We start from the raw sequence: 55599 nt of genomic DNA on the forward strand, positions 1-55599 counted from the left end.
CGGGTCCGGCGGTCAACCGCCTTCCGGCAGGCGTGAGTTCGGGCAAGACGGCCAGTCGTCGGCCGGACAGTTCGGCGACCTGCGTGCCGAGGTCGGCGAACTCGGGCTGTGCCAGCAGGACGTGCGCCCGGGTCTCCTTGACCACGGCGGCGAGCTCGTATGCCGTCATGCGGACGCCGAGGGGTGCGAGGGGGTGGCCGGATCCGGCGCCGCCGATCACCAGCGCGAGGGCGTCGGCGGAGGTGGCGATCAGTGCGGGCACCGGTTCGCAGGGCTCCATGCCGAGGGTGTCCAGCCAGGCCGCCGCTCCGGCCGCGCGGTCGAGGAGTTCGCGTCCGGTCCAGGTCAGGTCGCCGAACCGGACGGCGGGGTGGGCGTGGTCGTAGGCACGGCTCACCATGGCGGTCCAGGTGGCCGCCGTCCCGGGCTCCTGCGCGGCGGCCATCGGGTCAGGGCTCCAGGCGGGCCGCCGCGGTGCCGGTGACCACCTCGGCGCCGTTCTGGTTGACGGTGCGCACGGTGAAGTGGGCGACCGGGCCGGCCGGCGTGTCCTCGATCGACTCGACGGTGACCGTGGCGGTGAGGGTGTCGCCGGGCCAGACCTGGGCCTTGAAGCGCACGCCGTAGCGGAGCAGTGCCTCGGGGCCGACCCAGTCGGTCAGGACGCGGCCGGTCATGCCCATGGTCAGCATGCCGTGGGCGAAGACGCCGGGATAGCCCGCGGCCTCGACGGCGAACCGCTCGTCGGTGTGCAGGGGGTTGAAGTCGCCGGAGGCGCCCGCGTACTGCACGATCCGGGTGCGCTTGAGGTCGTCGACGAGGACGCGTCCGCGTGTCTCGCCGACCTTGATGTCGTCCGGGCTCAGGCTCATCGGGCGTCCTTCGGGGTCGCCGGGCCCTCGGGGACGACGGCCACGGTCACGGCGCTGACGACCGGTGCGCCGTCGGCGTCCCGGTACTCGGTGATGCGTTCGGTGAAGAGCAGGCGGCCGGTGCGGCCCTGCTTCTCCCAGCTGCGGCCCGTGCTGTGGTGCGCGTGGAGGGTCTCGCCGGCGCGCACCGGGCGGTGGTACTCGAAGTGCTGTTCGGCGTGCAGCCCGCCGCCGCCCTCGGCCATGACGCCGGCGTCACGCCCCGACCCGAACCACTCCTCGTCCGGCTTGGGACGCAGGTGGGAGTCGGGGTCGTAGTGGGCGCTCGCCATGGTGAAGGTGGGCGGTGCGAGCGCGGACGCGCCCTGGTACGCCGGGTTCTCGTCGCCGATGGCGCGGGCGAACATCATGATGTGCCCGGCCTCGACGGGGAAGGGTTGCCCTGTCATCTGCGTGTGCTCCTCGCTTCGGTTCAGTACGGCAGAAACGCGTCGCGCGTGGCCTCGTCCGGGTCGAAGTCCGGGGGCAGTCCCTCGAACTTGGGCTCCCGCTTCTCCACGAAACTCGACACGCCCTCGCGGAAGTCGGGCGAGCCCGCGAAGAACTCCATGGCGGAGTAGGAGCGGGCGAGGGCGTCGTTGAAGGTGCGGTCCAGGTCGCCGTACACCTGATGGCGTACGACGGCCATGGCGCGCGGGGAGCAGTTGCGGGCGATGTCCCGGGCGTAGGCGCGGGCGGCGTCGAGCAGGTCTCCGGGTTCCACGACGCGGCTGACCAGGCCCAGGCTCTTCGCCTCGTCGGCGTCGAGGACGCGGCCGGACAGCAGCAGGTCGAGCGCGTTCTCCAGACCGATGACGCGTGGCAGGACGTACGGCAGGTTGTACTCGCCGGCCAGCCCGCGGCGGGTGAACGCGGTGGTGAAGCGGGCCCCTCGGGCCGCGAAGCGGACGTCGCAGATGAGCGCCTGGACCAGGCCGATGCCCGCGCAGGCGCCGTTGACGGCGGCGATCAGCGGCTTCGGCATGGTCCGCCTGCTGTACATGGGGACGCGGGCCTGGAGGTTGAGGGACTCCCCAGGCTGTGAGTTCTGCTCCAGGCGCTGCATGTCCATCCCCGGGCAGAAGGCCCGGCCCGCACCGGTGATGATCACCACTTTGACGGCCGGGTCCTGTGCCGCCTGGTCGAGGAGCGCGAAGAAGCGGCGTTCCATCGGCAGGCTCCACGCGTTCTTGCGCTCGGGCCGGTTGAGGGTGACGGTGGCGACGCCGTCCTCGTCCACCTCGTACAGGACCAGGTCCAGGTCCTCGGGGGCCACCACGGTTTCCTCGGGCATCACGTCACTCCTCGTCCAGCGGTTCGATCGGGTCGCCGACGCCGGGCCGTTCCCCGGAGATGGTCACCACCACCTGCCCGCGGGCGCAGAGGCGTCCGTCGGTCCGCACGTCGACGTCGGCGAAGTGCACCCGCCCGCCCCGCCGCACACAGCGCGCGTACGCGACCGCCTCCCGGCCGCGGGCGGGTGCGAGGTACTGCACCGACATCGACACGGTGCTGAGCCGGCTGCCCTTGGTGAAGTCGTGCCCGGCGATGACGGCTCCGGCGCCTGCGGTGTCGATGAGCGCGGAGATGACGCCGCCGTGGAAGACGTCCTCGTGGGCCGAGAGGGACTCGGCGTAGGGAAGCACGATCTCGACGCCGTCCGCCTCCCAGCGCGTCACGCGGATGCGGCAGCGCCGGTTGAAGGCGACCCCGCGCTCCCAGCGGGCCCGGAACCAGGCCCGGCGTTCGCGCTGTTCCTGATCGGTGAGGGTCCTCGCCGCGACGGTCATCAGCCCGCCCTCCGGTCCCGGCCTGGCGGCCGATCCATATAGTTACATGAATTGAATAGATGAGGCAATCAAGCGGACCGCGGTCGGGCGCTAGATGTATTATTTATATAACTGATTCGCTGTCCGTGAACAGAGGGAGACCCAGATGCCGTCGACCGCACTGGCCGGGATCCGCGTGCTCGATCTGTCCCGCATCCTCGCCGCGCCGCTGGCCACCCAGATGCTGGCCGATCTGGGCGCCGAGGTGATCAAGGTCGAACGGCCCGGATCGGGGGACGACTCCCGGACGTACGGCCCGCCCTTCGCCCCCGGCCCCGAGGGCGACCGCACCGACACCGCCGCCTTCTACCTCTCCTGCAACCGCAACAAGCGGTCCGTCACCGTCAACCACGCCTCCGCCGAGGGGCAGGAGCTGATCCGCGCCCTCGCCGCGCGGTCGGACGTGCTGGTCGAGAACTTCCGGACGGGCACACTGGCGAAGTACGGCCTCGACCACGCGAGCCTGCGCGCACTCAACCCTCGTCTCGTCTACCTCTCGGTCACCGGCTTCGGCCAGACCGGCCCGTACGCCGACCGACCCGGCTACGACGGCATCTTCCAGGCCATGTCCGGGATGATGAGCGTCTCCGGTCACCCCGAGGAGCCGATGAAGGTCGGCGTCAGCATGATCGACATCCTCACGGGGCTCTACGCCTCCACGGCCGTCCTCACGGCCCTGCGCCACCGGGACCGTACCGGCGAGGGCCAGTTCATCGACCTCTCCCTGCTGGACTGCGGCCTGGCCTCGCTCTCCCACTTCGCGATGAACTACCTGGTCTCCGGCGAGGTTCCGCAGCGGCGCGGCAACGGCGGCTACGGCGGAATCCCCTCACAGGCCTTCCCCTGCGAGGACAGGCCGATCTTCCTGGTCGCGGGCAATGACAAGCAGTTCGCCGCGTTCTGCGCGGCGGCCGACCGCACCGACCTCCTCCAGGACGAACGGTTCGCCACGACCCCGGCCCGGATCGCCCACCGCGAGGAGATCCTGCCGGTACTGGCGGCGATCCTGCGCACCCGCACCCGGGACGAGTGGCTGACCGTACTCGACGCACACGACGTGCCCGCGGGCCCGTACAACGAGATGCCCGAGGTCTTCGCCGACCCGCAGATACAGCACCGGGGGATGCTGATCGAGGTCGAGGACCCGGCCTCCGGACCCCTTCCGATGCTCGCCAACCCCATCCGGTTCACGGCGACACCGGTCGAGGGGTACGCCCCACCGCCCGCGCTGGGTGAGCACACGGCCGAAGTGCTGACGGCTCTCGCGGGGGTGACGGACAGTCAGCTGGCTGCGCTGCGGGACCGGGGTGTGGTGTAGCCGCGTCAGCCCATCCGGTGTCCGTGGTGTCGTGCAGCGGTGTCAGCCGATCAGGGTCCGGCCGCCCTCCAGCATCAGCGTCGCGCCCGTCAGATAGGCCATGTCGTCGCTGACGAGCGCGGCCACCGCCCGGCCGATGTCGGCCTCCGGGTCCCCGAGCCTGCCCAACGGGATCTGCCGGGCGAGCTCGTCCGCCTTGTGCGGGTGCGCGGCCAGGTAGTCCTCCGCCGCCGGGCTCAGCGCGGCGGGACAGATGACGTTCACGCGGATCCCGTACGCGCCCCACTCCCGCGCGGCGACCCGGCTCAGACCGCGGATCGCCTCCTTGGCCATCGCGTACGCGGCGAAGGTCGCCTCGCCCTGCACGGCGGCCGACGAACCGAGGTTCACCACGCTGCCTCGGCTTTCCTTGAGGTGGGGCAGGGCGGCCTGCATCGCATGGAAGGCGGCCAACGGCCCGCTGCGGTAGGTGAGTTCGACATCCTCGTACGACGTCTCCGCCAGCCGGCGCTGCACCGAGGACTGCGCGTTGTTGACGAGCACGTCGAGACCGCCGAACTCCCGTACCGTCTCCGCCACCATGCGGTCCACGTCGTCCCGCTCCCCCACGTCCCCGACCACGGTGTACGCCCGCCCGCCGCGTTCGGCGATCTCCCCGGCCGCGTCCTTCAGCTTGCCTTCGGTGCGGCCGGTGATCACCACGGACGCCCCCTCGGCGGCCAGCGCGAGCGCGATGCCACGTCCGACGCCCTGCCCGCCGCCGGTGACCAGCGCCGCTTTCCCCGACAACCGTCCCATCACGTCTCCTTCCAGAAGGCCGACCAGGACGGGAAGGCTTCGGGCAGCGCCGGTTCTCCGGCACCCTCCCAGCCCTTGAATCCCACCGCCTGGGGGCGTTCGGTCACATCGGCCGCGTACCAGTGCCGCTCGCGGCGCCGGGAGAAGTACCACTCGCCGTCCACGCGCGCGTAGTCGTCCCAGTAGCAGATCGCCATCACGATCCACCGGTCCCCCACCTCGTGCTCGGCCCGGCAGTACACCGCGCCGGTCGCCGTGTCCCGGCCGGTGAACTCGATCCGTTGGCCGCAGATCTGGTGGACCGACCGGTGGAAGCCGCGCACCTGGGGTTCGATGTACTGGCGCAGGACATCCCGGCCGCGGCCGTGACGCCCCATGTCGACGTCGGGGCGGAAGCAGTCCACCCAGGCGTCGAGGTCGCGGCCGTCCACGGCGAGCGCGTAGCGGATGGGCAGTTGCTGGATGGCGAGGTGCGACTCGACGCGGTCGAGACGGTCCTCGATCGGCGTCACGGGCGCGGCTCCTTCGGCAGGCCCAGGACCTGCTCCCCGATGATGGTGCGCTGGATCTCGCTGGACCCGCCGTAGATCGTCTCGGCTAGGGCCAGCAGGAAGGAGCGCTGCCGGCGGTCCAGGGCGTAGTCCTCGCCGACGATCTGTCCGGCCGGACCCGCCAACTCCGTCGCCAGCTGGCCGAGTTGCTGGTGCCGGGTGGAGGCGTACAGCTTCGCGGTGGTGGCCTGTGCTCCCGGCGTGCGGCCGGCGGTCAGTTCGGCGATGGTGCGCAGGTTGGTGGTGCGCATGATGCGTACGGAGATCCAGGCGTCGACGATGCGGCGGCGCAGCATCGGGTCGTCGAGCGCGCCCCGCTCGCGGGCCAGGTCGATCAGTGCCTCGGCCTCCCGCTCGAAGGTGAGCTGCTGGGGCAGGAGCGTGGTGCCGCGCTCGATGCCGAGCGTGGCCATCGCGGTGCGCCAGCCCTGGCCGACCTCGCCGACGACCATGTCGGCGCTCGTGCGGGCGTCGGAGAGGAAGATCTCGGCGAACTCGTCCTGCCCTGCGAGGTTGCGGATGGGGCGGATCTCCACGCCGGGCTGGTCGGTGGGCACCAGCAGCAGGCTCAGGCCCTTGTGCCGTGCGGACTGCGGGTCGGTGCGGGTGAGGACGTAGAGCCAGTCGGCGTGTATGCCGAACGACGTCCACACCTTCTGTCCGCTGACCACCCACTCGTCGCCGTCGCGTTCGGCCCGGGTGCGCACGGACGCCAGGTCGGAGCCGGCGCCCGGCTCACTGAAACCTTGGCCCCACAGCTCCTCGACGGCGAGGATCGGCGGCAGGAAGCGCTTCTTCTGTGCCTCGCCGCCCATTTTGAGGAGCATCGGGCCGAGCAGGTCGAGGGCGTTGACGGTGGCCCGATAGGGGGCGTTCACGCGGGCGTACTCGTACTCGAAGACGATCTCCTCCAGCAGCCCGAGCCCGCGCCCGCCGTACTCCTTCGGCCAGCCGACGCCCAGCCAGCCACCTGCGGACAGCTCACGGTCCCAGGCGAGGCGGACCTCCCAGGCCGCGCCGTCGGTGGGGCCGCCCACGCCCCGGTGCTCGGCGAACTCCCCCACCAGGTGGTCCGTCAGCCAGTCCCGCACCTCGTCGCGGAAGTCGCGTACCGCGGGCCCGAAGTCCAGCTCCATGTCTGCGTCTCCTCATGTCTCAGATGCCGAGCCGGGCGGCGAGCAGTTCCCGGTGGTAGGACGGTGTGCCGAGCAGTACCTCGGAGCTCTTGGCCCGCTTGAAGTACAGGTGCGCGGGGTGCTCCCAGGTGAAGCCGATGCCGCCGTGGACCTGGATGTTGTCGGCGGCGACCTTGGTGAACGCCTCCGAGCAGAAGGCCTGGGCGAGGGCGGCGGCGATCGCTGTCTCCGTCTCGTCGCCCGCGTCCAGCGCCCACAGCCCGCCGTACGCGGCCGAACGGGCGGACTCGATCTCCATGAGCATGTCGGCGCACTTGTGCTTGATCCCCTGGAACGAGCCGATGGGCCGGCCGTACTGCTCGCGGATCTTGGCGTACGCCACGGCGGCGTCCAGGGCTGCCGCCGCTCCCCCGACCTGCTCGGCGGCCAGGAGTACGGCGGCGGTGGCGAGGGTGCGCTCCAGAGCGGGCCAGGCCGCGCCCTCGGAGCCCAGGAGGCGGGCGGGGGTGTCCGTGAACTCGATCCGGGCCTGTTTGCGGGTCTGGTCGAGGGTGGGGAGGGGGGTGCGGGTGAGGCCGGGGGTGTCGGCGGTCCCGACGGCCAGGAGGCTGATGCCCGAGGGGGTGCGGGCGGCGACGAGAAGCAGGTCTGCGAGGTGTCCGTCGGGGACGTACGTCTTCACGCCGGTCAGCCGCCAGCCTCCCCCTGCGTCCTGGGCGGCGGTGAGCCCGATGCCCTGCTCGTCCCAGCGGCCGCTGTCCTCGGTGAACGCCAGCGTGGCCACCGTCTCGCCGGAGGCGATGCCCGGCAGGAAGTCGTGCCGCGCCTGTTCGTCGGCGCAGCGCAGCAGTGCCTCGGCCGCCAGGGCGACGGTCGCGAAGTACGGGCCGCCGAGCAGTGCGCGGCCCGCCTCCTCGCAGACGATGCCGAGGTCGACGTAGCCGAAGCCGGAGCCGCCGTACTCCTCCGGTACGGCGAGGCCCTGGAGGCCGAGTTCGCCGGCCATCCGCCGCCAGACGACGGGGTCGTGCCCCTGGGGGTCGACGGCAAGGCGGCGCACGGTCGCCTCGTCGGAGTGCTTGGCGAGGAACGAGCGGACGACCTTGCGCAGTTCGTCCTGCTCCTCGCTGAAGGTGAGATCCATGCCGAGCTTCCCGTCCTCGGTGCAACGTCACGTGCGGCCTGCTTGCCGCCCACCTCTCGATACAGTTAGATAATTATAGTATCCACACTGAATACACCAGGAGCGCGACGTGACCGATCCCTACGCCCCGTTCACGAGCCTGTCCTTCGAGCGGCCCGCGCCCGGCGTGCTGCGGATCGTGCTCGACGCCCCGAACCTCAACGCCGTTGATCCTCGGATGCACGGCGAGCTCGCCGACATCTGGTCCGTTGTGGACCGGGACGCGGAGACCCGCGCGGTGCTCGTCCAGGGGGCGGGCCGGGCGTTCTCGGCGGGCGGGACCTTCGACTCCATCGAGACCATGACCGAGGACTACGCGGTGCGCGCCCGGGTGATGCGAGAGGCGCGGGACATGGTCTACGGGGTGCTCAACTGCTCCAAGCCGGTGGTCTCCGCGATCCACGGACCGGCGGTCGGGGCGGGGCTCGTCATCGGCATGCTGGCGGACATCTCCGTCGTCGCCCGCACGGCGAAGATCGTCGACGGGCACACGCGGCTCGGTGTCGCGGCCGGTGACCATGCCGCCATCTGCTGGCCGCTGCTGTGCGGCATGGCCAAGGCCAAGTACTACCTGCTCACCTGCGAGACGCTCACCGGCGAGGAGGCCGAGCGGATCGGGCTGGTGTCGAAGTGCGTGGACGACGCCGACGTGCACACCGAGGCCCTCCGGGTCGCGACCGCCCTGGCGGCCGGGCCGGCCAGCGCCATCAGCTGGACCAAGCGGTCCCTCAACCACTGGTACCGCACCGCCCAGCCGATCTTCGAGGCCTCGCTGGGGCTGGAGTTCTTCGGGTTCGGCGGGCACGAGGTCGTCGAGGGGCTCGCCGCGCACCGCGAGAAGCGGCCCGCGGACTTCGAGGGCGTCAGCGGCAAGCACCCGCTCGACCTGTGACCACCGTACGAGAGGAACCGATCGATCATGGCACCGCAGCAGACCAGCACCGAAGTACCCCTTCTGATCAAGGGTCTGACCTTTGAGGAGATGCCGGTCGGGCAGGTCTTCCGGACCGCGCGCCGCACCATCACGGAGACCGACCTGGTCAACTTCGTCACCTGGGGCGGCTTCACCGAGCCCCTCTTCTGGGACGCCTCGCACGCCGCGGACGGCGGCTACACGGGGCGACTGGTCCCGGGGGGACTGACGTACTGCATCGCCGAGGGCCTCGTCCTGCAGACGAACGTGCTGCACGGCACGGGCCTCGCCTTCCTGCACATGGAACTCGACGTGCTGGGTCCCGTGTACGTCGGCGACACCGTGTACGCCGTCGTGGAGACCACCGGGTCCCGGCCCTCCAGCAAGCCCGGCCGGGGCGTGGTGACCAGCCGGATCACGGTCCGCAACCAGCGGGACGAGGACGTCCTCGTCTACACGCCGGTGCGGCTGATCCGGGGCAGGGACTACGAGGCTCCGGCCTCCTGAGCCCGGGCTACGAGGCTCCGCCGTCCTGGGCCCGAGGCGCGGCCTGCACCAGGCTCAGACCGGGGGGCCGCCCCGCTTCGGGTACGGCCGCTCCGGCGAAGGCGCCGCGGTGCAGCCAGTCGGAGGGGATCGCGGGACGCGGCGGGGCCTCGTGGTCCGGGACCGCCATGGTGTACAGGCGGGTGTAGCGGAACTTGGCCTCCAGGTTGTCCAGCACCGACCAGTACTCGTAGCCGCACACCTCCACACCGGCCGCGGTGAGTCCGGCCAGCCAGGAGAGCCGGGCGCGCAGCAGGGCCCGGCGCCGGTCGTCGTCGCTGTGCCCCGAGGCGTCCACGAGGTCCAGGTCGCCCATGCCGTTGTCGATGACGGACAGCGGTGGCAGCGCGTCGCCGTAGAGCTCGCAGAGGCCGGCGACGGCGTCGGCGAGTCCTTCGGGGATGATCGGCCAGCCGTAGGCGGTGGTCTCCACGTCGTCGAACGGGACGATCGCGAAGCCCAGGCCCACGAGCAGGCGGTTGACCTCGTTGAGGGCGCTCTGACACGTCCTCGTGGGCAGCACGCGGGGCAGGTTCTCCGGCGCGGTGACACGGAGCGGGGTGTGCCAGGACAGGCCCAGCAGGTCCTGCTCGGTGGCGATGGTCTCCAGGTCGCCGGGGCGCACGCAGCCGGTGTCCTCGACCGGTGAGTCGCCGTCCTCGGTCACCATGTGCGCGCCGAGCAGCAGGGGGTCGAGGAACAGCCGGTTGGTCCAGCTCTCCAGGCGTTCCAGGGCGAGACGGTCGTAGGGGTCGCCGGTGGCCGGGTAGCCGCCCACGAGGGTGACCGTGGTGCCGATCCGGCCGCGCGCGCCGGTGGCCCTCAGGGCCAGGGTCGCGAGCCCGTTCGCGAGCAGGATGTGGTGGACAGCCGGCAGTCCGGCCCGGCCCGCACCCCGGCTCGGGGGATACATTCCGGCCACGTGGTCGGCGAGGGTGGGGCCGGCGAGGTCGGTGGAGGTGATCCAGCGTTCCACCCGGTCGCCGAAGCGGCGGCCCAGCTCGGCGGCGTAGGCGGCGAAGTGCTCGGCGGTGTCACGGGCGAGCCAGCCGCCGGCCGCGTCCAGCCATGGCGGCAGTGAGCGGTCGAGCAGGGTGAGAGCGGGCCGGGTGCCGCGGGCGAGCAGTGCGTCGAGCGCGCGGTCGCAGCGGTCCAGGGCGTCCCGGTCCCAGTTTCCAGGGCCGTCGGGCTGGAGCTGCGGCCATCCGACGACCATGCGGTGGGTGTCCGCGACGAGACCGGTCAGCTGCCGGAGGTCGTCGGTCCACTGCCGGAAGTGCCCGCCGCGTTCCGGCTGGGGCGGCGGGGGCGCCGCGATGGTGTCCGCCGTGGCGACCCCCCAGTCGACGCGGCGAAGCGATTCGTGCAGGAAACCATCGCTCATGGTTACCGTCCAGGCGGTGAATGGTTAAGCGCATTCAACTGAATGTCCGCCGACCGGACGCTAACAGGTCTGACAAACTACGACAACGTTTCGGCCAGATCTCATACCCGGCCCTCAGATGCCGGTGCCTGCTCCTCCAGGGGGTGGAACTCCTCTTCCTGCCACCAGGGGAAGAGGGGTGGCATGTCCTTGCTCACCCGCCCCGGGAAGGCGGGCGGCCGTTTGGCGAGGAACGACTGGACGCCTTCCACGGGGTCCGGGCCGCCGCCGATCTGGCTCATGATCCGGGAGTCGAGCCGGTGTGCGGCCATCGGGTGGGGTTCGCCCAGCATCCGCCACATCATCTGGCGGGACAGGGCGACGGAGATCGCGGAGGTGTTGTCGGCGATCTCCCGGGCCAGTTCGTACGCCGCCGGCAGCAGTTCCTCCGGCGGGTGCACGGAGCGGACCAGCCCGGCCGCCAGCGCCTCGTCCGGGCCGAAGACCCGGCCGGTGGCCACCCACTCCATGGCCCGCTGCATGCCGACGGTCCGGGGCAGGAACCAGCTCGCCGCCGACTCCGGCACGATGCCGCGGCGGGCGAAGACGAACCCGAACTTCGCCGAGGTCGACGCCAGCCGGATGTCCATGGGCAGGGTCATGCTGGCCCCGACGCCCGCGGCCGGGCCGTTGATCGCCGCGATCACCGGCTTGGTGCTGGAGAAGATCCGCAGCGCGACCCGGCCCCCGGTGTCCCGGTGCCAGGCGCCCGCCTTGCGGTGGTCGAAGGAGGAGCCGCCGGAGCTGACGTCGGCGCCCGCGCAGAAGCCGCGCCCGGCGCCGGTCACCACGATCACCCGGATCTCGTCGTCGGCGTCCGCCGCGTCCAGGACGTCGAGCAGGTCGGCCATCATCTGGGGGTTGAAGGCATTGAGTTTCTCGGGCCGGTCGAGGGTGACGGTGAGGATCCGGTCCGCCACCTCGGCCCGTACGGTGTCGTACTCCTGTACCGGCATACGCGTCCTCCGTCACTCCGACGAGCCGTTTCCAGAAAGCTTAATTAGTTATAGCATTCAACTCTACTGACTCGTTCGTTGACGACTGATGGCGGTGGAGATGACGGACCTCTTGGTGACGGCCGTCGGGCCGGTACGGCTGGTCGAACTGAACCGGCCGGACCAGCTCAACGCGATGAGCGAGGAGCTGCACGCGGGTCTCGCTTCCCTGTGGGACTCACTCGCCGGCGACCCTGAGGCCCGTGTCGTCGTCCTCACCGGGCGCGGCCGGGCGTTCAGCGCCGGGGGCAACTTCGACATCATGACCCGGGTCCAGCGCGACCGCGCCTTCCGGGAGCAGAACGTCGACGAGGCGCGGCGGATCGTCACCGGCATGGTCCGCTGCCCGCTGCCGGTGATCGCGGCCGTCAACGGGCCCGCGGTGGGCCTGGGATGCAGCCTGGCCCTGCTGAGCGACCTCGTGCTGATCGCCGACGACGCCTACCTCGCGGACCCTCATGTCCAGGTCGGGCTCGTGGCGGGCGACGGCGGTGCACTGGTCCTCCCCCTGCTCGTCGGGCTGACCCGCGCGAAGGAACTGCTGTTCCTCGGCGACCGGGTGAGCGCCGAGGAGGCGGTCCGGCTGGGCATCGCCAACCGCGCCGTGCCCAAGGACAAGCTCCTGGACGAGGCCATGGACCTCGCCGTACGACTGGCCGCCCTTCCCGCGCAGGCGCTGCGCGAGACCAAGCGCGCGGTGAACCTGCACCTGGAGCAGGCGTTCGCCACCGTCCTCGAACCCGCGCTGCTCGCCGAGCAGGAGTCCATGCACTCGCCGGACCACATCGCCGTCGTCGAGAAGATCATCGCGTCCCGCGCCCGTCGCCGGACTGACGGGGAGGGCTGAGGCATGGACTTCGCGTTCAGCGAGGAGCAGGAGGAACTGGGGCGCACCGTAAGGGCGTTCCTGGTCCGCACCTCGCCCGAGACCGAGACGCGGCGCCTGATGGAGACGCCCGAGGGCTTCGACCGGGCACTGTGGCGCCGGATGGGGACGGAGCTCGGGCTGCAGGGCCTCGCGGTCCCCGAGGAGTACGGCGGCGCCGGGTGCGGGCCGGTCGAAGTGGGCGTGGTGATGGAGGAGATGGGCCGTGCGCTGCTGTGCGCGCCGTTCCTGTCCTCCGCCGTGCTGGCCACGACCACGCTGCTGCGCTGCGCCGACGAGGACGCCCGCAAGCGCCTGTTGCCGGGCCTGGCCTCCGGCGAACTCGTCGGGACACTCGCCCTGACCGAGGACTCCGCCCGCTGGGACGCGTCGGGCGTCGGGCTCACCGCCCGTGAGAGCAACGGGAGTTGGCTGCTGACCGGGCACAAGATGTTCGTCCTGGACGGCGCCACGGCCGATGTCGTCCTCACCGTCGCCCGAACCGGCGACGGCATCGGGGTGTTCTGCGTGGAGGGCGACGCGCCCGGCCTGACCCGTGCGCCGCTGCCCACGATGGACCCGACCCGCCGCCAGGCCCGCCTCGACTACCAGGACGTACCGGCGACCCGGCTGCGTACCCACGGCGAGGGATGGGACCTGGTCTCCGAGGTGCTCGACCGGGCCGCCGTGGCGCTGGCCGCCGAGCAGGTCGGGGTGGCCTCCCGCGCGCTCGACATGGCGGTGGAGTACGCCAAGGTGCGCCACCAGTTCGGACGGCCCATCGGCTCCTTCCAGGCCCTCAAGCACCTGCTGGCCGACGTCCTCCTGGAGGTGGAGTCGGCGCGCGCCGCCGCCCACTACGCCCTGCTCGCGGCGGAGAACGAGGACCCGGAGCTGCCCGCCGTGGCGAATCTGGCGAAGGCGTTCTGCTCCGAGGCGTGCGTACAGGCGACGGAGCAGAACATCCAGGTGCACGGCGGCATCGGCTTCACCTGGGAGCACCCGGCCCACCTCTACCTGAAGCGGGCCAGGACGGCACAACTGCTGTTCGGCGATCCGGCGTACCACCGGGAACTGCTCGCACGGAGAATCGGCATGGACAAGGACAAGGGAGCGGCATGAAGGTCGACGGCAAGCTCAACGTGTGGAGCACCACGGAGGTCGTGGAGGAGGCCCGGCACCACGAGAAGGCCGGCTACGACGGCCTGTGGGCGTCGGAGTCCAAGCACGACCCCTTCCTGCCGCTGGTGCTGGCGGCCGAGCACACCGACCGGCTGGAGGTCGGCACGGCCATCGCGGTGGCCTTCGCCCGCTCGCCCATGCAGCTCGCGTACACCGCGCACGACCTGCAGACCTACGCCGGCGGACGGTTCTCGCTCGGTCTCGGCAGCCAGATCAAGCCGCACATCGAGCGGCGCTTCGACATGCCGTGGAGCCGGCCCGCGGCCCGCATGCGGGAGTACGTGAGCGCGCTGCACGCGATCTGGGCCGCCTGGAACGAGGGCGAGAGGCTCAACTTCCGCGGCGACTTCTACTCGCACACCCTGATGTCGCCCTTCTTCTCTCCCCCGCCCGCTCCCGGCGGCGCGCCCAAGGTGTTCGTGGCCGCCGTCGGCCAGGCGATGACCAAGGTGGCGGGCGAGGTCGCCGACGGGCTGCTCGCGCACGGCTTCACCACGGAGCGGTACCTGCGGGAGGTGACCCTGCCGACCGTGGAGGCGGGGCTCGCCGTGTCCGGCCGTACGCGGGCCGACTTCGCCGTCTCCCATCTGCTGCTGACCGCGACCGGCCGCACGGAGGAGGAGATGACCCGCGCGATCGACGGCACCCGTGCCCAGGTCGCCTTCTACGGCAGCACACCCGCCTACCGCGGGGTGCTGGAGCTGCACGGCTGGGGTGAACTCGGCGACGAACTGCACGCGTTGTCGACGTCCCGGCGCGAGGACAAGTGGGAGGCGATGAGCCGCCTCGTCGACGACGAGGTCCTGCACACCTTCGCGGTCGTGGCGGAACCGGAGCGGGTCGCGGGCGAGATCCGGCGCCGGTACGGGGCGCTGGTCGACCGGGTGTCCTTCTACACGGCGTACGAGATCGACGCCGAGGTGTGGGAGCCCATCGTGCAGGAGCTGCGCACGCCTGAATGACGGCCCGGCCCGGCAGGCCCGGGACGTCAGCCGAGCAGGTCCAGGACGGTGGTCATGGACCTGTTCTGCAGCAGGTAGTCCTCGGCCTCCTGGAGGTGGACGCGCCACAGTTCCTCGGCGTCCTCGGTCCGGCGCGCGGCGACAAGTTCGACGAGCGCGCCGTGGGCGCGGAAGCCCCGGCGGTTGGCCCTCACGTTCTCGGGGCTGCCCGCGTCCAGGTCGACGTGGGACCAGTTCGCCTGGTCGATGATGTGCCGGACCATGCCGTTGAGGACGCTCAGCGTCTCGTTGCCCGCCAGTTCGACGACCAGGGCGTGGAACTCCATGTGGGCACGGATGAACGCCGAGGGGTCGTCCATCAGCGTCTCGGCCTCGGCGACGGCGGCCCGCAGCCGCTCCAGGTCCTCGTCCGTGCGTCCCTCGGCCAGCAGACCGGCGCACGGTGCCTCGATGACCGTACGGGCGTCGTAGACGTCCTTGAGGGTCGTGCCCCGGTATTCGAGGACCACGCCGGCGTACCGGGCCGCGACCGTGCCCTCCGGGGTCTGCACGCGTGCCCCGCCCCGGGCGCCCCGGCGCACGCTGATCAGCGACTCCGACTCCAGCACCCGGAACGCCTCACGCAGGGTCGGCCGGGACACGGCGAACTCCGCCATCAGCGCGGACTCGGCCGGCAGCGCCTCGCCCTCGGCCAGCTCCCCGCGCACGATCTTGCGGCGCAGCTGTGCCGCCACCAGCTCGGCCATCTTGGGGACCCGGACCTTCACACCGTTGACCCGGCCACCGCCACCGTCCTGCCGCCCCGTCGTACGCGTCACCGGGCCCACCTCCGTCCGACCCACAGGTGCGGGACACGGCCCGAGCACCGGGTAGACGGTTCACTCTACTAGATAACTGATTGAACTAGGTTATCGAGTTCGTGGAAATGAGAAGTTCGGCCAGGGCGAGCAGCAGATCGCGGCCCACCGCCCGCTGCCGCATGTCCCCCATCACCAGCGGGACTTCGGGGTCGAGGTCGAGTGCTTCCCGGATCTCGCGCTCACTGCGTTCCTGGTGGCCGTGGAAGCAGTTGACGCCGATCACGAAGGGGATCCCGCGGCTCTCGAAGAAGTCGATGGACGCGAAACTGGACTCCAGCCGCCGGGTGTCGGCTATGACCACCGCACCGAGCGCGCCGTGCACGAGGTCGTTCCACATGAACCAGAAGCGCTCCTGGCCGGGCGTCCCGAACAGGTAGACCACCAGCCGGGGGTTGACCATGATGCGGCCGAAGTCCATGGCGACCGTGGTGGTGGACTTCCGCTCGACACCCTCGACGTCGTCGACGCCGACACTCGCAACGGTCAGGTACTCCTCGGTGCGCAGCGGCGCCACCTCGCTGACCGCCCCGACCAGGGTCGTCTTGCCGACACCGAAGCCGCCGGCCACAAGGATCTTGACCGCCGCGGGGGCCGAGCCGTCGTAGGCCCGGCCCGCGGGGTCAGAGTCTGCGAAGGCCATCCCTCACCGCCCGAAGAAGAGTCATGTCCATGGTGTTTCCCGTCGCTACGGCGATCGGCGGACGGGTGGTCGCCCTGCCCAGTGCCACCAGGTCGTCGATCAGGATTTTCGTGACCGCCACCGGCAGGTTCAGCTCCGCGGCGATCTCTGCCACCGCGGCGGGTGTGCGGCACTGCTGGAGGATCGAGCGGTGCTCGGGTTGCAGGCCCCGCAGTGCGGCCCGGCCGGGTGCCGGTTCGACGGTCGTCACAAGGGTGATCAGCGTGAGGTCGTCGCGCGTGGGTGCCGTCCGGCCCTGGGTGATCGTGTAAGGCCTGACCGACAGTTCCTCCGCGTCGGCCGCGTCCAGGCCGTCCATCCAGTGGCTCACTCACGTACACCGCGCTCGTCGGCGGGCGCCCCGAAGCGCGTCTCGGTGCCCATGCGCCGGCCCACCTGCTGCATCAGGGTGTGCATGGCCACGGTCATCAACTCGGCGTCCACTTCCTGGGATGCCACGACGGCCAGATGAGTGCCGCGGCCCGCGGCGGAGATGAACAGCCACAGGTCGGTCAGCTCGACGATGACCTGGTGCACCCCACCGCCGCCGAACAGCTGACCGACCCCGCGGGCCAGACTCTGCTGGCCGGTGGCGATGGCGGCGAGGCGCTCGGCGTCGCCGCGGGCAATGGTGCGGGACTGGCTGACCACCAGCCCGTCGTCGGACAGCACGATGGCGTGGTGCGTGCCGGGCACTTGTTCCACCAGGCCGTCCAGCAACCAGTCGAGGTCCGGGTGGGTGGCGGTCGTTCGCATGGTCATGGTCAGTCTTCCGTCGGGGTCCGTCTACGTTGCGGCAGCACGTCGAGGGGTTCGTGGTCGGTCGGGGGAACGTCACGCCGGACCAGCCGGGACTGGCGCTGGAAGGCGCCGATCGTCGCGCCGGAACGGGCGGGCGCGGACCGCCGGTTCGGTGCCTGCTCGTCGGGGGCAGGCACCCCCAGGCCGGCGGCCGGGTCACGCAGTTCGTCGGCGAGACTGGCCAGGCGCACCCGTTTCGGCAGTGGTCGCACGTCCGGCGCGGCATCCACGCGCACGGTGCCGCTCCCCCGCGGTGTGCCGGCCGCCTGCGGCACCGGATGGGGACGCGGCGGCCGGGTCCACACATCACTCGCGGGGGCCGAGGTTTCGGGCAGGCCGACTCGGCCGGTCACCAGGGTGTCCACGTCCTGGGCCGTCCTGCGCTCCGTGCCCGGCGCGTCCGAGACGGCCGCAAAGGGGGGCGGCGGCCAGCCGGCATCGACTGCCGCGGATGTCGGCCCCGACTGCTCGGGCGCCTCGACGACGAGTTCGTCGGGGATGAGGACGACGACCCGGGTGCCGCCGAACGAGGAGGGCCGCAGCTCGACCTGGATGTCGAGGGCTCGCGCCAAGCGGGCGACCACGTAGAGGCCGAGCCTGACGTCGTCCGCCCGGGACATGGCGTCCATGCGGGGCGGCTCGGTCATCAGCCGGTTGGCCTCGTCGTACTGCTCGGGGTCCATGCCCACGCCGCGGTCCTCGATCTCCACCGCGAGACCGCGTCCCACCCGGGCGGCGTACACCTCCACGGGCGTCGGCGGCCTGGAGAAGCCCACCGCGTTCTCCATGAGTTCGGCCAGTACGTGGATCACGAGGCCGACGGCGCGCTCGGCCAGCCACACCCGGTCCTCGACGTCGATCTGGATCCGCCGGTAGTCCTGCACCTCGCTCTGTGCGGAGCGGAGCACATCCAGCAGCAGGACGGGCTTGCGCCAGCGTCGCTGCGGCTGGCCGCCGCCGAGGATCACCAGGTTCTCCTCGTAGCGCCGCAGCCTTGCGGTCAGATGGTCGAGGTCGAACAGGCCTTCAAGGACCTCGGGATCCTCGTGCCGGCGCTCCAGCTCACTGAGCTTCTTCATCTGCAGGCCGATGAGCAGCTGGGTACGCCGGGCGATGCGCTGCAGCAGCTTCTCGAAGCCGCGGAACTGCGAGACCTGGGCCATGGTCGTGTCGAGCGCGCTGTGGCGTGCGAGGTTCAGCGCCTGGCCCAGCTGGCCCAGTTCGTCGTCGCCGTGCTGGATGGTGGGGAGTTCGGCGTCCAGGTCTACGACGTCTCCGCCGCGCAGGCGTTCGACGACGGCCGGCATGCGGGTCTGCAGGTCCAGGGCGGCGACGCGCAGCGCGGAGATCCGGCGGCGCAGCGTCCGGGTGAGGAGCGCGCTGATCAGGACGACCACGAGCACCGCCGCGGCGCCCATCACACTGGTCACGACCAACCGCCGCACCATCGCGTTCAGTTCCTTTTCCGTGGCCGCCGTCAGGGTCACGGAGTAGGCGGTGTTGAGCTGCTGGAGCTGGGTGGTGACCGGCCCGACGCCTGCGCTCCACGTCGTGCCGAGTTCCTTGGAGAACGTGTCCTCGTCGGTCCCGGAGCGGGTGCCGGACAGGACGTTCTGCTCGGCCGTCGTCTTCTGCTTCCAGGCGCCGCCGGCCATCAGCTTCCGGTACCGCGCGGCCTGGTCGTCCGGGACGAGGGGCACGATCTTGTTGTCGTAGAGGAAGTGCTGGGAGCCGATCCATCCGGCTAGCTGCCCGCGTTCGGTGGCGGAGAGCCGGCCGGTCACCGAGCCGCGGGTGAAGAGCGCGTTCTCACGCGAGATCATCTCCATGGCCCAGACCGAGTCGATGGCCGGCCGGGCGAGGTAGTCGATGTTGGGAAGACCGACGTGGCTCAGGGTGGTGAAGAGGTTCAACTGGCCTGAGATGAGGCTCGTGTAGTGGTCGAAGGTCTGCTGCTGCGAGGCGGTCCGCTGGTCCACCCCTGCCCGGTAGTCGGCCAGTTTCCGCAGGTTCCTGCCCACCTGGACGACGTTGGCGCGGATGTCGTCCGGGGCGCTCCAGCCGCTGTCGGGCAGTTCCTGGACGGTGGTGACGTCGGCGTCGGTGCGGACGCGTTGGGCACGCAGTGCCTTTCGGTAGCCCTCGGGGTCGGCCAACTCCGCTCCGCTGAGCCTGCGTTCCTCCTGGAGGTCGAAGAACGCGGCCATGATCGGCCGTGCCGCCGCGTTGGAGGCCGCGTTGCGGTCCTTCTGCGTCTGCCATTGCGTGTAGAGCTGCGCGGAACTCGCCAGCCACAGGGCCACGAGGGTGACGCTGGGCACCAGAGCCAGGACGAGCAGAACCGTTCGCAGTGACGGCTGCCGCCGGGCTTTGCCGCCTCCTGGGCCTTGTCTCTTCGACGCACGCGCATGCACTGCCACTGAGGTCCCCAGCGATGCTCCAAGTGACAGGCCGCTCCGATGGGCCCGCACGATGACGCGCCGATGCTATCCATGGATACCGCTATCTAAATACACTTAGAACACTAAACTTTCACCATCATCGTGCTGCACCGACGCGGTCAGCGCTCCGGCACGAAACAGGGCAGCGTGATCTCGTCCGTGAGGGGCCGGAAGTCGACGCGCACGCGCATCCCGATGTCGACAGCGTCCGGATCTCCGGCGTCGACATGGGAGAGCAGGGTGCCGCCGTCGTCGAGGTCGATCACGGCGAGCGCGAACGGCGTGTCGAAGCCCGGGCCGGGTGCGCGATGCACCACCGTCACCGAGTAGACGGTCCCCCGGCCGGCGCTCGGCGCGTAGTGCCAGCCCGGGGCCATGCACCCGGGGCAGGCGGGTTCGGGGACGAAGAAGCGCAGGTCACAGCTCGGGCAGTACGGGACGACCAGGCCGCCGCGCCGGGCCGCGTCCCAGAACGGTTCGGACAGGTCGGTGGGGACGGGTACGTGCCGGCTCATCGCGCTCTCCCCAACAGGCTCATCTCGTAGTGCTGCGCGCCGGATCCGGCGTTGCCGACGACCGCGAGTTCGGCGCCCTCCACCTGGTGCACGGCGGTGCCGCGCAACTGCCGTACGGCTTCGACGACTTTGAGCGTCATCTGCTGGGTCCCGTTCCAGGCGTAGGAAAGGCAGCCTCCGTCGGGGTTGACGGGATGCTTGCCGCCCACGGCGATGGCACCGCTGGCCGCCAGAGGGCCGCCCTCGCCCTCGCCGCACAGGCCGAGTGCCTCCAACTGCCGGATGATCTCGAAGGAGTTGGGGTCGTACAGGGAGAACACGTCCACGTCGTGGGGCCCGACGCCGGCCATCGCGTACGCGCGGGCGGACGCGTCCCGGCCGAGTTGGCCGACTTCCCGGTACAGCGCCGGGTTGGCGTACGCGGCCTGGTGGTACTCCATGCCGCCGCCGAGGACGGCGACGGCCGGGTGCGGCAGATCGCGGGCCCGTTCGGCGGTGGTGACCACCAGGGCGGCGCCGCCCTCGCCGACGATGCAGCAGTCCAGCAGGTGGAAGGGCGTGGCCACCATCCGGGAGGCGAGGACGTCGTCGGCGGTGTACGGTCCGCGGCCGTACATCATCGCTTCCGGGTTGGTGCTGCCGTTGTTGCGGATGGTGGCGGCGACCTCGGCGAGCTGCCGGGAGGTCGTGCCGTACTCGTGCATGTGCCGTGCCGCCACCAGAGCGAACTGGGCGACGACATAACTGCCCCACACGTCGGCGAACTCCAGGGGCACCCCGGCTCCCACGGGACCGGCTCCGCGCGAGACCAGCTTGCAGCCGCCGACGACGACGGTGTCCGCGTATCCGGCGCTGATGGCGGCGGCCGCCTTCAGCAGGCCTCGGGAGCCGGCGTTGTCGAGCATCGAGTCGCTGGTCCAGCGCAGGTCCCGGCCGAGCATGCGTGCCCAGGAGCTGCCCTCGCCGGGCACGCCGCCCGGGCCGGGCCAGTCCACCTGGGCGCCGTCGACGTCGGCGGGCGTCAGTCCGGCGTCCGCGATCGCGCCGCGTACCGCTTCGAGGGCCAGGTCCATGGCGTCGCGGTCGGGCAGTGTCAGCGCCTGTTCGGTGGCGTGCACGCCGACGACCACGGGTTGGCGGCCGTTCACGGGGTCACCGCCCCGCGCCCAGCGTGTCGCCGCCGGGATAGCCGCCCCCGCCGAAGCGCTCGTCGAGCACCTCGTAGTCCTTGGCGTAGTCCTTCGTGCGCGGGAGGGCATCGACGAACTCGACCGTCTTCGGCTTCTTGTACGAGGCGATCCGCGCCCGGCAGTGCTCGATGACGTCCGCCGCGGTGACCGGCTCGGCGCCCGGCTGGAGGACCACGACGGCCTTGACGTCCTGCGCCCAGCGCTCGTTGGGGACGCCGATCACGGCGGCCTCCTTGACCGCGGGGTGGGACTCGATGCAGTTCTCCACCTCGGCCGGGAAGATGTTCTCGGCGGCCGACTTGAGCATGCGGGTCGTCGTCCCGAGGAAGCTGATCGTGCCGTCGGGTTCGCGCCTGCCGAGGTCGGTGGTGTGCCACCAGCCGAAGCGGAAGCGTTCCTCGTTGATCTCGGGCCGGTTCCAGTAGCCGAGGTGCACGAGGTCGCCGCGGACGCAGATCTCGCCGGCCTCGCCGACCGCGCACTCCTGGCCGGTGCCGTCCAGGACGCGTACGGCGCTGAAGGGGCCCGGGCGTCCCGCGTTGCCGGTGCCCGAACCGCCGTAGGCCCCGGTCACGGCGAAGCCGGTCACCTCGGTCTGCCCGTAACCGCGGCCCATGCCGCCGCCGTTGCGGGTGAAGCGGCTCTGGTCGGTGGGGACGGTGCCCTCCCAGAGCCGCGCGGCGACGCTCGCGCGCAGGTGGGAGAGGTCGTGGCCGGCCTCGCGGTTCAGCGCGACGAGCTGGGCGATGGTCGGGGGCATCAGGTAGGCGTGGGTGCACTGCTCCGCCGCGAGCAGCGGGAGCAGTTCCTCGGCGACCACGCGGCGCACGACCACGTTCTTGCCGCCGTGGACGAAGGCCGGGACGCCCCAGAACTGGTAGTTGCCGATGTGGAACATGGGGCCGGCGCCGAGGAAGGACGTCTCCGTGCCGATGTCCCCCATCCAGGCGGCGCTCGCGCCCATGGCGAGCAGGTTGCGGTGCGAGAGCATCGAGCCGGACTGCCGGCCGGAGATCGCCGCCGTGTAGATGACCAGCAGGGCGGCGTCGGGGTCGACCTCGGCGCCGGGGTCCTCGGGCGAGCCGGAGGCCAGGAACGACTCGTAGGAGTCGGCGCCCTCGGAGTCGTGCCGCAGCCACAACGCCCGGTGGTCGCTGCCGAGTTCGGCCCGTGCCTTGGCGACCGTGTCACCGATCTCCTCGTCCTGCCAGACGACGACCTTGGGGTCGAAGTCCTCGACGGCGAAGGCCATCTCGGGGGCCGCCCAGCGCCAGTAGCCGGGGCAGACCATGGCGCCGACCTTCGCGGCGGCGCCGAGCAGCTCCCAGATCCGGAAGGAGTTCTGGCCCAGCCACAGGATGCGGTCGCCGGAGCCGACGCCCGCGTCCGTGAGGGCGCCTGCGAGCCGGTTGGTGCGCTCGTCCAACTGGGGCCAGGTCAGCCGGACGTCGCCGTCGACGAGGGCGACTCCCTCGGGGAAGGACCGTCGGTGCTCGCGGATGATGTCGCCGAAAGTCAGACGGCGGGCGGAATGCATGCTGGTGGCTCCAAATGGCTTGGAGAGGTGGGGGCCGTCAGACGCGGCCGATGCCCACGCCCTTGATGTGGATGAACTCGTCCAGACCGGCCTTGCCGCCTTCCCGCCCGAACCCGCTCATGCCGACACCGCCGAACGGGGTGGCGGGCGAAGTGATCGGATTCGGCCCGGGGTTGACGTAGACCGTTCCGGCCCTCAGGCGCGGTACCAGGCGGTTGACGCGCGCGATGTCACGGGACTGGATGTAGGCGGACAGGCCGTACTCGCTGTCGTTGGCCAGGGCGACGGCCTGGTCCTCGGTGTCGAACGGGGTGATGGCCAGGACCGGTCCGAAGACCTCCTGCTGGGCGAGGTCGCTGCGGTTGTCGACGTCCGCGAAGACGGTCGGGGAGACGAAGTAGCCGTCGGAGTCGATGCGTTCGCCGCCGTGGACGAGCCGGCCGGCGCCGTCCTCGACCGCCTTGTCGACCATGCCCTGGACGCGGTCGCGGGCGGCTTCGTTGATGAGGGGTCCGATGTACGTCGTCGGGTCGAGCGGGTCGCCGACCGGCAGGTGGGCGATCACGCCGGTGACCCGGGCGATGACCTCGTCGTAGATCGGGCGCTCCACCAGGAGCCGGGTGGGCAGCGCGCAGCCCTGGCCGGTGTTGCTCATGGCGAAGGCGGCGCAGTAGGGGACGACGGTGTCCAGGTCGGTGTCGGCGAAGAGCAGGTTGGCGGACTTGCCGCCGAGCTCGAAGACGACCGGCTTGAGGCTGAGGGCCGCGTCGGCCATGATGCGGCGCGCGGTGGCGGGGCCGCCGGTGAAGGAGATCTTGTCGACGCCGGGGTGGGTGACCAGGGCCGATCCTGCGTCGCCGAGCCCGGTGACGACGTTGATGACGCCGTCGGGGATGCCGGCCTCGCGGGCCAGGTCGGCGAAGAGCAGCGCGGAGAACGGTGTGGACTCGGCCGGCTTGATGACCACGGTGTTGCCGGCGGCGAGCGACGGCGGGACCTTCATGGCCAGCGACAGCGCGGGCGAGTTCCAGGTGATGATGTGGCCGATGACGCCGTAGGGCTCGGCGACGGTGTACTCGACGTTCTCGTGCGGGCTGTAGGCCGCGCCGACCAGGCCCTCGATCTTGTCGGCCCAGCCCGCGTAGTACTCGGTCCACTCGGCGACGTGCGGTCCGACGTTCTCCGCCCAGCCGCCGATGCACACGCCGTTCTCCAGCGGGCAGATCGCCGCGAAGTCGGGGATGTGGTCGCGCAGCAGCCCGGCGAAGCGGGTGAGCAGCCGACGGCGCTCGGCGGGGCGCATGGTGCCCCACACCTCGAACGCCTGGCGGGCGGCCGCCACGGCCCGGTCCACCTCGGTGGGCCCGGCGAGCGGGATGTACGCCTGGACGAGGCCGGTGGCGGGGTTGCGGTGCTCGTAGAGTCCACCGCTGGTGTCGGTGACGTCCTTGCCGCCGATGACCAGACGCGGCTGCGGCAGGTCGTGCTCCGCTCTGTCCTGGTGCAGCTCCACATCGACCGTGACCACGGGTACCTCCTAGAGACCGCGCGACACTGCGCACATCCAGGCTAAATAGCTAACCTATTTAGCCAAGGTAGTCAATAAGTTCCGGATGCTTCAGGCCGCGGACTACAGGCCCAGCGACCGCCCGATGATCTCCAGCATGATCTCCGAGGTGCCGCCGAAGACCCGCTGCACCCGGGTGTCGCGCCAGATGCGCGCGATCTCGTACTCGTTGACGTAGCCGTAGCCGCCGAAGAGCTGCATGCAGCGGTCGATGACCTCCCAGCCGGTCTCGGAGGTCCAGTACTTGGCGGCGGCGGCCTCCTCGGCCGTCAACTCGCCCTGGATCAGCGCCATGATGCAGCCGTCCACGTACACGCGGGCGGCGTTCAGCTTGGCCCTGATGGCGGCGAGCGCGAAGCGGTTGGCCTGGAACTCCCCGATGGGCCGGCCGAAGGCGGTGCGGGTCTTGGCGTAGTCCAGCGCCAGCACGTTGGCCCGCTCCGCGGCCGCCAGCGAGGAGACGGCGATGGCGAGCCGTTCCGTGGGGAGGTTGCCCATCATGTGGTAGAAACCGCGACCCTCCTGCCCGATGAGGTTCTCGGCCGGGACGCGGACCTCGTGGAAGAAGAGCTCGGCGGTGTCCTGGGCCTTCATGCCGACCTTGTCGAGCTTGCGTCCGCGCTCGAAGCCCTCGGCCCCGCGCTCGACGACGATCAGACTGATGCCCTTGTGGCCGGCCTCCGGGTCGGTCTTGCAGGCGACGATCACGAGGTCGGCCAGGATGCCGTTGGTGATGAAGGTCTTGGAGCCATCGATCACCCACTCGTCGCCGTCGCGGCGGGCGGTGGTGCGGATGCCCTTGAGGTCGGACCCGGCGGACGGCTCCGACAGCGCGAGCGCGCAGATCGTCTCGCCGCTGATGACACCGGGCAGCCAGCGAGCCTTCTGCTCCGGGGTGGTGAGATGCATCAGATAGGGCGGTAGGACGTCGTTCTGCAACCCGAGTCCGATGCCGACCGAGCTGGTGGCCGCCATCTCCTCTGCCATGATCGCGTTGTAGCGGAAGTCCCGGATGCCCTGGCCCCCGTACTCCTCCGGGAACTGCCAGCCGATGAGGCCGGCCTTGCCCGCCGCCGCCCACGCGGCCCGGCTCACCTGCCCGTCGCGCTCCCACTGCTCGGCATACGGGGCGCATTCGCGCAGGTAGAAGGTACGGGCGGTCTCGCGGAACAGCTCGTGTTCCTCGGTGAAGATCGTTCGGCGCATGCTCGACTCCACTCACGCATCTCGCTTATTTAGCTGAAGTAGTTATACGATAGCGCTGTATCGGGACCTGGGCGAGGGAGGGCGCGTGAGCGTACGGGACAAGGTGGCACTCGTCACCGGAGCGGGACGCGGGATCGGCGAGGCGATCGCCGACCGGCTCGCCGCCCAGGGAGCCGCGGTCGCCGTCTGCGACCTGGACCCGGAGGCCGCAGCCAAGGTCGCGGGCCGGCTCGTCGAGCGGTACGGAGTGCGGGCGACGGGAGTCGGCGCGGACATCTCCGACAGCGCGGCCGTGCACGCGGCCGTGGAGCGGGTGACCGTCGAGCTCGGACCGGTGGACGTCCTGGTCAACAACGCGGCCGTCGACGTCATCGGCCGCTTCGTCGACAGCACCGAGGACACCTGGAACCGGATCATCGACGTCAATCTGCGCGGCACCATCACGATGACCCGGGCCGTACTGGACTCGATGATCGAAAGCGGTGGCGGCCGGATCGTGCACATCGCCTCGGACGCCGGCCGTGTCGGCTCGTCCGGCGAGGTGGTGTACTCCGCCACGAAGGGCGGGGTCATCGCCTTCGGCAAGGCCCTGGCCCGCGAGGTCGCCCGGCACGGCATCACCGTCAACAGCGTCTGCCCGGGCCCGACCGACACCGCGCTGCTCGGCCAGGTCGCCGACTACAGCCAGAAGATGTACGACGCGACCGTGCGGGCCATCCCGCTGCGCCGCGTCGCCCAGCCCGACGAGATCGCCGGTGTGGTGGCCTTCCTCGCGTCCGACGACGCCGCCTACATGACCGGGCAGACGCTCTCGGTCAGCGGCGGCCTGACGATGGTCTGAGGTGAACACCGTGCTGCGCACCGAACTCCGCGACCGGACAGCGGTGTTGACCCTCGACCGGCCGGGGCAGCTCAACGCCATCGGCTCCGAGACCGCGGGCCGGCTGAAGCAGGCCCTCGCCGACATCCGCGACAACGACGACGTGCGCGCCCTGGTCATCACCGGTGCGGGACGGGCCTTCTCGGCCGGTGCCGACCTCGGTGAGATCGAGTCGTTCACGACACCCGGGCAGTTCCGGGACTTCGTGGGGCGACTGACCGAGGCGTTCGCACTCCTGGAGGACTTCCCCAAGCCGTCGGTCGCGGCCGTCCACGGGTTCGCCTTCGGCGGCGGCCTGGAGCTGGCGCTCGCCTGCGACCTGCGGGTGGCCGAGCGCGGCACCCGGCTGGGCCTGCCCGAGATGAAGCTCGGCGTGCTGCCGGGCGCGGGCGGCACCCAGCGGCTGCCCCGCCTGTTGCCGCCGGCGATCGCCAAGCAGATGATCCTCACCGGCGAGCCGATCGACGCGGAGCGTGCTCACGCGCTCGGGCTCGTCAACGAACTCGCCGAGCCCGGCGGCGCACTCAAGACCGCCGAGGCCCTCGCCGCGAAGCTGACCGCCGGGGCCCCGCTCGCACTCGCGGCGGGCAAACGGCTGATCGACTACGGCCTCGGCATGGACCTGGAGGCGGCGATCGCGTACGAGCGCGAGACCGTCGCGGTGCTGTTCTGCACCGAGGACCGGACCGAGGGACTCAAGGCCTTCCGGGAACGCCGACCGGGCGACTTCCGCGGCGTGTAGCAGGCGTACAAGCGCCCGATGATCTGGAGGTGGGCCCGTGCGGCCACTGGAGGGCATTGCCGTGGTCGAGCTGGGCATGTGGGTGGCGGCACCGGCCGCGGCCACCATGCTCGCCGACTGGGGCGCGGACGTGATCAAGGTGGAGGCGCCGACCGGCGACCCCAACCGGTACACGCTCAAGCACGTCGGACAGGACATCGACAGCGCTCCCCCGTTCGAGACCGACAACCGCGGCAAGCGCGGCATCGTCCTCGACCTGCGCTCGCCGGACGGCAAGGACGTACTGGAGCGGCTGCTGGAACGCGCCGACGTGTTCGTCACCAACCTCCGCCCGGGCGCTCTGGAGAGACTGGGCCTGGCACCGGACGATCTGAGGGAACGTCATCCTCAGCTGGTTGTGGGCACGTTGACGGGCTACGGCTGGATAGGCGCCGAGCGCGACCGCGCCGGATACGACGTCTCCGCGTTCTGGGCCCGGCCCGGCATAGCCGCCATGCTCAACCCGGCCGGGGAGCCACCGCCCGGCATCCGGCCCGGTCTCGGTGACCGTACGGCCGCGGCGAACCTGGTCGCCGGTGTGCTGGCCGCGCTCCTGCGCCGCGAACGCACCGGCGAGGGCGGCGTGGTGGACGTGTCGCTGCTGCGGTCCGGCACCTACGCCAACGGCAACGACCTCGCCCTGCAGAACTTCTTCGGCAAGCGCGGCCGTACCCGCCACCGCACCGAGCACGAGTCGCCGCTCTACAACTCCTACCGGGCCGCCGACGACCGCTGGTTCTGGCTGGTCGGCCTGGAGGGCAACCGGCACTGGCCCGGTGTCGTCAAGGCCCTGGGCCGTGCGGACCTGGAGACGGACGAGCGGTTCGCCACCGGCAAGGCCCGGCGCGGCCACGTACGCGAGCTGATCGCCGTGTTCGACGAGGAGTTCGCCAAGCGGCCCCTTGAGGAGTGGGCCGAGCGCTTCGACGCCGAGGGCGTGTGGTGGGCGCCCGTGCAGACCCTGGCGGAGGTGGCGGCCGATCCGCAGGCGGAGGCGGTCGGGGCGTTCGTCGAACAGCCGGGCATGGGGGACGCGCCGCCGCTGCGGACGGTGGCGACTCCGGTCGCCTTCTGGGGCATCGACGAGAAACCACACAGTGGCGCACCGACGCTCGGCGAGCACACCGACGAAGTGCTCCGCGAACTCAACTGAACTCATCTATCTGGAGGTACGGCGTGGGCATCCTCGACGACAAGGTCGCCATCGTCACCGGCGGCGGCAGAGGGCTTGGCCGGGCGCACTGTCTGGCGCTCGCCGAGGCCGGCGCGACCGTGGTGGTGAACGACCTCGGCTCGGGCATACACGGCGAGCAGACCGGCGACTCCCCCGCCGACGAGGTCGTCGCCGAGATCACCAAGCTCGGCGGCCGGGCGATCGCCAACCACTCCTCGGTCACCGACTGGGCCGCGACCGAGACCATGGTCGCGGACACCGTCGCCGAGTTCGGGCGCCTCGACATCGTCGTGAACAACGCGGGCATCGTGCGCGACCGCATGCTGTTCTCGATGACGGAGGCCGAGTTCGACACCGTCATCGCGGTGCACCTGAAGGGCACCTTCGCCCTCACCCGGCACGCGTGCGCGTACTGGCGCGAGGCATCGAAGCGAGGTGAGCGGGTCGCGGGCCGCGTGATCAACACGACGTCCGGGACCGGCCTGTTCGGCAACCAGGGCCAGTCCAACTACGGAGCGGCGAAGGCCGGGATCGCCGGGCTCACCGTCCTGACCGCCCTGGAGATGCGCCGCTACGGCGTCACCGCGAACGCCATCTCGCCGATCGCGGCCACGCGGATGACGGACGGGCTGGCGGTCGGCGAGTCGCTCCAGGCCACCGAGGGCTTCGACCCGCGCGATCCCGCCAACGCCTCCGGAGTCGTCGTCTACCTGGCCTCCGACAGCGCGGCCTGGCTGACCGGCCAGGTCCTGCGCATCGAGGGCAACCGGCTGAACCGGCTCCAGGGCTGGACGGTCGCCGCCGTCCACCCGAGCCGGTCCGGGCAGGCACTCACCTACGACGAACTCGTCGACGCCGTACCCCAGTTGTACGACACCCTCCCCACCGGCCGGGCGACGGGCGTCGGCCAGTGAAGGGCCACGACACGGCCGCACTGGTGCTGCGCGCGACCCTCGGCCCAATGCTCTTCGCGCACGGCTGGAACAAGGTCGCCGGACCGGGCGGACTCAAGGGCACCACGGGCTGGTTCGAGGCGCTGGGCCTCCAGCCGGCCGAGCTGCACGCCCGGATGGCGGCGGGCACCGAGATGGCCGCGGGCGTCGGCATCGCGCTGGGCGCCGCCAATCCGCTCCCCGCCGCGGCGGCCGTAGGACTGATGACCGTGGCCGCGCGGACCGACCACCGCGGCAAGGGCTTCTTCGTCTTCAAGGGCGGCTGGGAGTACGCCGGTGTCGTGGGCGGCGCGGCCGTCGCACTGGCGGCCCTGGGCAACGGCCGGTACTCGCTCGACGGCCTGCTGCGACGCCGACCCGCGGGCAGTCGGCACGCCTTGCTGGCGGCCGGAGTCGGCACGGCGAGCGCGGCGGCACTGCTGGCGCTGTGCTACCGGCCGGAGCGGAAACCGGACGAGACAGATCAATGAGACCGATGAGGACGACATGAGTCGGACGAGGGCAACAAGGGAGAGTCGACATGGACGCGGCTGACTTCAGCGCGGTGCTGTCCGAGGTCCGGCGTTTCGTCAGGGACCGCGTCGTGCCGCTCGAAGCGGAGATCGACGAGAAGGACGAGATGCCCTCGGACATCCGCGAGGCGGCCAAGAAGATGGGCCTGTTCGGCTTCGCGCTGCCCGAGGAGTACGGCGGACTGGGTCTGTCGATGCTCGAAGAGGCCCAGCTGATGTTCGAGCTGGGCTATACGACGCCGTCCCTGCGCTCGATGTTCGGCACCAACAACGGCATCGCCGGTCATGTCCTCATGGTCGGCGGTACGGAGGAACAGAAGGCTCACTGGCTGCCGAGGATCGCCTCGGGTGACGTTCTGGCGTCGTTCGCGCTCACCGAACCGGAAGCCGGTTCCGATCCCTCCACGCTCACCACGAAGGCACACCTCGACGGCGACGAATGGGTGATCAACGGCGCCAAGCGCTACATCACCAACGCCCCGCTCGCCGACGTCTTCATGGTCTTCGCCCGCACCGACCCCGACGCCCCGCGTACCCGGGGCATCTCCACCTTCCTGGTCCCGGCCGGCGCCCCCGGCCTCACCGTGGCCCCCAAGGACCACAAGATGGGCCAGTTCGGGGCCTGGACCGCGGACGTGTTCTTCGACGACGTGCGCGTGCCGGTCTCCGCGCTCGTCGGCGGCGAGGACGGCCTGAACCGGGGCTTCGGAACCGCGATGGGCTGCATCGCGCACGGACGGGTCCACATCTCCGCGCTGATGGTCGGCATGGCCGAGCGCCTGGTCGACGAGTCGGTCGCCTACGCGAGCACCCGCAAGCAGTCCGGGAAGCTCATCGGCTCCTTCCAACTGGTCCAGGGCCTGATCGCCGACTCGCAGACCGACTACTACGCGGGCCGCGCCACCGTCCTGGAGGCCGCCCGCGCCTTCGACGCCGGCACGGACACCAAGATCGGACCGTCCTGCACGAAGTACTTCGCCAGCGAGATGGTGTGGCGGGTCGCGGACCGCGCGGTGCAGATCCACGGCGGCGCGGGCTACATGCGCGGAGTCGCCGTCGAGCGCTTCTACCGCGACGCCCGGCTGTTCCGCATCTACGAGGGCACCAGCCAGGTGCAGCAGGTCATCATCGCGAAGGCGCTGCTGGGCGAGGCGGCGCGCGGCTGAGCGGCACACAAGGCAAAGGCCCCGGGATCCCCCGGGGCCTTTCTTGCCGCGCTCTCAGATCCCGAGCCGGTCCAGCAGCCGCTCGTGATACACCGCCGGGCCGCCGAACAGCAGCTGCGAGGACTTGGCCCGGCGGAAGAACAGGTGGGCCGGGTGTTCCCAGGTGAAGCCGATGCCGCCGTGGACCTGGATGTTCTCCATGGCGGCGACCATGTACGCCCGTGAGCAGGAAGCGTGGGCCACGGCCGCGGCGACGGGGAAGTCCGGGGAGTCCTCGTCGGCCAGCCGCGCCGCCTCGCGGGAGGACGCCTCGGCCAGCTCCACCTGGACGAGCATGTCGGCGCACTTGTGCTTGACCGCCTGGAAGGAGCCGATCGGCCGGCCGAACTGATGACGGACGCGGGCGTAGTCCGCGCTCGTCTCCAGGCACCGCCGTGCCCCGCCCGCCTGCTCGGCGGCGAGCCCGACCGATGCGATGTCCAGGACCTTGGCCATGATGCGGCCGCCCGCCCCCTGCGCCCCGACGAGCGTCGCGGGTACGGCGTCCAGGGTCAGCCGGGCCATGGCCCGGGTGGCGTCCAGCGTCTGCATCGGTTCCGCCGCGAGTCCCGTGGCGTCCCGGTCCACGGCGAAGAGGGTGGGTCCGGCAACGGTTCGGGCGACGACGAGGATCAGGTCGGCCGTCGTACCGTCGACGACGAAGCACTTGCGGCCGCTCACCGTCCAGCCGTTGTCGCCGTCGCCGTTTCCGTCCGGCACGGCGCGCGCGGAGACCATGGCGGGGTCCCAGGAGCCGTGGTCCTCGGCGACGGCGAGGGCGGCCGTGGTGCGTCCAGCCGCGATGCCGGGAAGGTGGCGTGCGCAGGCATCCTGGTCTCCCGAGGCCAGCAGGGCCTGGGCGGCCAGCAGGACGGTCGCGAAGAAGGGGGCGCAGAACAGCGCACGGCCCATCTCCTCCAGGACGACGCCGAGTTCGACGAGTCCGAAGCCGTCGCCGCCGTACTCCTCCGGGATCGCGAGTCCCGGCAGGCGCAGTTGGTCGGCTGCCTGGGACCACACCGCGGGGTCGAAGCGCGGCTCGCTCTCCATGAGCTTGCGCACCGCTTCCTCGGGCGACTTGGCTTCCAGGAACTCGCGTACGGACGACCGCAGTTCCCGCAGTTCGCTCTCGTCGGCGGTCACGACCGCACCTCCTTGGCAGCGGCGGTCGCCGGTTCCTTGGGCAGGCCGAGGACGCGTTCCGCGAGGATGTTCTTCATGATCTCCTCGGTGCCGCCGAGGATGCGCAACGCCGGGGTGGCGAGAAGGAGTTCGGTCCAGGCGTAGGTGCCCCACTGGCCGGTGTCGGCGATGATCCGGGGGCCGAGCACGTCGGAGACGAAGTGTGCCGCCCGGGTGAGGTTCTGGCCGTACATCAGCTTCGAGACGGACATCTCGGGGCCCGGCGCGACTCCGGCGCGCAGCTTGCGCAGGGCGCGGGCGTTGAGGTGTTCGGTGGCCAGGACGTCCACCAGGAGTTCCGCGAGGCGGGCGCGCAGGGCGCGGTCGTCCCAGGTCCAGGTGGCCCGCATGAGCGCCGAGAGGTGGTCCGGGGACAGGGCGGCGGCCACCGGGCCGACTCCCTCGCTGCCGACTGTCGCGCGCTCGTTCATCAGGGTGGTCAGGGCGACGGTCCAGCCGCCGTCGACCTCGCCGAGCCGGTGGTCGTCGGGGATGCGTACGTCGGTGAGGAAGACCTCGTTGAAGTCGGCGCCGCCGGTCATCTGCCGCAACGGCCGGACCTCGACTCCGGGGGTGTCCATGGGGACGAGGAACGCCGTGATGCCGCGGTGCTTGGGCGCGTCGGGGTCGGTACGGGTGAGGGCGAGGCCGATCTGGCTGTGCTGGGCGACCGACGTCCACACCTTCTGCCCGTTCAGCACCCAGTCGTCGCCCTCGCGGACGGCCCGGGTGGCCACGCTCGCCAGGTCCGACCCGGCGCCGGGTTCGCTGAACAGCTGGCAGGCGATGGCGTCCCCGCGGTACATCGCCGGCAGCCAGCGGTCCTTGATGTGGGGCTGGGCGTGGGCCAGGATCGTCGGCCCGATCATGCCCAGGCCGATCACACTGAGCACACCGGTGTCGGCGACGTCGTACTCCGACTCGACGGCGTCGTAGAGCAGGTCGTGGACGGGGGTCAGGCCCCGGCCGCCGTACTCCACCGGTCCGGTGATCCAGCCGAAGCCGTTCTCGTGGCGGATCCGCTGCCACTCCCGGGCCCGTTGCACGAACTCCCGCTCCTCGGCGGGCGGGAGGCTGCTGAAGTACGCCATCGAGTCGTCGCCCTCGCCCCAGGTGAAGGCGGTGCGGTCGGGGGCCTTCGCCACGTGCGCGTCGAGGAAGCGGCGCGCCTCGGCGGCGAAGTCCCGCATGTCGTCGGATTCCATCGCGTTCGCTCCGCGGTCAGAGAGAGGTTCAGGTCGAGAGGATCGTCACCGCCGACGCGCCGGGCGCGCCGTACAGGTGGGTGTAGCCGACGCGCGGTGTGCCGGGGATCTGGCGGGAGCCCGCCGTGCCGCGCAGCTGGAGGACGATCTCGTGGATCTGGCGCAGTCCGGACGCGCCGATCGGTTCGCCGTTACCGAGCAGGCCGCCGTCGGTGTTGACCGGGAGCCGGCCGCCGATCTCGGTGGCGCCCTCGGCGACGAGGCGTTCCTGCTCGCCGTCCTTGCAGAGGCCGTTCTCCGCCATGTGGATGATCTCCGACCCGGCGTCGGTGTCCTGGAGCTGGGCGACGTCGACGTCCTCGGGGCCGATGCCCGCGCGTTCGTACACGTCCCGGGAGGCGTCCACGCTCGGGCTGTCCACGGGCTCCCCCACCGGGAACGACGGGCTCTGCACCTCGAACGCGCCGAGCCTGCGGCTGCGCAGGGCGGTGGCGCGGACCCGTACCGGCTTACCCGTGTACTTGTGGGCCTGGTCGGCCCGGCACATCACGATCGCCGCCGCGCCCTCGTTCGGGCCGCAGTACATGAACTGGCGCAGGGGGTAGTTGAGGACCGGGGAGGCGAGGACCTCCTCGGGCGTGAGGGGCGTCCGACGCCAGGCCTTCTCGTTGCCGGCCGCGTTGCGGAAGTTCTTGGAGGCCACGCGGGCGAGCGTCTCGTGGGAGATGCCGTGCTCGTGCATGTAGCGGTTGATCTTCATGCCGAAGAAGTGGGTGGTGAGGAAGAGTCCGGTCTGCCCGTACCAGGAGGGGATGCCGGCCACGGACGGGTCGGCGGCGAACGCGCCGCGCGGGTGCTTGTCCAGGCCGATGGCGATGGTCAGGTCGTGCTCGCCGGTCTCGATCGCGCGGGCGGCGAGCGCCACCGCCGTACCGGCCGTCGCACAGCCGTTGAAGACTCCGCGCAGGGGTACGCCGGTGAGGCCGAGCCTGCCGACGATCGCGTCCGGGTTGGCGACCTCGTAGCTGCCGATGTAACCGCCCTGGATCTGGGGCCAGTTGACGCCCGCGTCGGCGAGTGCCAGCCGTACCGCGTCCGCGCCCATGTCCAGCGCGGGCTTGCCGGGGAAGCGGCCGAAGGGGTGCAGGCCCACCCCGATGATGACGGCCTCGGTCATGACGCCTCCTGTTCGGCATGGGTGGACTCTTCGGCCGGGGCGAACGCGAAGGTCACGACCTCGGTTCCGTCGTCCTGGACGGTGTAGGGCACGAGCGTCAGCCGCATGTCCTGCCCGATCCGCAGCTTCTCCGGGTCGGGTTCGGTGAGGCGGGCCTCGACCAGCAGCTCGCCGGGGAGCTCGATGTATCCGACGGCGTACGGCTCGAAGGCCTTGGGTCCGTCGTACGGCGGGGACGGCGGGCGGAAGTCCTGGGTGGTGTACGTCCACAGGGTGCCGTGGTCCGCCAGGAGCCGTTCCTTCGACTCGTCGCTCGCGCACCGGACGCAGGTCGCGGCGGCCGGGAAGCTCACCAGGCCGCACACCCTGCACTCGGAGCCGATCAGCCGGAGGGGCGCGGCGGCGGGCGGCCAGGTGAACAGGCCTTCGGTGACCGGGCGTTGGGTGGTCGTCATCTCAGGCTCCGTTCCGGTTGCCGAGGACGTCGGCGTTCGGTGCCGCCTTGGCCACCAGGTTCGGGACGACGGAGGACAGCTCCTCGGGCGTCCAGCGGGCGTCGGCACTGGCGGCGGGGCCGTTGACCCAGCCCTCCAGGACCGTGATGCGGTTGCCGACGACGCCGAACACCCGGCCGGTGACCTCGCGGGAGGCGGCCGAGCCCAGCCACACCACCAGCGGCGAGATGGCCTCGGGGGTCAGGTCCTGGCTCTCGGCGGCCTGCTTCATCATCTCGATGTCGTCGGTCAGCCGGGTCAGCGCGGTGGGCGCGATGGCGTTCACCGTCACGCCGTAGCGGGCGAGTTCGGCGGCGGCGATGAGGGTGAGGCTGCCGATGCCGGCCTTCGCGGAGCCGTAGTTGGACTGGCCGGGGTTGCCGAAGATGCCGGACGGGGAGGTCGTGTTGATCACCCGGGCGTCGTTGTCCTGACCGGACTTGGCGCGCTCGCGCCAGTACGCGGCCGCGTGGTGCAGCGTGGCGAAGCTGCCCTTGAGGTGGACGGCGATCACGCTGTCCCAGTCCCGCTCGGTCATCGACACGATCATCCGGTCGCGCAGGATGCCGGCGTTGTTGACCAGCACGTCGAGACCGCCGTAGGTGTCGACGGCCTGCTGGACGAGCCGGCCGGCGCCCTCCCAGGTGGAGATGTCATCCGTGTTGGCCACTGCCTCGCCGCCGGCCGCGACGATCTCGTCGACCACGCTCTGGGCGGGCCCGGCGGAGGCGCCCGCGCCGTCCCGTCCGCCGCCCAGGTCGTTGACGACGACCTTCGCGCCGTGTGCGGCGAACGCCAGGGCGTGCGCCCGGCCGATCCCGTTGCCGGCGCCGGTCACGACCGCGATCCGGCCCTCGACCACTCCTTCAGACATGCTCAATTCCTCCATCGGAAAGGTCAGTTGGCCTCGGCGAGCAGGACTCGCGGTTCGTCGCTGCCGCAGCCGCACCGGCCCACGACGACGCGTCCGGTGATGCCGAGCGGTGTCTCGGGCAGGGGCGAGGTGCACCCCTCCCCCGCGGCCACGGTCAGCTGTCCGTCCCGCTCGCCGAACCGCCATGCGGCGGCGTTGACATGTGCGCCGCTGCGCTCGGGGCACTCCAGCGCGAGGGCCGGTCCCACCGCCGAGATCACGGAGGCGTTCACCCCCACTGCGCGCAGGACGGGCACGGCGGCGGGTCGGGCCAGCACGACGGGCGTGGACCGGAACATCTCGCCGATGTCGGCCGCGCCGGCGAGCCCGTCCAGGGTCTGGGCCGACAGGCCGATCACCGCGTGCGGGGCCAGTTCTCGGTGGAAGACCGCGGTGCGGCGGTGGTCCCAGCCCATCGCCTCGGCGATGCCGTACGGCACCTTCAGCGCGCGCAGGGCGCCGATCACCGCCTGCCCCCAGAAGCCCTCGAAGCCGGAGGCGGTCAGCAGGGCCCGCTGCCCGGCAGCGAGACCGTGTTCCCGCAGGCGTGCGGTCGCCCACTCGGTGTCGCGGGCGAGTTCCGCCCAGGTGAGCTCCAGGTCCCGCATGCCGTCTGCGGTGGGGAAGCGCAGGAGGTAGGCGAGTTCGGGGCGGTCGAGCGTCCTGGCTCGGGCCAGGGTGTCGGCGCGGGCCATCAGGTCTTCACCACCCGGGGGAACTTGGCGACGCTGGTCATGGTCTTCAACAGGTCCTCCTCGGTGCGCATGTCGAGCACCGGCTTGACTCCGGTCCGCTCGCGCACGGCCTCGCTCAGGCGTCCGGCGAGGGCGTCGACGTCGCCGGTGAGATGGGGGTCGTAGCCGACGCGCAGCCGCAGTTCGTCGACCTCGCGCCGGTCCCGGACGATCTGGAAGACGCCCGCTACGGTCTCCGGCTGGTCCTCGACCGCCTGCCAGACGTCCCGCAGGACGACGGAGCGTCCCCGGACCACCGTCTCGTCGCCGCGCCGCCCGGCCACCCACATACGGGCGTGGGTGCGGCCGCAGCCGCAGGTGTCGCGGGAGAGTCGGACGAGGTCCTCGCTGCGGTAACGGATCAGCGGCGCGGCCCGGTTGTCCAGGTCGGTGGCGACCAGTTCGCCGAGGTCGCTCTCGGGGACGTCGTGCCAGCCGTGCTCGTCGACCTCGACGCACTCGGCGAAGACGGTGTCCTCCCACAGGTGGAAGCCGTCGTGCTCGCGACACTCCCAGGCGGTGCCGGTATCGGCGGCGCTGGTGTACTCGTAGACGTCGATGCCCCAGTCGTCGCGGATCCGCTCGCGCATCTTCCGGCTGAGGGGCTGGCCGGCGCAGGAGGCGCCCTTGAGGGAGGAGAAGGCCTCCCTCAGGTCGGTCTTCTCGGCCAGGTGCTCAAGCTCCACCATCTGCGGATACATCATCTGCAGATAGGCGGGCCGGTAGGTGCGCAGGGCCTCGACGACCTCGGGCATGTTGCCCATCCAGGTGTCGACCTCGATGACCACCGCGCCCAGCGCCTGGAAGCCGGCGTCCATGAAGTTGCGGAAGGTGCCGGGCGGGCTCAGGACCCGGTCGCCGGGCCTCAGGCCCAGCTCCCACAGGTCCCGCACCTGGGCGGTCACCAGGGGCGGGGCGTCCTGCCAGATCTCGGCGAAGAACTCCGGGTCGCCGGTGGTCCCGGAACTGGAGGAGACCGAGGTCAGCTCCTCGACCGGGACGCAGAGCAGGCCGGCGAAGGGATCGCCGGTGCGGCTCCGGTAGGCGCGGATCATGTCCTTGGTGATGAACGGAATCCGTGCCCGGAAGTCCTCCAGGGAGCGGATGTGTCGCGGGTGGGCCCCGTGCTCGTCCCACAGCTCGCGATAGAAGGCCGAGTTGGCGTAGGCGTACTCCACGAGCTCCAGGAGCCGTTCTTCCTGCCGTGCGCGCAGTTCCTCGCGCGGCATGGTCTCCACCTGGGGCTCGAAGTACCTGTCAGCGGTGTCCCTGTCACCGACCATGGCGCCTCCTCGCGGCTCAGTGCCCAGATCTTCCAGCTATCAGCGCAATCAGTCAACCAATTCGACGGATTGAGAGCGAGACTCGCGCTCCGCCGATCTATATAGTTAACTATTAGAACTCATTCAACCACAGGAGGGCTGTCGTGAAGATCGTTGTCTGCGTGAAGCACGTCCCCGACGCCACGGCGGACCGCACCTTCTCCGAGGACGGCACCACCGACCGGGAGGCGGTCGACTCACTGCTGTCCGAACTCGACGAATACGCCGTCGAGCAGGCGCTGCGCCTGTCCGAGTCGGACGCCGACGCCGAGATCAGCTTTCTCACCGTCGGCCCGGACGACGCGCGCGACGCCCTGCGCAAGGCCCTGGCCATGGGCGGTGACGCGGCGATCCATGTCAGCGACGAGGACATCGAGGGCAGCGACGCGTTCGGCACGTCACTGGTGCTGGCCAAGGCGATCGAGCGGCACGGCTTCGATCTCGTGCTGTGCGGGATGGCCTCGACGGACGGCAGCATGGGCGTGCTGCCCGCGCTGCTCGCCGAGCGGCTCGGCGTCCCGGCCGTCACCCACCTCGAAGAGCTGGCGATCGAGGACCGCACCGTCACCGGGCGCCGCGAGGGCGAGGGCGCCACCGTACGGATTCAGGGCGCCCTGCCGGCCGTCGTCTCGGTGACCGACCGCTCCGGGGACGCCCGCTACCCCTCTTTCAAGGGGATCATGGCCGCGAAGAAGAAGCCGGTGGAGACCCTCGGTCTCTCCGATCTCGGCATCGAGGCCGCACAGGTCGGCCGGGCCGGAGCGCGGTCGGCCGTGGACACCGCGACCCGGCGCCCGCCGCGCGCCAAGGGCGAGATCGTCGCCGACGAGGGGACGGGCGGCATCGGACTCGCCGCGTTCCTCACCACCAAGAAGTTCATCTGACCGCGCCCCGACCTCACATACCTGAAGGAGTTGCATCACCGTGGCCGAGATCCTCGTCCTCGTCGACCACGTCGACGGTGCCGTACGCAAGCCGACCCTCGAACTGCTCACCCTGGCCCGCCGCTTGGGCGAACCCTCCGCCGTCTTCCTCGGGCCGGGCGCCGACAGCGCGACCGAGGTGCTCGGCCGGTACGGCGCCCGGAAGGTCTACGTCGTGGACGCCCCCGAGGTCGACGAATACCTCGTGACCCCGGCCGTGGACACCCTTACCCAACTCGCCGAACGCACCGGACCGGCCGCGATCCTGCTGCCGTCCGGGCCGGACGGCAAGGAGATCGCCGCGAGGGTCGCGCTGCGGCTCGGCTCCGGACTCATCACCGACGCCGTCGACGTCACCGCGGGACCCGAGGGACCGGTCACCGAGCAGTCGGCGTTCGCCGCGACGTACCAGGTCACCGCGCACGTCACCCAGGGCGTGCCGGTGATCACGGTCAAGCCGAACGCCGCCGCCCCCGAGGCCGCCCCCGCAGATCCCGTCGTCGAGAAGCAGGACGTCACCTTCGGCCCGGCCTCGCACGCCGTCCGGGTCCTGTCCCGCACACCCCGGGAGCGCGGCGACCGGCCCGAACTGACCGAGGCCGACGTCGTCGTCTCCGGCGGGCGCGGGGTGAACGGCGCCGAGAACTTCGCCCTCATCGAACGGGTCGCCGACGCGCTCGGCGCGGCCGTCGGGGCGTCCCGGGCGGCCGTGGACGCGGGCTGGTATCCGCACAGCCACCAGGTCGGGCAGACCGGCACCCAGGTCTCCCCGCAGCTCTACCTCGCCGCCGGCATCTCCGGCGCGATCCAGCACCGGGCGGGCATGCAGACGTCCAAGACCATCGTCGCCGTCAACAAGGACGCCGACGCGCCGATCTTCGAACTCGCCGACCACGGCGTGGTCGGGGACCTCTTCGCGGTGCTGCCGCAGCTGGTGGACGAGATCGAGCGGCGCCGGAGCTGATCTCCACTCCTCCCGGCCTTCCCTTCGGCCATCCATACAACTAAAATCGCTAACTGATTACATCCATTGAGCTTGCAGCCCTGACCCGAAGGAGCGTCATGACGAAGATCTGGGTCAACTCCGGGGACTCCCATGTGATGGAACCCGCCGACGTGTGGACCGACAGGCTGCCCGCACGGCTCGGCGCCCGCGCCCCGCGCAGCGAGCGCGGCGAGAAGTACGAGATGCTCTACATCGACGGGGAGCGCATCGACCGACAGCTCGGCGACTTCATGGACGCCATGCGTCCGCCGGGCGCCTGGGACCTGAAGGTCCGCCTCAAGGACCTCGACCAGGAGGGTGTGTGGTCCCAACTGGCCTTCCCCTCCATGGGGTTCTGGCTGGTGTCGATCACCGACCGGGAGCTGGCCCGGGAGACCGTACGGGCCTGGAACGACTGGGCCCACGAGGAGATCCTCAGCAAGAACAAGCGGGTCATCACCACCGCCTGCCTCTCGACCGCCGACATCGACGACGCGGTCGCCGAGGTGGAACGGGTGGCGGAGCTGGGGTTCAAGGCCGTCTTCCTGCCGTGCTCGACGCGACCGGGCGAGGAATACGCCCTGGAGCGCTGGGAGCCGCTGTGGACCGCGGTCGAACGGGCGGGGCTGGTGCTCGGCTTCCACATCGGCACCGGCGCGCAGAACGTCGTCTTCCGCGGACCCGGCGGCGCGGTCGTCAACTACATGGAGACGACCTACCCGGGCATGCGCGTCGTGTCCCACATGGTCGCGGGCGGCGCCCTGGACCGCCACCCCGACCTGAGGATCCTCATCGCGGAGGGCGGCGCGGGATGGGTGCCGGCCATCGGCGACCGGATGGACGAGGCCTACCGCCAGCACGGCATGTTCGTCCGGCCCAAGCTCAGCCGGCTGCCCAGCGAGATCATCAGGCAGCAGGTGTACGCCTCCTTCCAGCACGACAAGAGCTCGGTGGAGATCGTCGAGTCGACCGGCTACCGCAACGTGATGTGGGGCGACGACTACCCCCACCTGGAAGGCACCTACGGCCACACCCAGTCCACGCTGCACGACCTGTTCGACGGCGTGCCGGACGACATCCGCGAGCGCGTCACGCGCGGCACCTTCAACGAGCTCTTCCGCCTGCCGGACCAGACTCCCCAGGAGGCGGCCGTCTGAGCGGCGCCGACGGAACCACTGCGGTGACCACTCACTCGTACCCCTCGGACTCCCCGCACCCCTCGTATCCCGAGGACCTGGAACGGCCCGGACTCGTCAGGACGGGGCGGTCGACCTTCGTCCGGCCCATCCGGGCGGAGGACGCCGACCGCCTGGTCGAGTTCGTCGGCACCCTGTCCCGCGCCACGCTGGCCTACCGCTCCCTCGGCCCGGTGGTCCGCGCCCGCGACGACGTCATCCGGCGCGGCGCCCACGTGGACTACCTCAACGAGCTTGCGCTCGTCGCCCTGGCCGGTGACGAGATCGCCGGCCTGGTGCGTTACGTCCGTGACCCGGAGGAACCGGAGCACGCCGAGGTCACGTTCACCATCCGGGACGACCACCAGAGCGAGGGGTTCGGCAGGCTGCTCCTGGAGCACATCGCCGCCGCCGCGCGGGCACGGGGCATCCGTGTGCTGGAGGCCGACGTCCTCGCCGACAACGCCCGGATGATCAACGTGTTCCTCGGCTCCGGCTACCGTACCGAAGCCGGTCCGCCCGGCCAGATCATCCACTTCGAGATCGCCGTCGACCCGCAGGCCCAGGCCGTGGCGCGGGCCGAGCGGCGCGAGCAGACGGCCGTACGGCGCTCGCTCAAGCCCCTGCTCGAACCGCGCTCGGTCGCCGTGATCGGCGCCAACCGCGACCCGCTGACGATCGGCCACGAGATCGTCGCCAACCTGCTGCGGGGCGGCTTCGCCGGCCGCGTGTTCCCCGTCAACCCGCGGGCCGAGCAGATCGCCGGGGCGCGGGCGTACGCAAGCGTCCGCGCCCTGCCCGAGCCGCCGGACCTGGCGCTGGTGGCCGTACGCGCCGAGGCGGTGCCCGGTGTCGTAAGGGAGTGCGCGGAGGCAGGGGTCAAGGCGGTGGTCGTCGTCTCGACGGGCTTCGGAGAGACCGGAGCCGAGGGGCGAGCCGGCGAACTGGAGCTGGCCCGTTTCGCCCGCGCCTCCGGGATGCGGCTGGTGGGCCCGAACTGCATGGGCGTGGTCAACACGACCCCCGCGGCGCGCCTGGCCGCGACCTTCTCGCCCGCCCTGCCGACGCCCGGCCGGGTGGCGATGTCCAGCCAGTCCGGGCCGCTCGGGCTCGCGGTGCTCGACTACGCCCGGCGGCTGCGACTCGGCTTCTCCGGCTTCGTGTCGGTGGGCCACGCCGTCGACGTCTCCACCGACGAACTGCTCCAGTGGTGGGAGGAGGACCCAGGGACCTCGGTGATCCTGCTGCATGTCGAGACCTTCGGCGATCCGCGCCGGTTCGCCCGTGTCGCCCGCCGGATCGCACCGCGCAAGCCCATCGTCGCGGTCCACCCGGGCCACGCGGACTCGGCGGTGGACTCGCTGTTCGCCCAGTCCGGCGTGATCCGCACCCGTAGTCTCCAGGAGCTGTTCGACGTCGCCCTGCTGCTCGCCCACCAGCCTCCCCCACCCGGGAACCGGGTCGCCGTGATCACCAACGCGGGCGGCCCGGCGGCGCTGACGGTCGGCGCGTGCGCGGCGAGCGGGCTGTGCGTGCCCGCGCTGGGTGAGCGCACCCGGCAGACGCTCCGTCCCGTCCTCTCGCCCCACGCCGAGGTCTCCAACCCGATCGATCTGACGCCCACCGCCACGGCCGCCCACTACCGGCAGGCCCTGGACGCCGCCCTAGCGGACGACGGCATCGACGCGGCCGTCGTCCTGTTCATGCCGCCGCTGGCGGACAAGCCCGACGAAGTGGCGTCGGCGATCCTCGACGCGGCCGCGGCCCGGCCCGACAAACCGGTGCTGGCCAGCTTCCTGGGCGGCGCGGGCGTCGCCGACCTTCTGCACCGCGGCGACCTGGTCGTCCCGACGTACACGTTCCCCGAGGCCGCGGCCACCTCGCTCGGACACGCGGCGGCCTACCAGAGCTGGCGCAGCACCCCTGCGGGCGTCGTACCCGACCTTGCGAGCGTCGACACCGAGCGGGCCCGGTCGCTGATCGCCTCCCGCGCCCCCGGTCCCGTCCCCGCGGCGGTCGTCGCGGAACTGCTCGCCGCGTACGGGATCGCCGTGCGCGGAGGTGCACCGGGCCCCGGATCGCATGCCGGACCGGACGCGTTCCTCACCGTCCGCGCCGACCCGGTCTTCGGCCCGGTGGTCGCCTTCGGCCTCACCGGGGACTACGCCGATCTCATGGCGGACGTCGCCCACCGCGTCACCCCCCTCAGCGACCGTGACGCCCGCGAGATGGTCCGCTCGCTGCGGGCCGCCCCACTGCTGGACGGCCGGACCGGCGGCCCGGGGGTGGACCTCGGGGCCCTGGAGGAGACCGTCCTGCGCATCTCGGCGATGGTCGAGGATCACCCCGAGATCGAGGCGCTGGAACTGCGCCCGGTACGGCTCCTGCCGCCCGGGGACGGAGTGGCCGTCGCGCACGCGACGATCCAACTGGCCGACAACACAGCAGCTGGAGGTTCCTCGTGAAGGTGGGCATCTACTTCGATCTGCGCAACCCGCCGCCGTGGCAACAGAGTTGGTCGCGGGTCTACGGCTTCGCCCTGGAGATGTGCGAGGAGGCGGACCGGCTCGGCCTCGACTCGGTCTGGTTCTCCGAACACCACGGCTTCGAGGACGGCTATCTCCCCCAGCCGCTCACCATGGCCGCGGCTGCCGCCGCGCGCACCCGGCTGATCCGCCTGGGCACCGCGGTCATCCCCGCACCCCTGCACGCGGCCCCCGAGATCGCCGAACAGGCCGCCCTCGTGGACCTCATCAGCGACGGCCGCCTGGACCTCGGACTCGGCACCGGCTACCGGGTGCCCGAATACCGGCTGTACGGCGCCGACCTCGCCAAGCGCTACACCACGACCGATCAGCGGGTACGGGAGATCCGCGGCCTGTGGGCCGAATCCCTGGTCACCCCGGGACCGGTCCAGGATCCGCTGCCGATCTGGCTCGGCTACCAGGGCCCGCAGGGCGCCCGCCGGGCCGGACGGCTCGGCACCGGGCTGCTGTCGCTCAACCCGGCGCTGCTGACGCCGTACCGGGAAGGGCTCGCCGAGAACGGGTACGACGTGGCGGCGGGCCGTATGCAGGGCTCGTTCACCACATTCGTCACCGAGGACCCCGACGGCGACTGGCCGGTGGTGCGCAAGCACTTGGCGTACCAGTGGGACAGCTACCGCCGGTACATGGTGGAGGGCACCGACCAGCCGCTCCCCCGCCCCATCGACCCCGAGAAGTGGCGGGAGACGGGGCTGAGCGCGACCGGTGTCGGTCAGTTCCTCTACGGCACTCCGCAGGACGTCGCCGATGCCATCAAGGCGTACGTGGCCGGGTTGCCGGTGGAGGGCGTGTTCCTGTGGGCCTCGCTGGCCGGGATGCCCGAGGACATGGTGGCCCGGCAGGTGCAGCTCATCGCGGGGAAGCTGCGCGCGCTGCTGGCCGACATCTGACATTCCGATGTCCGAACTTCGGCGTGCCACTTCGGTGTCCGCCACTCCAACGTCCGACAAGAGGAGCCACACCATGTCCACGACGCCACCGACGGGTCCCTGGGCCGGGGCGGACTTCCAGGAGCCGCCCCGCACCCCCGGCGGGGTCGCCCTGTGCGGGGCGTGCCGCGCCGCCGGTTCCTGCCGGCTGGGAGTGGAGCGCGAGCGGCTCGACGAGGACGGGTCGGCGCGGTTCGAGCTGTCCTGCCCGCGGGACCAGGAGGGCGGGCCCGATGTGGCGCACGGCGGCTGGACCGCGGCCGTACTGGACGACTGCCTAGGCCATCTGCCGCTGCTGCACCGGGTGTTGAGCGTGACGGCGGAACTGACCGTGAGCTTCGTGAAGCCGGTGCCGGTGCAGCGGCCGCTGGAGGTCCGGGCCTGGGTGGAGAAGCGGGAGGGCAGCCGCTGGTACATCGCGGGCGAGATGGTGCTGCTGCCGACGCGGGCCGTGCTGGCCCGGGTCTCCGGGATCTGGGTGACCCGGGACCGGGGCCACTTCGCACGGCACCAGGAGTGGCTTGCGGGCCAGGACGACGAGGCTCGATAGGAACAACAGCCGGCAGGCCGGCGGGGCTCAGTAGGACCTGAGCCCCATGCTGCGGGCGATGCCGTTGCGCTGGATCTGACTCGTGCCCCCGGAGATCGTGGCGACGATCGACTCCCGGTACCGGAAGCTCATCACGCTCTCCGTCGAGAATCCGTGCCCGGCGCAGACCTGCATCCCGAGCCGGGCGGCCGCCACGTAGGTCTCCGAGCCCTTCAGCTTCGCCATCGACCCTTCCCGTGTGCACGGCTTGCCCTGGGCGAGCAGCCAGGCAGCCCGGTAGGCGAGCAGCCGGGCGGAGTCGATCTCGGTCTGGAGGTCGGCCATGGCGTGGGCGAGGGCCTGGAAGTTGCCGATCGGCCGGCCGAAAGCGTGCCGGTTGCGGGCGTAGTCGAGCATCTCGTCGAGCGTGGCCTGCGCGGCGCCCAGATAGCCTCCACTGATGATCACCTTCTCCAGCTCGATGTTGGAGAGCATCACCTTCCAGCCCTCGTCGCGCGGTCCGACGAGGTTCTCCTTCGGCACCAGGGCGTCGTTGAAGAAGACCTCGTTGGTGCCCAGGATGTGCCGTGCAAGCGTCGGCGTCCGGCGCACCTCGACGCCCTCGGTCGCGGGATCGACGAGCAGCAGGCTGATGCCGCCGTGCTTGGGCTCGCGGGGCCCGGTCCGCACATACGTGGCGATGGTCGTGTCGGGCAGGCCGCCACCCGTGCACCAGGCCTTCTGGCCACGGACGAGGAAGTCGTCCCCGTGGTCCTCGGCGGTGGTGCGCAGTGCCGCGGCGTCGGAGCCGCTGTCCGGCTCGCTGAGGCCGACGGCGAGCCGGTGACGGCCCGTCATCACCTGCTCGCGGATGAAGTCGCGCTGCGCCTCGCTGCCCCACCGGAACACCGTGATGCCGGGGATGAGCACCCCGATGTAGCACATGGCCACGTCGAAGCTGGCCCGTCCGAGCTCCTCGGCGATCAGGATGAGCTCCAGCGGGCCGCCCCCGTCACCGCCCTCGTCCTCGGCGAACGGGAGCGAGAACCACCCCAGCTCGGCCATACCGCCGAACAGCTCGGGCGGTACGACCCCCTCCTCGTCCCACTGCTTGGCCTTCTCGGCCGGGCACACGTCGGCGACGAACTTCCGAGCCGTCGCACGCAACAGGTCCTGCTCATCGGTCAGCCCGAAGTCCACGGCCACTCCTCGCCAGCACTAGGCTATTCATCTATCTAATTGTTCTATGTTAGCGGATAGAGGCCAGCGGCAGTACTGCCGCACCGCGGCCGGCTGCGCGCCGCCGCGCGAGGCGACCACCCTCCCGACGCGAGGGCCGAAGACCGCTCGGCACGCACAGGCGAGGAAGCCAGACCCCCATCGCGGCTACGGCGATCCGGAAGCCGACTCCGCCGGGCCGGGCAGGAGGGCGCCCTGGCGGCGCACGCGGCACTGACGCATCCGGCGGAGACCTGACATGCAGGGCATGCGGGCGCCGACGCCCGGGCTTCCGGTCCGCGCAGGCGCAGCACCGTCGCGGCACGGCGAGTGCGGGAGGTGCCCGCCGACCACCGAGCCGAAGGACCACCCCCGTACCGCGAGAGGCTCGCAACCTCACCGCCGGGCCGGTGACGGAGGGGACGCTCCGACGCCTCCCGGCCGGGCGTCGGGTGTCAGTTGCCGGCCAGTTCCTCGGACGCGTTTCGTCCCGCGTCAGCCGTACGACGGAGGAAGTCGGCGAGCCGTTCGAGGTCGGCATCCTCGTAATCGGCGCAGATCCGCTCCACCGAGGAGTTCATCCCGGCGAAGAGCTCCAGCAGTTCGGCGTTGCGGTCGCGCAGGGCTCGGACCAGGAAGGCGCGACGGTCCGCCGGGTCGCGGTCGCGGGCCACCCAGCCGGCACGTTCGAGCCGGTCGAGAACACCCGTCGTCGTGGCCGCATGCAGCCCGGCCCGCCTGGCCAGGGCGGTCGGGCTCAGCGGGCCATGGGCGTTGATGAGGTCGAGACAGTCCAGGTCGACGTCCTTGAGTCCGAGGCGCGCGCCGACCCGACGGTTCAGCAGAGTCAGCTCGGCACCCAGCTCGCGCAGCCCCTGCTTGACCTCGACCGTGGCCCGCCGCCGACGACGGTCCGCATCCCCAGATGCTACGGGAGTCATAATGTACGCCTCTCAAATCAATATGCTACGGTTCTCGTATATTACGGCACTCGAACGAGGGTCGGCGAAGGGGGCATCGACATGTTCGTGGTGATCGGAGCGACCGGAAGCGTCGGACGGGAAGCCGTCCGCCTCCTGCTGCAGAACGGCGACAAGGTGGTGGCGGTCACCCGCGATCCAGCCGCCGTCCTGCCCGACGGCGCGCAGGTGGTGACCGGGGATCCGTCCAGGCCGGACAGCCTCACAGAGATGCCGGACGGCATAGAGGGCGTCCTGCTCAGCCCACGCGCCGTCGGTGGAGCCGCCGCGGAGCTGCTGGCGCTGGTCGCGGCCCGGGGTGCGCGGCGGGTGGTGGCACTGTCGGCCTCGACCGTGGAGCACCCTGCCGGACACCAGCGGTTCGCCGACGCGTTCCGGGCGGTGGAAGACACTGTCAGGCGCTCCGGTCTGCAGTGGACGTTCCTGCGGTGCTCCGACTTCGCCGCCAACGCGCTGGCCTGGGCTCCGCAGATCCGTGCGACCGGCGTCGTGCGGGGCGCCTACGGCGGCGCGGCGAGCTCGCCGATCCATCAGCGCGACGTCGCGGAGGTGGCCGTACGCGCGCTCGCCGCCCGCGATCACGCGGTGCACGCGAGCCACGCTTACCTGCTCACCGGCCCCCAGACACTCGACCAGCGGGACAAGGTCCGCCTCATCGGCGAGGCCATCGGCCGGAACCTGGCCTTCCAGGAGCTCGCCCCGGCACAGGTCCGCCAGGCCATGCTCGCCCAGGGCCTGGCCGAGGACATCCCCGACCGACTCCTCGGCTCCCTGGCCGACTACGCGGACAAGCCGGGCCCGTCCACGGACACCGTGGAACAACTCCTGGCCCGCCCCGCCCTCACCTTCGCCGCGTGGGCCGCCGAGAACCGCGCCGCCTTCGCCTCCCCGGCCCGCTCATGAGTCCTCAGCACGAGCGAACAGGAACGAACGCGCCGAACAGCCCGGCTGCCAGGATGACGCGAGGTGCCGGTCTCTGGTTCACAGGCGTCTTCACGGGTTTCCTCGTGGCCGTGCTCGTCCTCGAACGGTTCCTGCGGGGCTTCGACGGTCACGTCTACACCCAGGTGCGCCACGTCGAACTCGACGCCCTGGACACGCTCGCGATCGTCACGCTGCCGCCTGCACTGATCACCACGGGATTGCTCGTCGCCTTCACGTTCCGACAGGGAGGACACACCCCCTGGTGGACGCTGACGGCACTCACCCTGCTGGTCGGCATTCTCGCCCTGACCCTCGTGATCAATATGCCGATCAACACCGACCAGCTCGACTGGAGCGTGCAGGCGCCGCCCGCGGACTGGGCGGCCGTACGCGATCGCTGGCAGATCGCCCACACCGTGCGGACCGGCGCAGCCGTCCTCGCCTTCGGAGCTCTGATCGCCGACGCGACGCGAACACCGCGCGGCCCCCATCAGGGGACACCGCCTTCCCCGCCCCACGAACTCCCCGCCGTACCAGAGGACTCCCCACCCCACCGACGCACAGGAAGGTGACCGACATGAGGGAGATCGAACTGTCCTCCGGGACCATCGCGTACGAGGACACCGGCGGCGACGGCCCCACAGTCGTCCTCCTGCACGGATGGATGATGGACGCCTCGCTGTGGGACGGGCCGATCGCCGACCTGTCCGCAGACCACCGGTGCATCGCGCCGACCCTGCCGTTCGGTGCGCACCGTCACCCGATGTCCGTCGACGCCGACCTGTCGCTGCCCGGCATCGCACGGCTGGTCACGGAGTTCCTCGACCGCCTCGATCTCCACGAGGTCACGCTCGTCGGCAACGACACCGGCGGAGCACTCGTCCAACTGCTCATGTGTGAAAGCGCCCCTGAAAGCGCCCCACGTGTGGCACGGGCCGTGCTCGTCTCGTGCGACGCGTTCGACAACTTCCCGCCAGGCCTGACAGGCAAGACGCTCGCGCTCACCGGCAGACTCCAACCTCGTATGTTCGGACTGTTCATGCAGCAGATGCGACTACGGCCGCTCCGGCGCCTGCCGTTCGCGTTCGGGTGGCTGACCCTGCGCGGAGACGCCGCCACCGTTCGGTGGACAAAGCCCGTCATGACTCGGCCCGAGATTCGCCGGGACGCCGTACGAATGCTGCGAGCCGCGACGGCAGACACCGAGATCCTGCTCGACGCAGCCGAACGCCTGCCGCGCTTCGAGCAGCCCGCCCTGGTGGTCTGGGCAAGCGCAGACCGCGTCATGCCACCCGCCCACGGCCGACGCCTCGCCGAGCTCCTCCCTCACGGACGACTCGTCGAAATCGCGGACAGCCACACCCTCATCCCCCTGGACCAACCGACCGAACTCGCACGACACATCCGTGCGTTCACCGATGCCTGACCTTCCACGACTCCGGGCACATCCGAGCGTGTCCGCAGTGAGCAGTTCACAGGGCGCCGGCTCCGGCGGCAGGCGATCACCACGCAGGGCAGCGACGACGGCACACCCCGTCACTCCGAAGAGATGCGGAACTCGAATTCGGGGCGGTCCCACGGCACGGCGGGCGGGTTCGCGAGCGCAGTCCCCGTCCGCACCGCACCGACGCGCTGATAGAAGTCCTCGGCGGGACGGTGCGACACGACCTTGATTCGGTCGATCCCGGCGGCACGGGCCTCGGACCGCATGTGCGCCACGAGCAGCCGCCCGATCCCCCGTCCCTGCACATCGTCCGCGACGAACAGCAGGTCGAGCTCCGGCGGAGCCAGGACGAGTGCATAGAACCCGAGGATTCGTCCTACGGGATCGTCGGCGTCGACTGCTACGAAAGCGCGGTGGGCCTCGATGTAAGCAGGACCGACCCGGTAGCCGGCGACCGCGGCCTCGTACTTGCCCGCGTAGGCGCCTGAGCCACGCACGAGCCGCGTGAGCCGTTTGGCGTCGCGAGCGACAGCCCTCCGGATCGTGATCCGCTGGCTGATCGGGGAAGTGCGTGAACTCATCGGAAGAGTATTTCGCACCGGGATGCACCGACGTGCGGCGGGTCGGGCGTGGCGCCCAGGCCCCCGGCTCCGGCGCCTCGCACATCTCCGGCACCACGAGCCGGTCGACGTGCCGCACCCTGGTCACGATCAACGAGGTCCCTCACGGGCCGACGAACGTGCGTCAGATATGGGCCCTGACCTGCCGGACGGGATGCCCCAGTGCGCGCCCGATGACCGTCAGCTCATCGTGGCTGAACCAGAGACGCTCGGGGTTCCAGACGGCGATCTCGAATCGCGCGAAGCCACAGGGCCAGTCGTAGTCCAGTACGTCCAGCGACGTCGCGGCGCCGCAGCACGGGACCACCACGGCGAGGGTGGCGAAGCCGTCGTCCCCGTGGGCTTCCAGCAGGTCGGCCCACCACTCGATGTCGATCGACGCGCCGCAGTGGGGACAACCGATCTTCTCCAGATTCTGACCACAGTCGACAACGGTGAGCGTGTCGTGCCAGGTGACGTCGATCTCGACGTCGACGCCGTCAGGGAGGCCGGGGGCCAGATCCTCCACGATCGACGCAGTACGGTCAGCCGCTGTCTCTTCGGGCTGCCAGTGCGGGTCGGTCGGAATGACGGAGAGGACATCGTCACTCATGGGCGCACTCGATTCGTCAGATGGGAGCGTGATCCAGCGACGTGATGCTACTGAAGGCGCGTTCGGGCGACTTTCCTGCCGCCGGCATCATTTCCCCGGGTCTACCGGGGCGAGGTCTCGGTTGGTGGCCGACCGGAGTGAAACCACCACACCATCGCCCGCACTCCCCTCTGCTGCAGGATGGCCCACGTGAACAACGAAACCGTGTTGGCCGCCGTGTCACAGCTGTACCAAGAGTTCAGGCAATTGCCGTTTCCTGCTGGATTGGCCGGCGCGGATCGGGCCGGCTTCGACCTGGTGATGCTGGACTCGGACACCGCGGGCTGGGTGTTCACCTGGATCAAGAACGGCGGCGAGCTCGAAGCGCGAGGTCGGACCGGTCTGCTTCGCTGCATCGCCCGTCTCGACCTGGTCATACCTGTACTCAGCGAAGCGGACGCCCCGGAGTACTGGCACCGCCTGCGCGAGATGGCTCGACTTGTCGCGGAGTCCCCACACGGCCACCAAGTGGGATGACCTCGAAGCGGGGGCGTCGGCTGTCCCGGCTCGCCCTCCCCAACCGGCGCTCAGATTACGAGAGTCTGACGTGCCCTCCGTTCCCACCCACCTCACGGACCGCCTTGGCCACTCTTGTCTCGTCCACCGACACCCCACGGGGACGAGGCAACGCTGATGAGGATCAAGGGAGCGGGACATGAACGTGTACGGCGAGCAGAGTGAGCACCGGCCGAGCGGCAGGGCCGGTGGACGCCGCGGTCACCGGGCGAAGTCCAGGTCGCGGCGGATCCTGGTCGGGGGCGTCGCCCTCGCCGCCGTCGCGGCAGCCACCGTGGCCGTGTCCCTGGCCTCGGCGAGCCAGCACGGGGCATCCCGAGGAACCGAGCGTGCCGTCTTCGTTCAGGGCAACGAGCTGCACGGCAACACCATCCACGTCTTCGCACGGGACGGCCAGGGCAAGCTGAAACCCGTGGGCAACTACGCCACGGGCGGCCGGGGCGGCGACCAGGTCGACGCCCCCACCGACTCCCTCGCCTCCCAGGGCTCCCTCGTCTACGACAAGGACTCCGCCATGCTGCTGGCGGTCAACGCGGGCAGCGGCACGCTGACGTCCTTCCACACCGAGGGAACACAACTGCAGCGCCGTCAAGTCCTGGACACAGGTGGGGAATTCCCCTCCAGCATCGCGGTGCGCGGCAAGATCGCGTACGTCATGAACGCGGGCGGCAAGGGCAGCGTCCAGGGCTTCCGGATCACGAAGAAGGGGCTCGCGCCGCTGCAGGGGTCCTTCCGGTCCCTGGGGTTGGCCAACGAGGACATACCACGGTTCGACACCTCGCCCGGTGAAGTCGAGATCACCCCGGACGGCCGCAACCTGGTGGTGACCACCAAGGGGAACAACACCGTCGAAGTCTTCCCGCTGAAGAAGGACGGCCGGCCTGCCGTCGCCGAACCGGTCGTCAACACGTCAGCCGGCACCGTGCCCTTCGCGATCAGCTTCGACAGCTCCGGCAGCCGGATGCTGGTCGCCGAGGCGGGGAAGTCCACGGTCACCACCTATCAGGTGCGCCGCGACGGCAAACTGAAGGTTCTTCAGAAGCCGCTCGCCAACGGCCAGGAGGTTCTGTGCTGGCTGGAGCGGGCGGGCGACTTCTTCTACGGCGGCAACACCGGCAACTCCACTGTCACCGGGTACCGCATGGACAAGCACGGACGACTCGCCCTGACCGACAAGGTCGGCCTCGCCACACCGCCCTCCTCGGCGTCGCAGGGCGTGATCGACATTGCCGTGACCGGGGACGAGAAGTTCGTCTACGTCCAGAACGCCACCTCCGGCACGGTCGACGGTTTCCGTGTCGAGAGGGACGGATCCCTCAGCAAGGTCACAACCGTCAAGGGCCTGCCCCCGTTCGCCGAGTCCGGAATGGAGGGCATCGCCGCGATGTGACACCGAGTGCCGTCGACCCGCCGCCGAGGCCTGTGAGTTGCGGCCTCGGCGGCGGGTCGACGGCGATACTTCCGCCTCGATCAGAGGGACTCGGTCAGGGGAACTGCGTGACCTTGGAGGGCACCGTGTCGGTGCCCGACGTAGGCGCCCCGGTGTCGTTGACGACATGGGCGTACTGCCCCTTGCCGCCCAGCGAGATCACCAGCAGGTCATGCATCCTGATCCCGGATCTGACGGGCACCTGGAAGCCGTGGTGCTGCACGATGGAGGGATCCGAGGTGTAGTTGCAGTAGCTGCCCAACCCCCACGCCTCGTGCTGCGTCACGGTGTCGGCGACCTTGTAGGCGGCATAGCCGACGATGCCGTCATGGGAGATGGCGGCGGCGTTCGGGGCGTCGTAGGCCTTCTCGTTCTGGAAGAAGATCGTGCGGCCTCGTTCGCCGCTCCACAGCACGTCGTACTTGTTGAAGTGTTCCACGAACAGGCCGGTGGCCAGGACGTCGTCGCCGTTGACCTTCAGCCCGTAGTCGGCGCGGTTGGTGTCCCAGCCGACACCGTCGCCGTGGTCGGCGCGCCAGAGCCAGGTGTGGTCGATGACCACATCGTCGCTGTTGACGACGACGGAGTTGGTGGCCAGTCCCGGGCCCGCCCCGCCGATCCGGACGAAGACGTCCTGCATGGTGGTCGGGTCGGCCGAGTGGTCGGCCGAGGCGCCCGGCTCGCCGATCCGCAGCAGCGTGTCGGAGTTGGCGCGGCCGGCGTCGATGAGGAAGCCGGCGAGGCGTACGCCGTTGACGTCGGCCACGTGCATGGCGTCGACGCCGTTGTCCGGCACGAGCGTGGCCAGGCCCAGGCCGAGCACCACCGTGTCGGGCCTCGTCACGTCGATGGTCCGGTCGAGGTGGTAGACCCCGGGGGTGAACAGCAGGTTGAGCCCCTGGGCCAGCGCCTGGTTGATGGTGGCGGCGGTGGCGCCCGGCTTGACGACGTAGAACTGGTCCAGCGGGAGCGAGGTACCGGCGTTGGCCGGCCAGGACACCCCGCGCGCGTTGGTGCGCTTGGCGGGCACGAACACCTTGTAGGTGCTGCCGTCGAGGTACAGGAAGGGCTTCTCGCGGGAGACGGGCGTCGTGTCGAGGGTGGTGTACGGGCCCGAGTCGAAGTTGGTCGCCGGCGCGCCCTGCACCCCGGTGAACGTCATGTTCCACACGCCGTTGGTCCAGCCGCCGACAGAGCTGTCGCGGGTGTACCACTGCTGCTGGGAGTAGGGGCCGACGGTGCCGTCGATCTTCGAGTCGGCGATGTAACCGCCGGAGGCCCAACCGTAGCCGTTGGGCGCGAGGTTGAGGCCGCCCTGGATGTGCATGCGGCGGAAGGGTGCGGCCTGTGCCACGGCCCAACGGTCGGTGCCGTTGGAGGGCCTGATGGCGAGGTTCTCCGCCGAACGCCAGAAGTTCTGGGTGGCGTTGCCGTTGAACCAGCCCGCGTCGACGGTGACGTCACCGTTGATCTGGGTGTCGTCGGGGTTGAGCCCGAGTCCCGAGATCGAGGTGTAGAAGCCGAGTTGGGCATTGATGCCGTTGTAGGTGCCCGGCTTGAGCAGGAACTGGTAGCGCCCTGAGCCGAACTGCGCCGACTCCTGCTGGGCGAAGACCTGGTCGAACTTCTGCTGGAGGTTGGGGGTGGACGGGTCCACCACGATCACGTTCGGGCCGAGGTCTCCGCCGCCCTGGATGGGGCCGCTGCCGCCGCCCGTGGTGCCGAAGACCTGGAACTCCCAGGTGGAATAGCCCCATTGGGTGGCGCGGTGGATGCCCAGGAGCCGTACGTACCGGCCCTGGCCGGACACGTCGAGGGTGTCGGTCCCGCCGTCCCCACCGGTGACCGAGCGCAGATCGGTCCACGCGCTGCCGTCGTTCGAGGCCTGGATCTTGTAGTCCTTGCCGTAGGCGGTCTCCCAGTTGATGACGACTTGGCTGATGGAGGCGGCGGCGCCGAGATCGACCTGCAGCCACTGGTCGTCGCTCGCTGCCGACGACCATCGGGTGCCGGTGTTGCCGTCCACGGCTGCGCTCGCGGGAGTGCCGGCGTTCTCGGTGGTGGAGGATGTCGCGATCCTGCCCTGGGACAGGTTGGTGTCGGCGCTCGCGGCCGCCGCAGCGGGGAGTCGGGTGATGGGCAGGGTGATCAGGGCTGCCGTGGCGGCCAGCGCGACACCCAGGGATCTGAGTCTCATGAAGGTTCCTGCGGGTGCGTCGGGGAAACCTGGGGAGCGCCGACGGCAGGACCTGGGGACATGGTGCGTTCGCCGCGGCGGCGCTTAGTTCACGTCTTGATTTAACTAATGAGTTACAACCTTCGGCAAGCCTTCGGAAGTTGAAATCTTTCCGGGTCTTCTCGGGCCGCATCCCTTGACATGTTGTTGTCATGCCCTCAACATTCCTCGGCGAGAGAGCGCTCTCACGTCTGCTGTTGCTCCATCCCCCCGCACGCCGCACCGGCTTGAGGAGACTCACATGCAGAGGATCGCCAGCGCCCCCACCAGCAGTCCCCCACCCGGCGCCGCGTGCTCACGCGCGGCGCTCGGACTGGTCGTCACCCTGATCGCCGCCTTCTTCACCGTCCTGGCACCCACGCCCGCGCGCGCCGCGGAGCAGCTGTTGTCCCAGGGCAGACCGGCCACCGCCTCGTCCACCGAGAACGCGGGCACACCCGCGAGCGCGGCCGTGGACGGCAACACCGGCACCCGGTGGTCCTCCGCCTTCTCCGACCCGCAATGGATACGGGTCGACCTCGGTTCCGTCCAGCAGCTCAGCCGCGTCAGCCTCAACTGGGAGGCGGCCTACGCG

The 55599-nt window shown here is 70.8% G+C and carries 57 protein-coding genes (2 of these 57 only partly in view); 24 read left to right on the forward strand and 33 right to left on the reverse strand.

Going from position 1 to position 55599, the window contains the following annotated elements; all coding sequences use genetic code 11:
• The 5 genes in view from AQI94_RS33935 to AQI94_RS33955 are tightly spaced (at most 23 nt apart) and all read right to left on the reverse strand, a layout consistent with a single transcriptional unit that may run on beyond the window.
• A protein-coding gene (locus tag AQI94_RS33935) for a class I adenylate-forming enzyme family protein (protein WP_031055162.1) crosses the window boundary here: on the reverse strand, positions 1–445 show its 5' portion. 1049 nt of this gene lie to the left of the window's left edge; the window shows 445 of its 1494 coding nt (coding positions 1–445); it begins with the start codon at positions 443–445; its stop codon lies off the left edge, out of view.
• A gap of 4 nt (positions 446–449) precedes the next feature.
• Positions 450–872: a MaoC/PaaZ C-terminal domain-containing protein gene (locus AQI94_RS33940; RefSeq protein ID WP_031055161.1), complete on the reverse strand. Its 423-nt coding sequence runs from the start codon at positions 870–872 to the stop codon at positions 450–452.
• A complete protein-coding gene (locus AQI94_RS33945; RefSeq protein WP_031055159.1) occupies positions 869–1321 on the reverse strand; it encodes an FAS1-like dehydratase domain-containing protein in 453 nt (150 codons plus the stop codon). The genes AQI94_RS33940 and AQI94_RS33945 overlap by 4 nt, the downstream gene beginning before the upstream one ends.
• Positions 1322–1344: 23 nt before the next feature.
• A complete protein-coding gene (locus tag AQI94_RS33950) occupies positions 1345–2205 on the reverse strand; it encodes an enoyl-CoA hydratase-related protein (RefSeq protein WP_031055157.1) in 861 nt (286 codons plus the stop codon).
• 4 nt (positions 2206–2209) lie between these two features.
• Entirely contained in the window at positions 2210–2701 is a 492-nt protein-coding gene (locus AQI94_RS33955; RefSeq protein WP_031055155.1) for a PaaI family thioesterase, read from the reverse strand.
• Between the two features lie 145 nt (positions 2702–2846).
• Here AQI94_RS33955 and AQI94_RS33960 point away from each other — a divergent pair, with 145 nt between their 5' ends.
• A complete protein-coding gene (locus tag AQI94_RS33960) occupies positions 2847–4058 on the forward strand; it encodes a CaiB/BaiF CoA transferase family protein (RefSeq protein ID WP_031055152.1) in 1212 nt (403 codons plus the stop codon).
• 42 nt (positions 4059–4100) lie between these two features.
• Here AQI94_RS33960 and AQI94_RS33965 read toward each other — a convergent pair whose 3' ends face one another.
• The 4 genes from AQI94_RS33965 to AQI94_RS33980 are packed head-to-tail and all read right to left on the reverse strand — an operon-like array spanning position 4101 to position 7687.
• Positions 4101–4856: an SDR family NAD(P)-dependent oxidoreductase gene (locus AQI94_RS33965; RefSeq protein WP_031055149.1), complete on the reverse strand. Its 756-nt coding sequence runs from the start codon at positions 4854–4856 to the stop codon at positions 4101–4103.
• Complete coding sequence (locus AQI94_RS33970) at positions 4856–5368, reverse strand: nuclear transport factor 2 family protein (protein WP_031055146.1); 513 nt, start codon at positions 5366–5368, stop codon at positions 4856–4858. Before AQI94_RS33970 ends, AQI94_RS33965 begins: the two co-directional genes overlap by 1 nt.
• Entirely contained in the window at positions 5365–6543 is a 1179-nt protein-coding gene (locus AQI94_RS33975) for an acyl-CoA dehydrogenase family protein (protein ID WP_031055143.1), read from the reverse strand. Before AQI94_RS33975 ends, AQI94_RS33970 begins: the two co-directional genes overlap by 4 nt.
• Positions 6544–6562: 19 nt before the next feature.
• Positions 6563–7687, reverse strand: coding sequence for an acyl-CoA dehydrogenase family protein (locus AQI94_RS33980; RefSeq protein ID WP_031055140.1), 1125 nt, complete (start codon positions 7685–7687; stop codon positions 6563–6565).
• 109 nt (positions 7688–7796) lie between these two features.
• Here AQI94_RS33980 and AQI94_RS33985 point away from each other — a divergent pair, with 109 nt between their 5' ends.
• Complete coding sequence (locus AQI94_RS33985) at positions 7797–8618, forward strand: enoyl-CoA hydratase/isomerase family protein (protein WP_031055138.1); 822 nt, start codon at positions 7797–7799, stop codon at positions 8616–8618.
• Between the two features lie 27 nt (positions 8619–8645).
• Positions 8646–9146, forward strand: coding sequence for a MaoC/PaaZ C-terminal domain-containing protein (locus tag AQI94_RS33990; RefSeq protein WP_031055134.1), 501 nt, complete (start codon positions 8646–8648; stop codon positions 9144–9146).
• 7 nt (positions 9147–9153) lie between these two features.
• Here the strand turns inward: AQI94_RS33990 and AQI94_RS33995 are convergent, their stop codons facing one another.
• Together AQI94_RS33995 and AQI94_RS34000 are read right to left on the reverse strand one after the other, a co-directional pair.
• Positions 9154–10569 carry a family 1 glycosylhydrolase gene (locus AQI94_RS33995; RefSeq protein WP_031055131.1) on the reverse strand — a complete coding sequence of 472 codons (1416 nt, stop codon included), beginning with the start codon at positions 10567–10569 and terminating at the stop codon, positions 9154–9156.
• 101 nt (positions 10570–10670) lie between these two features.
• The gene (locus AQI94_RS34000; protein ID WP_031055130.1) at positions 10671–11564 is read right to left on the reverse strand and encodes a crotonase/enoyl-CoA hydratase family protein; all 894 of its coding nucleotides are present in this window, start codon (positions 11562–11564) and stop codon (positions 10671–10673) included.
• 100 nt (positions 11565–11664) lie between these two features.
• Here AQI94_RS34000 and AQI94_RS34005 point away from each other — a divergent pair, with 100 nt between their 5' ends.
• Genes AQI94_RS34005 through AQI94_RS34015 form a run of 3 tightly spaced genes read left to right on the forward strand, consistent with a single transcriptional unit; the run spans position 11665 to position 14612 of the window.
• Entirely contained in the window at positions 11665–12450 is a 786-nt protein-coding gene (locus AQI94_RS34005) for an enoyl-CoA hydratase/isomerase family protein (protein ID WP_225890362.1), read from the forward strand.
• Between the two features lie 3 nt (positions 12451–12453).
• Positions 12454–13590 carry an acyl-CoA dehydrogenase family protein gene (locus AQI94_RS34010; RefSeq protein WP_031055116.1) on the forward strand — a complete coding sequence of 379 codons (1137 nt, stop codon included), beginning with the start codon at positions 12454–12456 and terminating at the stop codon, positions 13588–13590.
• The gene (locus AQI94_RS34015; protein ID WP_031055115.1) at positions 13587–14612 is read left to right on the forward strand and encodes a TIGR03617 family F420-dependent LLM class oxidoreductase; all 1026 of its coding nucleotides are present in this window, start codon (positions 13587–13589) and stop codon (positions 14610–14612) included. The genes AQI94_RS34010 and AQI94_RS34015 overlap by 4 nt, the downstream gene beginning before the upstream one ends.
• A gap of 26 nt (positions 14613–14638) precedes the next feature.
• Here AQI94_RS34015 and AQI94_RS34020 read toward each other — a convergent pair whose 3' ends face one another.
• From AQI94_RS34020 to AQI94_RS34065, 10 genes are all read right to left on the reverse strand, one after another.
• Positions 14639–15430 carry a FadR/GntR family transcriptional regulator gene (locus AQI94_RS34020; RefSeq protein WP_199814376.1) on the reverse strand — a complete coding sequence of 264 codons (792 nt, stop codon included), beginning with the start codon at positions 15428–15430 and terminating at the stop codon, positions 14639–14641.
• An 85-nt stretch (positions 15431–15515) separates the two neighbouring features.
• Positions 15516–16112 (reverse strand): GTP-binding protein, encoded by a 597-nt coding sequence (locus tag AQI94_RS34025; RefSeq protein ID WP_031055112.1) that lies wholly within the window; start codon positions 16110–16112, stop codon positions 15516–15518.
• Positions 16093–16470: a DUF742 domain-containing protein gene (locus tag AQI94_RS34030; protein ID WP_051832659.1), complete on the reverse strand. Its 378-nt coding sequence runs from the start codon at positions 16468–16470 to the stop codon at positions 16093–16095. Before AQI94_RS34030 ends, AQI94_RS34025 begins: the two co-directional genes overlap by 20 nt.
• A gap of 8 nt (positions 16471–16478) precedes the next feature.
• Positions 16479–16907: a roadblock/LC7 domain-containing protein gene (locus AQI94_RS34035; protein WP_391271543.1), complete on the reverse strand. Its 429-nt coding sequence runs from the start codon at positions 16905–16907 to the stop codon at positions 16479–16481.
• Between the two features lie 8 nt (positions 16908–16915).
• On the reverse strand, positions 16916–19273 hold the full coding sequence (locus AQI94_RS34040) for a sensor histidine kinase (protein ID WP_051832658.1): 2358 nt from the start codon (positions 19271–19273) through the stop codon (positions 16916–16918).
• A 239-nt stretch (positions 19274–19512) separates the two neighbouring features.
• Complete coding sequence (locus tag AQI94_RS34045) at positions 19513–19908, reverse strand: Zn-ribbon domain-containing OB-fold protein (protein ID WP_031055101.1); 396 nt, start codon at positions 19906–19908, stop codon at positions 19513–19515.
• Entirely contained in the window at positions 19905–21056 is a 1152-nt protein-coding gene (locus AQI94_RS34050; protein ID WP_031055099.1) for a thiolase family protein, read from the reverse strand. The genes AQI94_RS34045 and AQI94_RS34050 overlap by 4 nt, the downstream gene beginning before the upstream one ends.
• A gap of 4 nt (positions 21057–21060) precedes the next feature.
• Positions 21061–22635, reverse strand: a complete 1575-nt coding sequence (locus AQI94_RS34055; RefSeq protein ID WP_031055094.1) for an AMP-binding protein — start codon at positions 22633–22635, stop codon at positions 21061–21063.
• A gap of 37 nt (positions 22636–22672) precedes the next feature.
• Positions 22673–24163, reverse strand: a complete 1491-nt coding sequence (locus AQI94_RS34060) for an aldehyde dehydrogenase family protein (RefSeq protein ID WP_037944823.1) — start codon at positions 24161–24163, stop codon at positions 22673–22675.
• A gap of 102 nt (positions 24164–24265) precedes the next feature.
• Positions 24266–25408, reverse strand: a complete 1143-nt coding sequence (locus tag AQI94_RS34065) for an acyl-CoA dehydrogenase family protein (RefSeq protein WP_031055088.1) — start codon at positions 25406–25408, stop codon at positions 24266–24268.
• An 85-nt stretch (positions 25409–25493) separates the two neighbouring features.
• On the opposite strand from AQI94_RS34065, the gene AQI94_RS34070 reads away from it, so the two are divergent.
• Genes AQI94_RS34070 through AQI94_RS34095 form a run of 6 tightly spaced genes read left to right on the forward strand, consistent with a single transcriptional unit; the run spans position 25494 to position 30874 of the window.
• Positions 25494–26249: an SDR family NAD(P)-dependent oxidoreductase gene (locus AQI94_RS34070; RefSeq protein ID WP_031055085.1), complete on the forward strand. Its 756-nt coding sequence runs from the start codon at positions 25494–25496 to the stop codon at positions 26247–26249.
• A 1-nt stretch (position 26250) separates the two neighbouring features.
• Positions 26251–27030, forward strand: a complete 780-nt coding sequence (locus AQI94_RS34075) for an enoyl-CoA hydratase/isomerase family protein (RefSeq protein WP_031055082.1) — start codon at positions 26251–26253, stop codon at positions 27028–27030.
• Positions 27031–27067: 37 nt separating this feature from the next.
• Positions 27068–28222 (forward strand): CaiB/BaiF CoA transferase family protein, encoded by a 1155-nt coding sequence (locus AQI94_RS34080; RefSeq protein WP_031055079.1) that lies wholly within the window; start codon positions 27068–27070, stop codon positions 28220–28222.
• A gap of 23 nt (positions 28223–28245) precedes the next feature.
• Entirely contained in the window at positions 28246–29157 is a 912-nt protein-coding gene (locus tag AQI94_RS34085) for an SDR family NAD(P)-dependent oxidoreductase (protein ID WP_031055076.1), read from the forward strand.
• On the forward strand, positions 29154–29666 hold the full coding sequence (locus tag AQI94_RS34090; protein WP_031055074.1) for a DoxX family protein: 513 nt from the start codon (positions 29154–29156) through the stop codon (positions 29664–29666). The genes AQI94_RS34085 and AQI94_RS34090 overlap by 4 nt, the downstream gene beginning before the upstream one ends.
• A 50-nt stretch (positions 29667–29716) precedes the next feature.
• A complete protein-coding gene (locus AQI94_RS34095; RefSeq protein ID WP_031055071.1) occupies positions 29717–30874 on the forward strand; it encodes an acyl-CoA dehydrogenase family protein in 1158 nt (385 codons plus the stop codon).
• A gap of 54 nt (positions 30875–30928) precedes the next feature.
• On the opposite strand, the gene AQI94_RS34100 is transcribed toward AQI94_RS34095, so the two are convergent.
• Genes AQI94_RS34100 through AQI94_RS34130 form a run of 7 tightly spaced genes read right to left on the reverse strand, consistent with a single transcriptional unit; the run spans position 30929 to position 37901 of the window.
• Positions 30929–32056, reverse strand: coding sequence for an acyl-CoA dehydrogenase family protein (locus AQI94_RS34100; protein ID WP_031055070.1), 1128 nt, complete (start codon positions 32054–32056; stop codon positions 30929–30931).
• On the reverse strand, positions 32053–33300 hold the full coding sequence (locus AQI94_RS34105) for an acyl-CoA dehydrogenase family protein (RefSeq protein WP_031055067.1): 1248 nt from the start codon (positions 33298–33300) through the stop codon (positions 32053–32055). The genes AQI94_RS34100 and AQI94_RS34105 overlap by 4 nt, the downstream gene beginning before the upstream one ends.
• Before the next feature lie 28 nt (positions 33301–33328).
• Entirely contained in the window at positions 33329–34477 is a 1149-nt protein-coding gene (locus AQI94_RS34110) for a thiolase family protein (protein WP_031055064.1), read from the reverse strand.
• The gene (locus AQI94_RS34115; protein ID WP_031055060.1) at positions 34474–34932 is read right to left on the reverse strand and encodes a Zn-ribbon domain-containing OB-fold protein; all 459 of its coding nucleotides are present in this window, start codon (positions 34930–34932) and stop codon (positions 34474–34476) included. The genes AQI94_RS34110 and AQI94_RS34115 overlap by 4 nt, the downstream gene beginning before the upstream one ends.
• 1 nt (position 34933) lies before the next feature.
• Complete coding sequence (locus AQI94_RS34120) at positions 34934–35845, reverse strand: SDR family oxidoreductase (RefSeq protein WP_031055058.1); 912 nt, start codon at positions 35843–35845, stop codon at positions 34934–34936.
• Between the two features lie 23 nt (positions 35846–35868).
• Positions 35869–36579 (reverse strand): hypothetical protein, encoded by a 711-nt coding sequence (locus tag AQI94_RS34125; protein WP_031055055.1) that lies wholly within the window; start codon positions 36577–36579, stop codon positions 35869–35871.
• Complete coding sequence (locus tag AQI94_RS34130; RefSeq protein WP_031055053.1) at positions 36579–37901, reverse strand: phenylacetate--CoA ligase family protein; 1323 nt, start codon at positions 37899–37901, stop codon at positions 36579–36581. Before AQI94_RS34130 ends, AQI94_RS34125 begins: the two co-directional genes overlap by 1 nt.
• A gap of 161 nt (positions 37902–38062) precedes the next feature.
• Between AQI94_RS34130 and AQI94_RS34135 the strand changes: the two genes are divergently transcribed.
• The 6 genes from AQI94_RS34135 (at position 38063) to AQI94_RS34160 (ending at position 45048) form a co-directional block, all read left to right on the forward strand.
• The gene (locus tag AQI94_RS34135; protein WP_031055051.1) at positions 38063–38824 is read left to right on the forward strand and encodes an electron transfer flavoprotein subunit beta/FixA family protein; all 762 of its coding nucleotides are present in this window, start codon (positions 38063–38065) and stop codon (positions 38822–38824) included.
• 40 nt (positions 38825–38864) lie between these two features.
• On the forward strand, positions 38865–39827 hold the full coding sequence (locus tag AQI94_RS34140) for an electron transfer flavoprotein subunit alpha/FixB family protein (protein WP_031055049.1): 963 nt from the start codon (positions 38865–38867) through the stop codon (positions 39825–39827).
• A 98-nt stretch (positions 39828–39925) separates the two neighbouring features.
• Complete coding sequence (locus AQI94_RS34145) at positions 39926–41005, forward strand: amidohydrolase family protein (RefSeq protein ID WP_031055046.1); 1080 nt, start codon at positions 39926–39928, stop codon at positions 41003–41005.
• Positions 41006–41028: 23 nt separating this feature from the next.
• The gene (locus AQI94_RS34150; RefSeq protein WP_031055043.1) at positions 41029–43488 is read left to right on the forward strand and encodes a bifunctional acetate--CoA ligase family protein/GNAT family N-acetyltransferase; all 2460 of its coding nucleotides are present in this window, start codon (positions 41029–41031) and stop codon (positions 43486–43488) included.
• Positions 43485–44459 (forward strand): LLM class flavin-dependent oxidoreductase, encoded by a 975-nt coding sequence (locus AQI94_RS34155; RefSeq protein ID WP_031055042.1) that lies wholly within the window; start codon positions 43485–43487, stop codon positions 44457–44459. The genes AQI94_RS34150 and AQI94_RS34155 overlap by 4 nt, the downstream gene beginning before the upstream one ends.
• A 73-nt stretch (positions 44460–44532) precedes the next feature.
• Positions 44533–45048, forward strand: coding sequence for a PaaI family thioesterase (locus AQI94_RS34160; protein WP_199814375.1), 516 nt, complete (start codon positions 44533–44535; stop codon positions 45046–45048).
• Between the two features lie 27 nt (positions 45049–45075).
• Here AQI94_RS34160 and AQI94_RS34165 read toward each other — a convergent pair whose 3' ends face one another.
• Together AQI94_RS34165 and AQI94_RS34170 are read right to left on the reverse strand one after the other, a co-directional pair.
• A complete protein-coding gene (locus tag AQI94_RS34165; RefSeq protein ID WP_031055036.1) occupies positions 45076–46227 on the reverse strand; it encodes an acyl-CoA dehydrogenase family protein in 1152 nt (383 codons plus the stop codon).
• Between the two features lie 473 nt (positions 46228–46700).
• Positions 46701–47186 (reverse strand): MarR family winged helix-turn-helix transcriptional regulator, encoded by a 486-nt coding sequence (locus AQI94_RS34170; RefSeq protein ID WP_031055033.1) that lies wholly within the window; start codon positions 47184–47186, stop codon positions 46701–46703.
• 81 nt (positions 47187–47267) lie between these two features.
• On the opposite strand from AQI94_RS34170, the gene AQI94_RS34175 reads away from it, so the two are divergent.
• Genes AQI94_RS34175 through AQI94_RS34185 form a run of 3 tightly spaced genes read left to right on the forward strand, consistent with a single transcriptional unit; the run spans position 47268 to position 49575 of the window.
• Positions 47268–48128: an NAD(P)H-binding protein gene (locus tag AQI94_RS34175; protein WP_031055032.1), complete on the forward strand. Its 861-nt coding sequence runs from the start codon at positions 47268–47270 to the stop codon at positions 48126–48128.
• A 53-nt stretch (positions 48129–48181) separates the two neighbouring features.
• Positions 48182–48721 (forward strand): DUF1772 domain-containing protein, encoded by a 540-nt coding sequence (locus tag AQI94_RS34180; RefSeq protein ID WP_037944820.1) that lies wholly within the window; start codon positions 48182–48184, stop codon positions 48719–48721.
• 5 nt (positions 48722–48726) lie between these two features.
• Positions 48727–49575 carry an alpha/beta fold hydrolase gene (locus tag AQI94_RS34185; RefSeq protein ID WP_031055027.1) on the forward strand — a complete coding sequence of 283 codons (849 nt, stop codon included), beginning with the start codon at positions 48727–48729 and terminating at the stop codon, positions 49573–49575.
• A 110-nt stretch (positions 49576–49685) separates the two neighbouring features.
• Here the strand turns inward: AQI94_RS34185 and AQI94_RS34190 are convergent, their stop codons facing one another.
• Together AQI94_RS34190 and AQI94_RS34195 are read right to left on the reverse strand one after the other, a co-directional pair.
• Positions 49686–50174 (reverse strand): GNAT family N-acetyltransferase, encoded by a 489-nt coding sequence (locus tag AQI94_RS34190; protein WP_031055025.1) that lies wholly within the window; start codon positions 50172–50174, stop codon positions 49686–49688.
• A gap of 163 nt (positions 50175–50337) precedes the next feature.
• On the reverse strand, positions 50338–50805 hold the full coding sequence (locus AQI94_RS34195) for a hypothetical protein (protein WP_031055023.1): 468 nt from the start codon (positions 50803–50805) through the stop codon (positions 50338–50340).
• Between the two features lie 189 nt (positions 50806–50994).
• On the opposite strand from AQI94_RS34195, the gene AQI94_RS34200 reads away from it, so the two are divergent.
• Together AQI94_RS34200 and AQI94_RS34205 are read left to right on the forward strand one after the other, a co-directional pair.
• A complete protein-coding gene (locus AQI94_RS34200; RefSeq protein WP_051832656.1) occupies positions 50995–51321 on the forward strand; it encodes a hypothetical protein in 327 nt (108 codons plus the stop codon).
• A 178-nt stretch (positions 51322–51499) separates the two neighbouring features.
• Entirely contained in the window at positions 51500–52750 is a 1251-nt protein-coding gene (locus tag AQI94_RS34205) for a lactonase family protein (protein WP_031055017.1), read from the forward strand.
• 94 nt (positions 52751–52844) lie between these two features.
• Here the strand turns inward: AQI94_RS34205 and AQI94_RS34210 are convergent, their stop codons facing one another.
• Positions 52845–54986: a discoidin domain-containing protein gene (locus tag AQI94_RS34210; RefSeq protein WP_031055014.1), complete on the reverse strand. Its 2142-nt coding sequence runs from the start codon at positions 54984–54986 to the stop codon at positions 52845–52847.
• Between the two features lie 280 nt (positions 54987–55266).
• Between AQI94_RS34210 and AQI94_RS34215 the strand changes: the two genes are divergently transcribed.
• Positions 55267–55599, forward strand: the start of a protein-coding gene (locus AQI94_RS34215; protein WP_031055011.1) for a beta-1,3-glucanase family protein. 1023 nt of this gene lie beyond the right edge of the window; only the first 333 of its 1356 coding nucleotides appear in the window; its start codon is at positions 55267–55269; its stop codon lies off the right edge, out of view.

This window comes from Streptomyces pseudovenezuelae (assembly GCF_001513955.1).
GTDB lineage: Bacteria > Actinomycetota > Actinomycetes > Streptomycetales > Streptomycetaceae > Streptomyces > Streptomyces pseudovenezuelae.

Excerpts from the sequence above, each read along its gene's own strand:
- AQI94_RS34195 (WP_031055023.1), bottom strand. The coding sequence starts at position 50,805 with ATGAGTGACGATGTCCTCTCCGTCATTCCGACCGACCCGCACTGGCAG.
- AQI94_RS34095 (WP_031055071.1), top strand. The coding sequence starts at position 29,717 with ATGGACGCGGCTGACTTCAGCGCGGTGCTGTCCGAGGTCCGGCGTTTC.
- AQI94_RS33980 (WP_031055140.1), bottom strand. The coding sequence starts at position 7,687 with ATGGATCTCACCTTCAGCGAGGAGCAGGACGAACTGCGCAAGGTCGTC.
- AQI94_RS34045 (WP_031055101.1), bottom strand. The coding sequence starts at position 19,908 with ATGAGCCGGCACGTACCCGTCCCCACCGACCTGTCCGAACCGTTCTGG.
- AQI94_RS34170 (WP_031055033.1), bottom strand. The coding sequence starts at position 47,186 with ATGACTCCCGTAGCATCTGGGGATGCGGACCGTCGTCGGCGGCGGGCC.
- AQI94_RS34110 (WP_031055064.1), bottom strand. The coding sequence starts at position 34,477 with ATGACCGAGGCCGTCATCATCGGGGTGGGCCTGCACCCCTTCGGCCGC.
- AQI94_RS33950 (WP_031055157.1), bottom strand. The coding sequence starts at position 2,205 with ATGCCCGAGGAAACCGTGGTGGCCCCCGAGGACCTGGACCTGGTCCTG.
- AQI94_RS34205 (WP_031055017.1), top strand. The coding sequence starts at position 51,500 with ATGAACGTGTACGGCGAGCAGAGTGAGCACCGGCCGAGCGGCAGGGCC.
- AQI94_RS33945 (WP_031055159.1), bottom strand. The coding sequence starts at position 1,321 with ATGACAGGGCAACCCTTCCCCGTCGAGGCCGGGCACATCATGATGTTC.
- AQI94_RS34105 (WP_031055067.1), bottom strand. The coding sequence starts at position 33,300 with ATGGAATCCGACGACATGCGGGACTTCGCCGCCGAGGCGCGCCGCTTC.
- AQI94_RS34030 (WP_051832659.1), bottom strand. The coding sequence starts at position 16,470 with ATGGACGGCCTGGACGCGGCCGACGCGGAGGAACTGTCGGTCAGGCCT.
- AQI94_RS33960 (WP_031055152.1), top strand. The coding sequence starts at position 2,847 with ATGCCGTCGACCGCACTGGCCGGGATCCGCGTGCTCGATCTGTCCCGC.
- AQI94_RS34055 (WP_031055094.1), bottom strand. The coding sequence starts at position 22,635 with ATGCATTCCGCCCGCCGTCTGACTTTCGGCGACATCATCCGCGAGCAC.
- AQI94_RS33940 (WP_031055161.1), bottom strand. The coding sequence starts at position 872 with ATGAGCCTGAGCCCGGACGACATCAAGGTCGGCGAGACACGCGGACGC.
- AQI94_RS34035 (WP_391271543.1), bottom strand. The coding sequence starts at position 16,907 with ATGCGAACGACCGCCACCCACCCGGACCTCGACTGGTTGCTGGACGGC.
- AQI94_RS33965 (WP_031055149.1), bottom strand. The coding sequence starts at position 4,856 with ATGGGACGGTTGTCGGGGAAAGCGGCGCTGGTCACCGGCGGCGGGCAG.
- AQI94_RS34210 (WP_031055014.1), bottom strand. The coding sequence starts at position 54,986 with ATGAGACTCAGATCCCTGGGTGTCGCGCTGGCCGCCACGGCAGCCCTG.
- AQI94_RS34125 (WP_031055055.1), bottom strand. The coding sequence starts at position 36,579 with ATGGCCCGCGCCGACACCCTGGCCCGAGCCAGGACGCTCGACCGCCCC.
- AQI94_RS34145 (WP_031055046.1), top strand. The coding sequence starts at position 39,926 with ATGACGAAGATCTGGGTCAACTCCGGGGACTCCCATGTGATGGAACCC.
- AQI94_RS33955 (WP_031055155.1), bottom strand. The coding sequence starts at position 2,701 with ATGACCGTCGCGGCGAGGACCCTCACCGATCAGGAACAGCGCGAACGC.
- AQI94_RS34025 (WP_031055112.1), bottom strand. The coding sequence starts at position 16,112 with ATGGCCTTCGCAGACTCTGACCCCGCGGGCCGGGCCTACGACGGCTCG.
- AQI94_RS34000 (WP_031055130.1), bottom strand. The coding sequence starts at position 11,564 with ATGCCGGTACAGGAGTACGACACCGTACGGGCCGAGGTGGCGGACCGG.
- AQI94_RS34175 (WP_031055032.1), top strand. The coding sequence starts at position 47,268 with ATGTTCGTGGTGATCGGAGCGACCGGAAGCGTCGGACGGGAAGCCGTC.
- AQI94_RS34005 (WP_225890362.1), top strand. The coding sequence starts at position 11,665 with ATGACGGACCTCTTGGTGACGGCCGTCGGGCCGGTACGGCTGGTCGAA.
- AQI94_RS34120 (WP_031055058.1), bottom strand. The coding sequence starts at position 35,845 with ATGTCTGAAGGAGTGGTCGAGGGCCGGATCGCGGTCGTGACCGGCGCC.
- AQI94_RS34160 (WP_199814375.1), top strand. The coding sequence starts at position 44,533 with ATGTCCACGACGCCACCGACGGGTCCCTGGGCCGGGGCGGACTTCCAG.
- AQI94_RS34190 (WP_031055025.1), bottom strand. The coding sequence starts at position 50,174 with ATGAGTTCACGCACTTCCCCGATCAGCCAGCGGATCACGATCCGGAGG.
- AQI94_RS33990 (WP_031055134.1), top strand. The coding sequence starts at position 8,646 with ATGGCACCGCAGCAGACCAGCACCGAAGTACCCCTTCTGATCAAGGGT.
- AQI94_RS34180 (WP_037944820.1), top strand. The coding sequence starts at position 48,182 with ATGACGCGAGGTGCCGGTCTCTGGTTCACAGGCGTCTTCACGGGTTTC.
- AQI94_RS34115 (WP_031055060.1), bottom strand. The coding sequence starts at position 34,932 with ATGACGACCACCCAACGCCCGGTCACCGAAGGCCTGTTCACCTGGCCG.
- AQI94_RS34130 (WP_031055053.1), bottom strand. The coding sequence starts at position 37,901 with ATGGTCGGTGACAGGGACACCGCTGACAGGTACTTCGAGCCCCAGGTG.
- AQI94_RS33975 (WP_031055143.1), bottom strand. The coding sequence starts at position 6,543 with ATGGAGCTGGACTTCGGGCCCGCGGTACGCGACTTCCGCGACGAGGTG.
- AQI94_RS34015 (WP_031055115.1), top strand. The coding sequence starts at position 13,587 with ATGAAGGTCGACGGCAAGCTCAACGTGTGGAGCACCACGGAGGTCGTG.
- AQI94_RS34065 (WP_031055088.1), bottom strand. The coding sequence starts at position 25,408 with ATGCGCCGAACGATCTTCACCGAGGAACACGAGCTGTTCCGCGAGACC.
- AQI94_RS34185 (WP_031055027.1), top strand. The coding sequence starts at position 48,727 with ATGAGGGAGATCGAACTGTCCTCCGGGACCATCGCGTACGAGGACACC.
- AQI94_RS34010 (WP_031055116.1), top strand. The coding sequence starts at position 12,454 with ATGGACTTCGCGTTCAGCGAGGAGCAGGAGGAACTGGGGCGCACCGTA.
- AQI94_RS33995 (WP_031055131.1), bottom strand. The coding sequence starts at position 10,569 with ATGAGCGATGGTTTCCTGCACGAATCGCTTCGCCGCGTCGACTGGGGG.